The organism is Streptomyces sp. NPDC059866 (genome assembly GCF_042731325.1).
GTDB lineage: Bacteria > Actinomycetota > Actinomycetes > Streptomycetales > Streptomycetaceae > Streptomyces > Streptomyces flavusporus.
This window is the reverse complement of sequence record NZ_JBHWJT010000012.1, coordinates 50,205-106,436: the sequence shown is the minus strand read 5'-3', so window position 1 is coordinate 106,436 and position 56,232 is coordinate 50,205. Positions and strand designations below refer to the sequence as shown.

Here is a 56,232-nt window from a genome sequence, read left to right as displayed (position 1 = left end):
CCTTTTCGTACTGGGCGGCGGTGCGCAGGAAGCCCAGGAAGGCGAGCAGGCTCGCCTCGTTCTCGTTCGCGGCGAAGGAGGCAGCGACGTCCAGGAAGTTGGAGAGGGTTTCGCGGCGGCGGGCGGCCAGGGCGTGCGGGGACGCCGAGAGTTCGACCTCCAGGCCGGTGACGGCGAGGACGCGGTGGAGTACGTCCATGAGCGGGTCGGACAGGGAGCGGCGCAGGTCGCGCAGTTCGGCGGCGAGGCGCGCGAACCGTACGCGCGCGTCCGGCGAGAAGGGCAGCCCGTCGTCGTCCCCGCCACCCTCCAGTGGGGTCTCCAGGAACGTGTCGAGGGCGTCGGCGAGGGAAATCACCTCGGCCGGGTCGACGCCTTCGACTGCTTCTGCGAGCCGGCGGTCGGGGTCGTCGTCCGTGTCCACGCGCGCGTGGGACACGAGTAGGCGGGCGCGCCTGCCCAGGAGGGCGAGGTCGCGCGGGCCGATGCGCCAGCGGGGGCCGGTCAGCAGGCGGACCAGGGAGGCGTTGGCGCCCGGGTCCTGGAGCACCTCGCAGACGGCGACCAGGTCGGCCACCTCGGGCAGGTGCAGCAGCCCGGAGAGGCCGACGACCTCCACGGGGATGTCACGGGCGACGAGCGCGCCCTGGATTTCGGCGAAGTCGGTGGCCGTACGGCACAGGACGGCGATCTCGCCGGGTTCCTTGCCGGTGCGGACGAGGTGGGCGAGGGAGTCGGCGATCCAGTCGATCTCCTCGGCGTGGGTGGGCAGCAGGGCGCAGCGGACGATGCCGTCGTGTTCGGCGCCGGGAGCGGGGCGGAGGGCCTCCACGCCCGCGTGCATGGCGCGCAGCGGCTCGGCGAGGCCGTTGGCGAGGTTCAGGAGGCGGCCGCCGCTGCGGCGGTTCTCGCTGAGCGCCTGGCGGGTGGCGGGGCGGCCGTCGGTGTGGGCGAAGTGGTCGGGGAAGTCGTCCAGGTTGGCGACGGAGGCGCCGCGCCAGCCGTAGATGGCCTGGCAGGGGTCGCCGACGGCGGTCACGGGGTGGCCGGTGCCGCCGCCGAACAGTCCTGCCAGGAGGACGCGTTGGGCGACGGATGTGTCCTGGTACTCGTCGAGGAGGACGACGCGGAACTCGTCGCGCAGGATACGGCCGACGTCGGGGAGTTGGGCGAGGCGCGCGGCGAGGGCGATCTGGTCGCCGAAGTCGAGCAGGTCTCGCTCGCGTTTCGCGGCCCGGTAGCGCAGGACCAGTTCGGTGAGTTCGCGGCGGGCGGCGGCCGTCTCGGGGACCTTGCGCAGGTCGGCGTTGGTGAGCTTGACGCGCTGCAGGGTGTGCAGCAGTTCGGCGTCCCAGGTGCGCAGGTCCTCGGGGCGTACGAGGTGTTCGGCGAGTTCGGAGTCCAGGGTGAGCAGGTCGCTGACGAGGTCCGCGAAGGAGCGGGTCAGCGCCGGGTACGGGCCCGGGGCTTCGCGCAGCACGCGCGCGGCGAGCTGGTAGCGGGTGGCGTCGGCGAGGAGGCGGGAGGTCGGTTCGAGCCCGATGCGCAGGCCGTGGTCGGTCAGCAGACGGCCCGCGAACGCGTGATAGGTGGAGATGACCGGTTCGCCGGGCGGGTTGTCCGGGTCGATGACGTCCGGGTCGGTCACACCGGCCTTGACGAGGGCCTTGCGGACGCGCTCGGCGAGTTCGCCTGCGGCCTTGTTGGTGAAGGTGAGGCCGAGCACCTGTTCGGGGGCGACCTGGCCGGTACCGACCAGCCACACCACGCGGGCCGCCATCACCGTGGTCTTGCCGGATCCGGCTCCGGCCACGATCACCTGCGGGGCGGGCGGCGCGGTGATGCAGGCCGTCTGCTCCGGGGTGAACGGAATCCCGAGGAGCTCCTTGAGCTGCTCGGGATCGGTGATACGGGCGGGCACGTCCAAGAGGCTAACGGCGGGCACTGACAGCAGATGCCGTCATCGGCTCCCGGGAGCGGAGAAGCGTAGGTCAGCGCATGTGGTGTTGTACGTCACTCGATCACGTGGCGGCCCTCGGGACGCGCGCTGCACGACGCCCGGAACGTGCAGTGCGTGCAGTGCTGGCCGGTGGTCGGGGTGAACCGTTCGTCGAGCACCTTGCCTGCCGCGGTGGCCAGCAGCTCGCCGACCCACTCCCCCTCAAGGGCGTCCTGCGCCTGCACCTTGGGCAGTGTCTCGCCGCCGTCCCGCTTGGCGGCGCCCTGGCGCAGCTGGACGAGTTCGGCGCCGCCCGGTTCGGGGCGCACTCCGTCGAAGGCCTCGTCGACGGCGCCTTCGCGGACGGCCAGCTGGTAGACCGCGAGCTGGGGGTGGCGGGCCACGTCGGCCGCGCTGGGCGCCTGCTTGCCGGTCTTGAAGTCGACGACGTAGGCGCGGCCCTCGCCGTCCGCCTCGACGCGGTCCATGGAGCCGCGGATGCGTACCTCGTAGTCGCCCGCTTCGAGGGTGACGTCGAAGTCGTGCTCGCTCGCCACCGGCGTACGTCCGGTGCGGTCCATGACGTGCCACTTCAGGAATCTTTCGAGCGCCACGCGCGCGTGCTCCTTCTCCTGCGCCGACTTCCACGGCGCGTCGAAGGCGAGCGCGTCCCACACCGAGTCCAGGCGTTCCATGAGGACGGCGAGGTCGGCCGGGGTGCGCCCGGAGGCCACCTCGTCGGCGAGGACGTGCACCACGTTGCCGAAGCCCTGGGCGGCGGTGGCGGGCGCGTCGGCTTTTACCTCGCGGCCGAGGAACCACTGCAGGGCGCAGGTGTTGGCCAGCTGGTTCAGGGCGCTTCCGGAGAGTACGACGGGCTGGTCGCGGTTGCGTAGCGGCACCTTGGACTCGGTCGGCTCGAACATGCCCCACCAGCGGTGGGGATGTGCGGACGGGACGAGTGGGCGGCCGTCCTCGTCGGTGAGCGCGGCGAGCCGGGCCAGTCGGCGTGCGGCGGCCTCTCTCAGGGCGTCGGAGACTCGCGGGTCGACCGTCGTGGCGCGCAGTTCGGCGACGAGCGCGGCCACGGACAGCGGGCGACGCGGGCGGCCCGTGACGTCCTTGGGTTCGACGCCGAGTTCGGTCAGGAAGCGGGAGGGTTGGTCGCCGTCGTCGGCAGGGGCCTTCACCGCGGTGACGACGAGGCGTTCACGCGCGCGTGTGGCGGCGACGTAGAACAGGCGGCGCTCCTCGGCGAGCAGTGCACCCGGGGTGAGTGGTTCGGCAAGTCCGTCGCGGCCGATGCGGTCGGCCTCCAGGAGGGAGCCGCGGCGGCGCAGATCCGGCCACAAACCCTCCTGGACGCCTGCGACGACGACCAGACGCCACTGGAGCCCCTTGGAGCGGTGCGCGGTCATCAGCCGCACGGCGTCGGGGCGTACGGCACGCCGCGTGAGGGTGTCGGCGGCGATGTCCTCGGCCTCCAGCTCCTCCAGGAAGTTGAGGGCGCCGCGGCCGCCGGAGCGTTCCTCGGCGCGGGCGGCGGTCGCGAACAGCGCACACACGGCGTCCAGGTCGCGGTCCGCGTTGCGTCCGGCGGCACCGCCGCGCCGGGCGGCCCGCTCCAGGCGCGTGGGCCAGGGCGTGCCCTGCCACAGGTCCCACAGCGCCTCCTCGGCCGTACCGCCGCCCGCGAGGCGCTCGCGCGCCGTGCGCAGCAGCGCGCCGAGGCGCTGGGCACCGCGCGCGTACGCCGGGTCGTGTGCCACCAGCCGTTCGGGTTCGGCGAGCGCTCGCGCGAGCAGTTCGTTCGACGGCGGCGGCACCGCATTGCCCGCGGCCCGCTCCTCCTCACGCAGGGCACGGCCGAGGCGGCGCAGATCGGCGGCGTCCATGCCGGCGAGGGGGGAGGTGAGGAGAGTGAGGGCGGTTTCGGTATCGAGCCAGGGAGTGTGCTGTTCGGGTTCTTCGGGATCCGCCGGCTCCGCGGTTTCCGCCCGCTCCGGGGCGCGCAGGTCGTTGCCTGCCCGGCCCGACTCCGCCGTGGCGACCGCCCGGAGCGCCGTCAGCAGCGGGGCCACCGCCGGCTCGTGGCGCAGCGGCATGTCGTCGCCGTCGATGTCGAGGGGCACGCCGGCGGCTGTGAGGGCGCGGCGGACCGTGGGGATGGTGCGCGATCCGGCGCGCACCAGGACGGCCATGTCGCTCCAGGGGACGCCGTCCTCGAGATGGGCCCTGCGGAGGATGTCGGCGATGTTGTCCAGCTCGGTGCCGGGCGTCGGGTACGTGTAGACCTCGACGCGGCCGCCGTCGCGCACCGGAGCCGGCTCGCGGTGGGCGCGCACCTTGTCCGCGGGGAGGCGGGTCAGCGGCATGCGTTGGGTCAGCAGCCGGGTCGCGGCGAGCAGGGTGGCAGCGCAGCGGCGGGAGGTCCGCAGCACCTCGACGGGGGCCGGGCGGCCGTCCGCGCGCGGGAAGGCGCGCGGAAAGTCCAGGATGCCGTTCACGTCCGCGCCCCGGAAGGCGTAGATCGACTGGTCGGGGTCGCCGAAGGCGACCAGGGTGCGCCCCTCGCCGGCCAGGGCGTGCAGGAGACGGACCTGGGCGGGGTCGGTGTCCTGGTACTCGTCCACGAACACGGCGTCGTACTGCGCGGTGAGCCGCTGGGCGACCTCGGGGCGGCGGGCGAGGAGCACCGCGCGGTGGACCAGTTCGGCGTAGTCGAGCACGCCCTGCAGGTCGAGCACGTCGAGGTACTCGGCGAGGAAGGCTGCCGCGGCGCGCCAGTCGGGGCGGCCGGTGTGCCGCGCGAAGGCGTCCAGGGCGTCCGGTCCCAGGCCCAGCTCACGGCTGCGGGCGAGCACCGCACGGACCTCGTCGGCGAAGCCGCGGGTGGTCAGGCAGGCGCGCAGCTCGTCCGGCCAGCGCACGTGCGCGAGACCGAGCCGCTCAAGGTCCGGCTGGCCGGCGAGCAACTCGCGGACGGTCACGTCCTGCTCGGGCCCGGACAGCAGCCGCAGCGGCTCGACGAACAGGTCGCTGTCCTGGTGGGCGCGCACGAGGGCGTAGCAGAACGAGTGGAAGGTGGTCGCCTGGGGCGCGCGGGCCGCTCCTATCCGCAGCGCCATGCGGTCGCGTAGTTCCACGGCGGCCTTGCGGCTGAAGGTCAGCACCAGGATCCGCTCGGGGTCCCCTCCGCGCGCGATGCGGGCCGCGACGGACTCCACGAGCGTGGTGGTCTTGCCGGTTCCCGGGCCTGCGAGGACGAGCAGAGGTCCCGCCTCATGGTCAACCACCGCGCGCTGTGCCGCGTCCAGACGAGGGGGACCCGTTCGGACCGGCGGGGTACGCACCAGTCGGTAAGCGCCACGGCTCCCCTGTCGCACCTGCGGGTGCGACGGGCGCTGGACGGAGGAAGAGGAGCTCACGTGGTTCGCCGGTCCTGGTGGGTGTGCAGTCTCGGTGCCGGCGCGGAGCGCCGTCGTCGGGGGTGGCGGTCGGGTGACGGGTGGGCCGTCCGCCGCGCGAGGCAGGCGGTGACCGCGGGATGAGGGAGACACGCGCAGCCGACGCTACGCCGACGAAAGGGGCGGAAGCAGGACTTCCGCTTCTTCCCTCGGGACTCACGTGGCCCGCCTGCCTCATCTCTCACGAACGTACGTCATGCCACGGATGTGCCCTGTTTCGCTCATACGGATCACGGGTCACACGCGGACGCGTCCGATGGCGGAAGCTGTCAGGTGTGACCCTCCGCGCGTTCGCCGCCCTCCCATCGCGCGCGTCTCATGTCGAGGCGCGGCAGGTGACCCTCCGCGGCCCGGCTCGCCTCCTTCAGCGGTGTACCCTCCGCGCGGTAGTGTCCGAGCGCCTCCAGCTCGTGCCCGGGAAGCAGGACGCCGTCCGCGCGGACGACGCGCCACCACGGAACAGCTCCCCCGTAGAGAGCCATGACGCGGCCGACCTGACGAGGGCCGCCCTCCTCCAGCCACTCCGCGACGTCGCCGTACGTCATGACGTGCCCGGCCGGGATCAGTTCGGCGACCTCGAGGACCCGCTCGGCGTACTCCGGCAGGGCGTCGGTGTACTCCGGGCGGGCGTCCCCAGGAAGACTCTCCTCGCTCATTCGCCCCATCCTGCCCCACGGCACCGACAAGGTGACCTGCTCGCCACTGTGCGTGACCCTCGCCGTGGAGCGGCCCGTCGGGCAGACTGTGCGCTCCCGCATTTGCACCCTGATGCCCCCGTGTGTCGGTGGGGCATGCCACCATCGTGCGGGCGGTGACTGGTGATACGAGATCAAGAAGAGACGATGAAGCAGCAGGGTGTGCGGCCCGAGGACGCAGAGAGCACCTCTGATGCGTCATCGCGCCCGGACACCGCCGACGCGAACGAGAAGCCGGTGACGAAGGCCGATCCACCGAGCGGGAAGGGCGCAGCCCGCGCCGACGAGGCCCCGATCGACGAGGTCGAGGGCGACGAACCGCTGCTCCCCGCGCGCGTGCACCGCCCCTCCGACCTGATGCGACTCCTGGTCGGCGTGCTCGCCGTCGTTGTGCTGATCGCCATCGCCGCGTTCGCGCACGGCACCACCTCGGGCCTCGAACAGGACATCAACAAGGGCACCGGTCAGGCACCCGACCTGCTCATCAAGATCGCGGGACTGGCGTCCAGCATCGCGATCCTCCTGGTTCCGGTCGCGTTCGCCATCGAACGGCTGATCAAGCGGGACGGACTGCGCATCGCCGACGGCGTGCTCGCGGCGGTCCTCGCACACGGGGTGACGCTCGCCACCGACCTGTGGGTCGCCCGGGCCGCCCCCGACTCGATCCAGGATGCGCTCACCCAGCCCTCCCCCGGCGACATCAACGCCCTGACCGACCCGGTGCACGGCTATCTCGCCCCGGTCATCGCGTACATGACGGCCGTCGGCATGTCCCGCAGACCGCGCTGGCGGGCCGTGCTGTGGATCGTGCTGCTCCTCGACGCCTTCTCCATGCTCGTCACCGGCTACACCACACCGTTCTCGATCATCCTGACGGTGTTGATCGGCTGGACCATCGCGTACGGCACGCTGTACGCGGTCGGCTCGCCCAACGTCCGGCCCACCGGTCGGACCCTGATGGCGGGCCTGCGGACGGTCGGCTTCCACCCGGTGAGCGCATCGCGCGAGGAGACCCCGGATGCCGCGGACAACGGCGACCGCGGCCGACGCTATTTCGTCACCCTGGAGACCGGGCCACCACTGGACGTCACAGTGGTCGACCGGGAGCAACAGGCACAGGGCTTCTTCTACCGGGTGTGGCGCAACCTGACGCTGCGCGGTTTCGCCACCCGCCGCAGCCTCCAGTCGCTGCGGCAGGCGCTGGAGCAGGAGGCACTGCTGGCGTACGCGGCCATCGCGGCGGGCGCCAACGCGCCCAAGCTGATCGCCACCTCCGAACTGGGCCCCGACGCCGTGATGCTCGTCTACGAGCACACCGGCGGCCGTACCCTCGACTCGCTGGCCGAGGAGGAGATCTCCGACGAGCTGCTGCGCAGCACCTGGCACCAGGTGCGGGCGCTGCAGTCCCGGCGCATCGCACACCGCAGGCTCGCGGGTGACGCGATCCTGGTGGATCGTTCCGGCACGGTCATCCTCACCGATCTGCGAGGTGGCGAGATCGCGGCCGGGGACCTGCTGCTGCGCATGGACGTCGCACAGCTGATGACGACGCTCGCCCTGCGGGTCGGCGCCGAGCGGGCAGTGGCCTCCGCCGTCGCGGTGCTCGGCCCCGACGCCGTGGCCGACTGCCTGCCGATGCTCCAGCCCATCGCGCTCACCCGCTCCACACGCGCGACCCTGCGGCGACTGGCCCGGGAGCGCGCCGAGCGCGAGCGGGAGGCGGTGCTGGAGGCGTCGCGGCAGTCCAAGCAGGCCCGTGCGGGGGCGGCCGCGGAGGACAGCGCGGTCGTACCGGCAAAGCCCGGCAAGAAGGCCGTACGCGCGCAGACCAGGGCAGAGAAGCGGGCCATGGACGAGGCCGTGGAGGAGGCGCGCGAGGACGATCTGCTCACCCAGATCCGGCACGAGGTGCTGCGGATCAGGCCGCAGGCACCGGTCGAGCCGGCCCGGCTGGAGCGGGTGCGACCGCGCACGCTGATCAGTTTCATCGCCGGAGCCATCGGTGCGTACTTCCTGCTGACGCAGCTCACGCACATCGAGTTCGGGCCGCTCGTGGCCAACGCCGAGTGGGGCTGGGTCATCGCGGCCGTGCTGTTCTCGGCACTCAGTTATGTCGCCGCCGCGATGAGCCTGCTGGGATTCGTGCCCGAACGGGTGCCGTTCCCACGGACCGTGGCGGCCCAGGTCGCCGGGTCGTTCGTGAAGATCGTGGCGCCGGCCGCGGTGGGCGGTGTCGCGCTCAACACGCGCTTCCTCCAGCGCGCGGGGGTGCGGCCCGGTCTGGCGGTGGCCAGCGTCGGCGCGTCGCAGCTGTTCGGGCTGGGCTGTCACATCCTCATGCTGTTGGCCTTCGGTTATCTGACCGGTACCGAGAAGACACCGTCCCTGTCGCCGTCCCGGACGGTCATCGCGGGTCTGCTGACGGTCGCGGTGCTGGTGCTCGTGGCGACGTCGGTGCCGTTCATGCGGAAATTCGTCGTCACGCGCGTGCGGTCGCTTTTCGCCGGTGTCGTGCCGCGCATGCTGGACGTGCTCCAGCGGCCGCAGAAGCTGGTCACCGGCATCGGCGGCATGCTGCTGCTCACCGCGTGCTTCGTGATGTGCCTGGACGCGTCGATCCGCGCCTTCGGCGACGAGACCACGTCCCTCAGCATCGCCAGCGTCGCCGTGGTCTTCCTTGCCGGCAACGCGCTCGGCTCCGCGGCCCCGACACCCGGCGGTGTGGGCGCCGTCGAGGCGACCCTGACCGTCGGCCTGATCGCCGTCGGCCTGCCCAGCGAGGTCGCCGCCCCGGCCGTGCTGCTGTTCCGCCTGCTGACCCTGTGGCTGCCGGTGCTGCCGGGCTGGCTGGCCTTCAACCACCTGACACGCAAAGGCGCGCTGTAGGTCAGATCGCGGGTACGCGCGGCAGGCCCCTGCACGCGCACGTACGCCACAACGCCCACTCAGCACGGTTCCCTCATCGCACCGGACGTACCCGCACACGTCCCTCACCGCAACGACGCACCCGCACGCGCGCGTACCTCGTTCGGCCCACGTCCCGAGCGTCCGGTCCCGCGCGACCGCACGATGGATGCATGCCGAACCTTTCCCGTCTGCGCGCCGCCGCTCTGACTGCCACCGCCGTGCTGCTGTCCTCTGGGCTGGCGGGATGCAGCGACGACGGCTCCCCGGACGAGGACCTCACCGCCCAGGAGCTGAGCTGGAAGGCCTGCCCGGCACCCGCCCAGGCCCAGGGCGGAGGCGAGGCCCCCTCGCCTCTGCCGGACGGCGGCGACTGGCAGTGCGCGACCATGAAGGCGCCCCTCGACTGGGACGACCCAGAAGGCGACACCATCGACATCGCGCTGATCCGGGCGCAGACCAGCGGCGCGGAGAGCCGGCGCATCGGCTCACTGATCTTCAACTTCGGCGGCCCCGGCGGCTCGGGCGTCACCGCGCTGCCCGCGTTCGGCGCGGACTATGCGACGTTGCGCACCCGCTACGACCTGGTGAGTTTCGACCCCCGCGGGGTCGGCCGCAGCGCCCCGGTGTGGTGCCAGGACGACCAGCAGCTCGACGTCTACTTCCAGCAGGACGCCACCCCCGACGACGCCACGGAGCGCACCGAATACGTCGACAACGTCAAGGAGTTCAACGCCGCCTGCGAGAAGAACTCCGAGCGGATACTGCCGCACGTGCGCACCACGGACGCGGCCCGCGACATGGACCTCTTGCGCCAGGTCCTCGGCGACGACAAGCTGCACTACTTCGGCATCTCCTACGGCACCGAACTCGGCGGCGTCTACGCCCACCTGTTCCCGGAGAACGTGGGCCGGGCCGTCTTCGACGCGGTCGTCGATCCGACCGAGACCCCCGAACAGGGCTCCCTCGGGCAGGCCGAGGGCTTCCAGCTCGCGCTCGACAACTTCGCCGAGCACTGCGTGTCACAGGTCGAGGACTGCCCGGTCGGGAACAGCACCCAGGACGTCAAAGCCCGCATCGCGAAGCTGCTCAAGGACCTGGACAGCAAGCCGATCCCGGGCATCTTCCCCCGCGAGCTGACCCAGACCGCCGCGACCAGCGGCATCGCCCAGGCGCTGTACTCGCAGGACTTCTGGGAGTACCTCACCGAGGGCCTCGAGCAGGCGTACGACGGGGACGGCCAGATCCTGCTTCAGCTGTCGGACTCCTTGAACGGGCGCAGCCAGAACGGCGAGTACAGCAATCTCACCGCGGCCAACGCCGCCATCAACTGCGCCGACGACAAGCCGCGGTACACCACCGAGTACGTGGAACGGAAACTGCCCGAGTTCCGGGCCGTCTCCGCCCTGTTCGGCGACTTCCTAGCCTGGAGCATGCTCAGCTGCACCGACTGGGCGGTGCAGGGCGCCGCCGACCATCCCGACGTCAGTGCGCCCGGGGCGGCGCCGATCCTCGTCGTGGGCAACACCGGTGACCCGGCCACTCCCTACGAGGGGGCGCGGAAGATGGTCCAAGCGCTGGGCAACGGCGTCGGCGTGGAGCTGACGTACCGGGGGCAGGGACACGGTGCGTACAACAGCAAGAACAAATGCGTGCGGGGCGCCGTGGACGCCTATCTGCTGGACGGGAAGGTGCCGGCAGCCGGGACCGTCTGCTCCTGAACCTGACCCCGGATCCCGGGAAAGTCGCAGGTCAAAAGGTTATCCACAGGCCGCGGCGGGTGCGGCGCGGTCGGCCTACCATGGCGGGACTGCCGTTCGCGACCGAAGTGCGGGCGGCCCTGGAGGGGGGATGTGTTCATGGCACGCTTCGTACGGTGGACGGCTCTGACGGTCGCCGCCGCGCTGCTCACGGCGGGCTGCAGCAGCGGCTCGTCCGACGACGGAAAGGGGACGGCCGCCTCACCCACCGGTTCGTCGGGCGAATCCACGTCCGGGCTGCCCCCGTCCCTCACCGCACAGGAACTCGACTGGGGCGACTGCAAGGCCACCGCCGACGCCCCTCCGCCGGGCGACGACTGGCAGTGCGCGACGCTCGAAGTGCCCCTGGACTGGTCGAAGCCGGAGGGCACGACGATCGATCTGGCGCTGATCCGTGCCGAGGCGACCGGTGACGACCGCATCGGCTCCCTCCTGTTCAACTTCGGCGGCCCCGGCGGCTCGGGCGTATCGACGTTGCCGGCGTACTCCTCCACCGTCTCGGTGCTCCACGAGCGGTACGACCTGGTGAGCTGGGACCCGCGCGGGGTGGGCGGCAGCGAGGGCATCCGCTGTCGCGGCGACAAGGAGATCCAAACCGCCGAGGCGGTGGACCCCACCCCGGACACCCCGGCCGAGAAGACGGCGTACTTCCAGGACGCCGCTGACTTCGGCAAGGGCTGCGAAGAGTCCGCCGGGAAGCTGATGGCGCATGTGTCCACCACCGACACCGCCCGCGACATGGACCTGATGCGGCAGGTCCTCGGCGACCGGAAGATGCACTACTTCGGTATCTCGTACGGCACCGAACTCGGCGGCGTCTACGCCCACCTGTTCCCGAAGAACGTGGGACGACTGGTCCTGGACGCGGTCGTCGACCCCAGCGCCGACGCGGTGGGCCACGCCAGGAACCAGACCCTGGGATTCCAGCGCGCGCTCGACGACTACCTCGAGTCGACGGGTCAGGACCCACAGCAGGGCTCGCAGAAGATCGCCGACCTGCTGGAGCGGATCGACGCGGAGCCGCTGCCGACGTCGACCGATCGGAAGCTGACCCAGGCACTCGCGCTCACCGGCATCATCCTCCCGCTGTACAGCAAGTCCAGCTGGCCCGCTCTGACCAGCGCCCTGGAGGCGGCCGATCAGGGCAACGGATCCGAGCTGCTCGCACTCGCCGACGCCTACAACGAGCGGGACGCCTCGGGCCGCTACACCACGACGACCCACTCACAACGGGTCATATCGTGCTTGGACGACAAGCAGCGGCCGACGCCCGACGAGGCGGAGGGGCTGCTCGCGGAGTTCGAGAAGATCTCGCCGGTGTTCGGGACGTTCCTGGGCTGGGACACGGCGGGCTGGTGCCACGACTGGCCGGTGGCCGGGCAGTTCGACAGCCCGGAGGTGAGCGCGCCGGGTGCGGCGCCGATCCTCGTGGTGGGCAACACCGGCGACCCGGCGACTCCCTACGAGGGTGCCCGCAGGATGGCGGACGAGCTGGGCAAGGGGGTCGGCGTGGTGCTCACCTGGAAGGGCGAGGGGCACGGTGCCTACGGGAGCGGGAGCGACTGCGTCGACTCCACGGTGAACGCCTATGTGCTGAACGGAACGGCACCGAAGGACGGCAAGGTCTGCTCATGACGCCGGCGGGGGCTCCGGGCACCCGTGGTGCGCGAAGCCCCCGCCGGACGGGGAGCAGGGCCGGGTCAGTAGACCGGCTTGTGCGGCTCGATCTGGTTGACCCAGCCGATGACGCCGCCACCGACGTGGACGGCGTCGGAGAAGCCCGCGGACTTCAGGACCGCGAGGACTTCCGCACTGCGGACACCCGTCTTGCAATGCAAGACGATCTTCTTGTCCTGCGGGAGGCTCTCCAGGGCGGTGCCCATGAGGAACTCGTTCTTCGGGATGAGCCTGGCGCCCGGGATCGAGACGATCTCGTACTCGTTGATCTCACGGACGTCGATGATGTCGATGTTCTCGCCGTCGTCGATCCACTCCTTGAGCTGCTTGGGAGTGATCGTCGAGTCGGCGGCCGCCGCCTGGGCCTCTTCGGAGACGACGCCGCAGAAGGCCTCGTAGTCGATGAGCTCGGTGACGGTCGGGTTCTCGCCGCAGACCGCGCAGTTCGGGTCCTTGCGGACCTTGACCTGGCGGTACTGCATCTCCAGGGCGTCGTAGATCATCAGGCGGCCGACCAGCGGCTCACCCGTGCCGGTGAGGACCTTGATGGCCTCGGTGACCTGGATGGAACCGATCGACGCGCACAGCACGCCCAGGACGCCGCCCTCGGCGCAGGAGGGAACCATGCCGGGGGGCGGGGGCTCCGGGTAGAGGCAGCGGTAGCAGGGGCCGTGCTCGGACCAGAACACCGAGGCCTGGCCGTCGAAGCGGTAGATCGAGCCCCACACGTACGGCTTGTTCAGCAGCACGCACGCGTCATTGACGAGGTAGCGGGTCGCGAAGTTGTCGGTGCCGTCGACGATCAGGTCGTACTGGCTGAAGATGTCCATCACGTTGTCGGCCTCGAGCCGCTCCTCGTGAAGGATCACGTTCACGTACGGGTTGATGCCGAGCACGCTGTCGCGGGCCGACTCCGCCTTGGAGCGGCCGATGTCCGCCTGGCTGTGGATGATCTGGCGCTGCAGGTTCGACTCGTCGACCTCGTCGAACTCCACGATGCCGAGGGTGCCGACGCCCGCCGCGGCCAGGTACATGAGGGCCGGCGAGCCCAGGCCGCCCGCGCCCACACACAGCACCTTGGCGTTCTTCAGCCGCTTCTGCCCGTCCATCCCGACGTCGGGGATGATCAGGTGGCGGGAGTACCTGCGAACCTCGTCTACGGTGAGCTCGGAAGCCGGCTCGACCAGGGGTGGCAGCGACACGGGGACTCCGTTGGTCGGTCAATCACTACGGTTGTTCTCCCCGTAACACTGCCACGGCCTTTTTCATTCCGAGACACCCGTTCCGATCCGCGAGACGATTTCGTCCCAGTAGCCGGGCATGCTCTCCCAGGGGTCCATGCGGCCGCCGCGGTCCGTGCGGTCGGTGAAGTAGATCGTCGCGGCGCCCTGCCAGCGTGCGATGCGCAGCGCCTCGTCGAGGTGGCCGCGGGGTACTCCGTGCACGAAGTGGCAGAACCGCTCGGGCGGATAGTCGGCGGTCCACTCAGCCGCCTGCGACCAGCGGTAGCCGCTCCAGGGACCCGAGAACGTGACGAGTTGGTCGGCGTTCTCGGCGTAGCCGGGATACGGGTGGGTGCCGTGGCCGAGGACTATGTGTGCATCGTCACGCAGCGCGCGCAGGGTGGTGACCGTGCGGCGGATCTCGGGGAGGCCGGCGCGTTCGGCCGGGCAGCGGCCCAGGAGGAAGCCGTCGACCTGATACCAGTCCAGATACCGGCGGGCGTCCGAGATCGCCTCGGCGAAGCCGCGGGCGCCGTACATCGTGTCGAGGTGCCCCAGCACGCGGACCCCCGCATTGCGGAGGCGGCCGGCCGCCTCCAGGCAGTGGGGGTCGGGACGGGCGCCGGGACCGTCGGCGACATTGAGGACGACCCAGTGCAAGGGGGCGCCGGGGCGCGTGAGTTCACCCCACTCGGTGGGGGCGAGAAGGGGGTGCGCATAGCCGGGGATGCCTAAGCCGGTGCGGACATCAGTGCCCGCCGTGGCCGCTTTGGTGCTGGTCAGATACGGCATGCCGCCTCCATCCAGATGTCGGCGAGGGACTCCTCGAGGTTGATCCGGGGACGCCACCCGAGCCGGTCGCGGGCGGTGCGTACGTCGGCCTGCTGCCAGCTGCCGCAGCCGTCCGGATAGGGGTACGCGACGGGGGCCGAGTGAGCCGTGTGGTCAGAGTCGCTGCGGTGGCCCAGGGGTTCGTGGCGGGGGTGGCCGAGCGGTTCTCTGGGGTGGCCGATGGACGGCCTCAGCGGGCCGGGTGGGCCGTCGAGTTCGTGCAGGACGCCGCCGTAGCCGGCCACCCGGGCGAGGATCGCGGCGGCGTCGCGCAGCCGGACCGCGCGGCCGGAGCCGATGTTGATGACGCCCTGCGCGGCGGAGAGGGAGGCCGCGTGGACGGCGCGAGCCACATCGCGGACGTCGACGAAGTCGCGCTGGGCGCCGAGGCCGCCGAGCTTGAGTTCGCCGTCGCCGGTCTGCATGGCGCGCCGCATGGCCTCGGCGAGGCGGCCGAGCGGGGAACCGGCGGGAGTACCGGGGCCTGCCGGGGAGAACACGCGGAGGACGACCGCGTCCAGGCCGGAGCCGAGGACCAGTTCGGTGGCCGCGAGTTTGCTGACTCCGTAGGGTCCACCGGGCCGCGGTACCGCATCCTCCGCCGTGGAGGAACCGTGCTGGCTGGGCCCGTACTCGGCTGCGCAGCCGATCTGGACGAGGCGGGCGCCGCAGCCGCTGCGGCGCAGGGCCTCGCAGACGGTGGCGACGGCGACGGTGTTGTGGCGGGTGAGTTCGCGGGCACCGCCTCTGGTCGCGCCGGCGCAGTTGACGACGACGCCGGGGTGGACGGCGTCGAGGAAGCGGGTGAGTGCGCCGGGGCTGCCGGACGCGAGGTCGAATCGGACGTCGGCGTCGTCGCCGCGGCCGAGTGCGGTGAGTTGGACGGCCGGGTCGGCGAGCAGACGATCGGCGACGAAGCGGCCCAGGTAGCCATTGGCTCCGATCAGCAGAACTCTCATCGGACGGCTCCCGGGGCCAGGTTGGCGGATCGGGAGGTACTCATGCGGTGTTCTCCTTCGAAGGGGTGGTGCGGTTGCCTCCGACGTCCGGGCCGGGCGCCTGCGGCGAGGGGTGAAGCGGGTCTGTCGTGCGGCATCGGCGAGAGGCCGCCTGCGGTGGGCGCGGCGGCGGCGCCTGCCGGGGTCACCACGGGCCGTCCGTTCGTCCGTGCGCCGAGGCGCGGGTCAGTCTGCGGAAGGCATGCAGCAGAAGGGCGAGGGCCGCTGCTCCACAGGCGAGGGTCGGGATGCTGCCGGGGCCCCAGGTGTCCAGGAGGGTCTGCGTCGGGATGGCAAGGACGTCGCAGTGCGGGAGGCGGCCGGCGAAGAGCGTGGCCAGGGCGGTGGCCTCGGCCGTGGCCGCCGCGGTGAGGAGCACGGCCGGGGCGTGGGTGAAACCGTGGATGGTGAGGAGCCGGGCGAGGAAGAGGAGGGCGCCGAGGGTGAGGGTCTGGGAGGGGGCTGCGGGGTCGTCCACGGTGGCGGCACTGAGGGCGAGGAGGCCGGTCAGGGCGGCCAGGAACAGGGTGAACGTGCCGAGCAGCAGGGGGCGTACGGAGGCGGCGAACTCCTCGAGTCCGCGGCTGGCCGTCAGTTTGCGGCGCGCCCGTGCGGCGAAGAGATGGGCGCTCCAGGCCGCGGGGGCGCAGGCCAGGGTGAGGGCCAGGAGAGGGGTGATCGTGAGGGGCCAGGAGCTGTCCGCGGCGCCGGTCGGAAGGCCGTCGGGGCCTCCCGAGGCGGCGGCCTGCAGAAGTCCGTCGCCGAGGACGGCGTAGGCGACGAGCCAGCAGATCCATGTCCGGGCGCCGGGTGCCGGGTGTGGGCCCGGCCGAGCGCGGTTCGTGCCCAGGGGGCCGCGGGACAAAGCCGCGCGCAGGGCCAGGGCCACGGCCAGGGTGCCGACGGCGGCCAGCACGAGGCGTGCCCGGCCGTGGGTGAGGTGCAGGCCGGCCAGGGTCGCGGCGCAGAGCGTGCCGGGCAGCAGGGTGCGGACGATCCAGTCCGCGCGCGGCCGGGTACCTGCGGTCGGTGTGGGGCTCCGAGACGGGTCTCCGTCGCGCGGGACACGGGCGTACATCTCCTCTGCCAGGGAGAAGACGTCCCGGTGGCGGAAGCGTGCGGCGGTGCGGTCGGTGAGACCGTGCGCCTCCAGGCCGGCCGCGATCTCCAGGGGGTCCACGGCCCGTTCGCAGAGCTCACGGTGACGGTGCATCAGGACCTTCACGGGATCGGCGGCGCCACGGTGGGCGACGGAAGGGCCGACGACGTCCCGCCCGGGGGCGGCGGCAGCCTCACCCCCGGCTGCGCCACCGTGCGCCTCACCGAGGCGAGCCTTCTGCCGCGCCTCGATTCCGTCGCCGGCCGGGGGGCGGGGGCGGTCGAGGTTCTCCAGGTCGTTCATCGGGCTGCTCCCGTGGCGGGCACGGAGAGTGGGGGGCGTACCGGGGGGCCGGCCGCCCAGCTGGGACCACCGCGTGCCACGACGCGCGTTGCGGCGTCGGTCCAGCGGCCGGGGAGGCGGGCCTCTGCGGGGACGGCGAAGGGCTGGGGCTCGCCGAAGTCGTCGAGGACGACGCGGGGGACGGGGCAGCGCGAGACGATCTCCAGGTAGATGCCGTGGAACGCCGCGATGTTCTGCTCGACGGTGAACAGTTCGAGCGCTCGGGCGCGCGCGGCGGCGCCCAGGCGCTCACGGCGCTCGGGGTCGCGCAGCAGCGCCACGCACGCCTCGGCGAGCGCCCGTGGGTTGCGCGGGGGGACCACGAGCCCCGTCCCGCCGATGACCTCGACCACCGCACCGACATCCGTCGACACCGTCGCCCGGCCGCAGAGCATGGCCTCGACGAGGCCGATCGGGAAGCCCTCCACGACGCTGGACAGGACGATCACCGCGCCGGAGGCGTAGGCGTCGGCGAGGGTCGGGGCGTCCGGGCCGCCGATCTCCTCGAAGGAGACGGGGTTGTCGCCGACGGCGTGCGGGCCCTCCGCCTCGTCGGGGAAGAGCTGTGCGGCGAGGACCCTGCAGTGGGTCAGGTAGTCCGCGCCCTCGGCGCCGGCAGGCGCGCCGACGATCCGCAGCCGGGTCCGGGGCGCGCCCGGCTCCCCCTTGCGGAGCTCCCGGACCTCCGCGAAGGCGTGCAGCAGGGAGACCAGATCCTTGGTCGGTTCCACGCGGCCGACCCAGACCAGCGTGTCCGGCTCCGCGAGCTCCGGCGACTCCCCCACCTCCGCGAAGGGCCCGGCGTCCATGCCGGGGTACACGGTGCGCAGCTTCGTACGGTCGGCACCGCAGCGTTCCTGCCAGCGGCGGGCGTGTGCGTTGCCGGGCGTGATGCAGTCGGCCTGCCGGTAGATCTCGGCGGCGAGCCGCCCGTGGAAGGCGGCGAGCAGGGACCGTACGGCGGGCGAGGACTCCGTGGCGGCGGCCAGATAGTGCGAGCGCAACTGCACCCCGTACTCGGTCACCAGCAGAGGTACGCCGAAGAAGTGACGGGCCAGCAGCCCGGTCAGGGCCGCCGCGCCGCCGGACGCCGCGTGGCACAGGTCGACGGAGCCGAGCCCGTCGTCCTCGTACCAGTCGAGCGAGAGGGGGCGCAGGGCGCGTTCCAGGTGCGCGGCGACGGCGAGCAGATCGGGCACCCGCGCCTCGTGCGCCGTGCGCGGCGCTCCCGGCGCGCGACAGGCGCGTTCCAGGGCGCGTACGGCCGCTTCGGAGCGCAGCGCCCCCACCAGGCCGCCCTCCTCGCGGGCGAGTTCGGCGAGCCCGTACAGGGCGTTGGCGAAACGGTCCGCCTCAGCGGCGGGCGCATCCGCCGACGCCTCCCCCGAGGCCCCCGCGCACAGGACGCCCGCCAGCTCCCCGTAGCACTCGGCGAACCGCCGACGAGCGCGGCGTCCGTACGCCCGCCCGTCGCCCACCGCCGCCCGGTCCTCCTCGGCTGTCCACAGCGGTGCCGTTCGCACCCGGACGACCTGCGACGGCAGCGGGATCCAGCCCTCGTCCTCCTGCCGCTCGCTGCGGCTGAGCGCGTAGACGTCGAACTCGTGCTGTGCGAGCCCGCGCACGAGCCGGTCGCACCAGAGCCTGGCGTCACCGCTCACATACGGATAGCCACCCTCCGTAAGCAGTCCGATGCGCATGTGCACCCCCGATCTCCCGTATGGGGAGCCACCGTTGTCCGGCGACTCGCAGCGGGACGAACGTATGCGGACAAGCCGGTGGCGCGACGGACGGTTGTCCATCGCGCCACCAAAAGGGGTGAACGGTCGTAACTTTCCCGCGCAGGGCGCGTTTCGTCGCGCTAGGAGATCACGCGGGCACGGAGGGCCACGTTCCGCGGGGTGTGCTCAACTGCCCGGGTACGGCCATGGATTGGCCTTGCAACTGATCCCTTCGTGATCAAGGAATTTCGTCTGCTGCTGCATGACAGGGGCGAGTTCGCCGTCCTTGTCGCAGGTGACGTGGCGGTAGCCGAGACGGTGGCCGATCTCGTGGTTGATCAGCATCTGCCGGTAGGCGTGGATCTTGTCGCCGTACGTCTCCGAACCCTGCGCCCAGCGATAGGCGTTGATCATCACGCGCTCGGTGGCGGCCGAGTCGCAGGAGACGTTGTCGACGGTCGTGTCCAATCCGGACCGGGCGCACCAGTCGGCGGTGGTGCCGGGGCTGGCGAGCGTGATCACGAAATCGGGTTTGCCGGAATGGATCCGTTCGAAGGTACGGCCGCCGTTGTGGGCCCAGCTGCGGTCGTCGTTGAGCGTTTTCTGCACGGCCTGCGCGAAGAGTTCGCCGTCGAGGCCGAGGCCCTGCTCCACGTCCACGCGGTAGGTGTACTTCTGCCCCGCGCCCGGCGCCTTGTCGATTCCGGTGATCGCGTCGAACTTCCCCGGCCCGTCGAGCGTCGCGCTCAGCTCGTAGGTCCTGCCCATCTTCTGTTCGTACGTCAGCGGCACCGCGCTCGGCGAATCGGAGGGCGTCGGCCGCCCGTCCCCGCGCGACGCGGAGTCCCGGACGTCCCGGGCCTGGTCGGCGGCGGACTGCGACTGTACGCCGGTGTCGTCGCCCGCGTCCGTGACCTGACCGGCGACGATCACGGCCAGCGCGGTGGTCACGGCGGCGGCCGCGATCCCGGTGAACGTGCGGCCCTTGGCGCCCTTGGCCGGGACGGGCTCGCCGGTCGGCGGCGCGTCGTCCTCGATGCCGGTGCCGGTCCGGATGTCGGTGTCCCAGCTGGTGACGGACGCGTACGGGTCCTCGGCGGGTGCGGAGGAGGCGGGCGTACGGCGCGTGAAGACGTCGCCGTCCTCGAAGACGTCGACGTATTCCTGACGCGGGCCCGGGGGCAGGTCCCGCTGCCGCGGAACACCCGGTCCGGCGGCGACCCCCTGCCCGCCACCGGGCCCGCCCCTCAACTCACCCCAGCCACCGCCTCCTTCGCGCTGCTCGGGGTGGCCGCCACGGACCTGGGGGATGCCGTGAGCGGGCGTGCCGTCGGGGAAACGGGGCGTGCCGTGGGCAGGGGTGCCGTCCGGCAGACGGGGAAACCCGTGCGCGGGAGTACCGTCGGGCAACCGCGGCACACCATGCGCCAACGTGCCCTCGGCATAACGCGGCACCGCATACCCCGCCGAGCCGTCCGCCATCCGCGGAACCCCACCCGCCGGCGTACCGTCGGGCAGCCGCGGAACCGCACGCGCGGGCGTGCCGTCGGGCATCGGCGTCTGCCGTCCCCCCGAGGGCCCCGGTGCCGGCCGGCGAGCCCCTTTGTCCGCGGCCGCGCCCTTGGGTGCCGGGCCGCGGCGACTGTGGCGTCCCACCTCGCGCCTCAGCTCCCCGTGCTCGCGGACTCGGCCCCGTCGGCGGACGCCCGGGACGCCCCTGGGGGCGCGCCGTCGGATCCCACCTCCACAAGGAGCTCACGGAACGCCTTCGCCACCGTCTCCGGGTACTCCATCATCGCCACGTGTCCGGCGTCCGGGAGGGTCAGAAGCCGGGAGTCGCGGAAGGTGCGGGCGGCCTTCTGGGCCACCCGGAAGCGGACGAGCTGGTCCCGGCCGCCGTAGACGAGGAGTGTGGGGGCGAGGACGCGTTCGGCCTGGCGCCACAGCCCGTGCTGGCCGCCCAGGGTGTACGCGTTGACGATCCCGCGCGCGGAGCGCGCCATCGCGTCCCAGAAGTACGGCAGTTGCAGGCGCCGCTCCATCTCCTCCACGGCGTTGCGAAAGCCCTCGTTCGACACTCGCCCGGGGTCGCCGTAGCAGAGCGTCACCACGCCGCGGACCCGCTGTTCCGCCGTCCAGCCGGTGGTCAACCGGGTGAGGAGCGGGACCATGCCCGGCACCCCCAGCAGCGCGGTCGGTACGGCCTTGCGCTGGATCCGGATCTCCGGCAGCGCGGGCGACACCAGCGTGAGCGTCCGGACGAGATCGGGCCGCACGGCGGCGACGCGGGTGGCGACCGCGCCGCCGAGTGAGTTGCCGAAGAGGTGGACCGGACCACGGCCGGAGGCGTCCAGGTAACGGATGACCGCGCGCGCGTGCCCGGTGACCGAGTAGTCGCCGTTGTCCGGTGGTGGGGAGTCGCCGAAGCCCGGCAGGTCGACGGCCTCGCAGTCGACGTCCGCGTCGAGCAGCTCCATCATCGCCGACCAGTTCTGCGAGGAACCGCCGAGGCCGTGCACGTAGAGCGCGGGAGGCAGCCCCTCGCGCGCGGGGGGCCGCGAACGCACCGTGAGCGTGATGCCGGGCAGTTGGACCGACCTCAGCCGCTCGCCCTCCGCGACCCTGACGGGCGCCACCTTCGGGAGCACGGTGCTGGGCACATACGGCAGCTCGGTCGAAGACATGCGGCAATGTTACGAGGTGATCACGTCGTGGTTCATGTGTTCGCCGTCACAGACACGCAGGACGGCACCGTATCTGCACAGACCGGCGGATGCGCAGCGCGTGACGTTCCGGACGCGGATCGCATAGCGTCCGGATCGGGTGTCTCCTAGGCTCGTAGGGAGGGCACCCGCGTGTGGCCCCTGCTTCTTCCAGGGACGTTCGTAGAAAGGGAGCCCACCATGACCATTGACCCGACCGATCCCGAGACCTTCGAGAACGAGGACACCGAGGAAGCCCTGGAGTACGACGTCGAGGCCCCCGATGTCGACGCGGCCGAGCAGCATGCGGACGTCACCCCGGACCGTGACGACCCGCTGACCGGCGTCGATCCCGCCCGGGCCAACGAGGCCGACCTCGTGGAGCAGGCCCGGGTCGTCTCCCTCGACGAGGACGACTACCGGTGACCCGTGCGGACACCCAGTAGCTGAGGAGGAACGAGGCGCACTTTTGCCCGCTCTGCACCCGTTCGAAACCTTCTATGCGGCTTTCGTAGCCGTCCGGTCCGTGAAATTCTGCGCTCTCAGCGCGCACGTCACGGTTACCGAAAAGTACGATGGCCGCGCGGCGCACACCGCATGTGGACGATTTTGGGAGGCGGCGTGACAGCCATCGAGCAGACAGAGGCAGCACGCCCGCGAGGTACGCGCCTGCCGCGCCGTGCCCGTCGGAACCAACTTCTGGGCGCCGCCCAGGAAGTCTTCGTGGCCCAGGGCTACCACGCGGCCGCGATGGACGACATCGCCGAGCGCGCGGGCGTCAGCAAGCCGGTGCTCTACCAGCACTTCCCGGGCAAGCTCGACCTCTACCTGGCCCTGCTGGACCAGCACTGCGAGTCCCTGATCAAGTCCGTACGGGGCGCGCTCGCGTCGACGACCGACAACAAGCAGCGCGTACGAGCCACGATGGACGCGTACTTCGCGTACGTCGAGGACGACGGCGGCGCCTTCCGCCTCGTCTTCGAGTCGGACCTGACGAACGAGCCCGCCGTGCGCGAGCGCGTCGACAAGGTCACGAACGAGTGCGCCGAGGCGATCTGCGACGTGATCGCCGAGGACACCGGGCTGTCGCGCGCCGAGTCGATGCTGCTCGCCTCCGGCCTCGGCGGCCTCGCCCAGGTGGTGGCCCGTTCCTGGCTGCACAGCGACCGCAGCGTCCCGCGCGACCAGGCGGTCCAGCTGCTGGCCTCGCTGGCCTGGCGTGGTATCGCGGGCTTCCCGCTGCACGGCAACGAGCAGCAGCACTGAGGCCGGCCGGAGGGCGGGACGTTTTGTTCCCGTGCGCTGTTCGCTCCTGGCGTTCTTTGCGCGGAGGGTGCGCGTCCCCTCGCCGGGCTAATGTGTGCTGGTACGGCGCGGACGCCCGCGCACTTCACTGACCGTTCGGAGGGACATAGCCGTGGAGGTCAAGATCGGCGTTCAGCACGCGCCGCGCGAGATCGTTCTGGAGAGCGGTCAGAGTTCCGAGGAGGTCGAGCGCGTGGTGGCCGAGGCGCTGGCCGGGAAGTCACAGCTGCTCAGCCTCGTGGACGAGCACGGCCGCAAGGTCCTGGTCCCGGCCGACCGTCTCGCCTACGTCGAGCTCGGCGAGCCGGCCCCGCGCAAGGTGGGCTTCGGCGCGCTGTAGGCGGACGCTGCGGACAGACGCGAACGACCGGGCCCGGCGGCTTCTGCAAGCCGCCGGGCCCGGTCGTTTCCGCTCTCCGTTCGCCTCCACAAACGGAGCCCATCTCGCTCACAGGGGTGGATTGGATTCCGCAGGTCAGGGGTAAGACGGGCTACGACCGTTTCGGGCAGGCCGGCCGTGTGGGAGGACCCTGACATGCTCCTGGAAGCGCTCAGCTCCGCGATCCTCGGCCTGGCCCTCGCATGGGTCTACGCCGTGCGCCTGCCGCATCGCCTTCCCGCCCGCCCGCTCGTCCTGTCGACCGGCGTCGCCGGAGCCCTCTTCGGCGCCTTCGTCACCCACAGCGCACTGGAGACCGGCGGTTTCCTGCCGATCCTGGTCGGCGCGGCGGTCCTCTCCGTCGCCTCCCTGTCGCTGCTGCTGCGCCCGGCGGGAAGACTCCGCCGACGCTCGGCGACGGCCTGAGCCGCCGCCGAGGCCGCGGTCGACCTCACACCTGAAGCTGAGCGGCCTCGGCGCATTCCGATGCAGTTCGGCAACGCCCCAAAGGGCGCGGGGCTGTGCTGATATGCGGCTCCGCCGCGCGGGCGCGACCAGCCACGACGCACCCGCGATGGCGTACCGGACTCCCGGCGGAGCGCTCAGGCGGCGAGCCCCAGCGCCGCCATCCGCTTGGTGTGTGCCTCGGTGATGCGGGAGAACATCCTGCCGACCTCCGCGAGGTCGAAGCCGTCGGCGACACCGCCCACGAGCATCGTGGACAGCGCGTCCCGCTCCGCGACCACCCGCTGGGACTGCGACAGGGCCTCGCCCATGAGCCGGCGCGCCCACAGCGCGAGCCGCCCGCCCACCCGCGGGTCGGCGTCGATGGCCGCGCGCACCCGGTCGACGGCGAAGCCGGCGTGCCCGGTGTCGTCGAGCACGGCCAGCACCAGGGAGCGGGTGTCGGAGTCCAGCCGTACGGCGACCTCGCGGTAGAAGTCGCTGGCGATCGAGTCGCCGACGTAGGCCTTGACAAGCCCCTCCAGCCAGTCCGAGGGCGCGGTCTGCTTGTGGAAGCCGTCCAGCGCGGCGACGAACGGCTCCATGGCCGCTGTCGGCTCCTCGCCGATCTCCGTGAGCCGGTCGCGCAGCCGCTCGAAGTGGTGGAACTCGGCCGACGCCATCTTCGCCAGCTCCGCCTTGTCCTCCAGCGTCGGCGCCAGCTTGGCGTCCTCCGCGAGCCGCTCGAACGCCGCGAGTTCCCCGTAGGCGAGCGCACCGAGCAGGTCCACGACCGCGGCCCGGTACTGCGGATCGGCGGAGGCGGTCGCCCAGTCCTGGGCGGCGACCCCGGTGTGTTCGGCGGCTTCGGGAGTCTCGGCGGCGTTGTCAGGCTTGTCAGAGGTCGTCATGAAGCGCACAATAGCTCGCTTGCCGCGCGGCGGAAGTCCCTGGTCAATCAGTGTGACCACGACGACGCGAAGGACTGCGTCCACAGGTGTGACGACGGCTACGTGACCGAATCGGCCATCGCATGTGCGCGAATCCGGGGTATGGTGGTAATGCGCCTGCTGGTACGACGCCCAATTTGTCGTACCTCGACAGGCCGCACGTATGAGGATGCCCGGTCGGTGGCCCGATCGGCTCCGACCCGACAGCCCTCCCTGACCGTACGCAAGTGTGCGTACGACGATCGGAGGGGCCCTCAGCGGTACGCAGGCTCTTGAGCGTTGGCAGAGGTCCCGTGTCCTACGGCTCGCCCCCGCGGCAGCCGACGTCCCCGGCACGGTCAGACACGACCCCCGCGCTCGCCTCGCACCGCACACACAGAAGAGGCAGCACCCTGACTACGACGTTCCGAGAGCTCGGGATCCTCCCCGAGACCGCCGAGGCCCTGGAAGCCGTCGGCATCGTCACCCCGTTCCCCATCCAGGAGATGACCCTCCCCGTCGCCCTCTCCGGCACGGATGTCATCGGCCAGGCCAAGACCGGCACCGGAAAGACGCTGGGCTTCGGCCTTCCGCTCCTCGAGCGTGTCACCGTTCCCGTCGACGTCGAGGCCGGCCGGGCCAAGCCCGAGGCGCTCACCGACGCCCCCCAGGCCCTGGTCGTCGTCCCCACGCGCGAGCTGTGCACGCAGGTCACCAACGACCTGCTGACCGCGGGCAAGGTGCGCAATGTGCGCGTCACCGCGATCTACGGCGGCCGGGCGTACGAGCCGCAGGTCGAGGCCCTGAAGAAGGGCGTCGACGTGGTCGTCGGCACCCCGGGCCGACTGCTGGACCTGGCCGGCCAGAAGAAGCTCAACCTGAACCACGTCAAGTGCCTGGTCCTCGACGAGGCCGACGAGATGCTCGACCTGGGCTTCCTGCCCGACGTCGAGAAGATCATCAACATGCTTCCGGCGCGCCGCCAGACGATGCTGTTCTCGGCGACGATGCCCGGCGCGGTGATCGGCCTGGCCCGTCGCTACATGTCGCAGCCCACGCACATCCGCGCCACCGCGCCGGACGACGAGGGTGTGACGGTCGCGAACATCTCGCAGCACGTCTACCGCGCGCACAACATGGACAAGCCCGAGATGGTCGCCCGCATACTCCAGGCCGACGGCCGCGGACTGGCCATGGTCTTCTGCCGCACCAAGCGCACCGCGGCCGACCTCGCCGACCAGCTCAAGCAGCGCGGCTTCGCCTCCGGCGCAGTCCACGGCGACCTCGGCCAGGGCGCCCGCGAGCAGGCGCTGCGCGCCTTCCGCAACGGCAAGGTCGACGTCCTCGTCTGCACCGACGTCGCCGCCCGCGGCATCGACGTCGAGGGCGTGACGCACGTCATCAACTACCAGTCCCCCGAGGACGAGAAGACGTACCTGCACCGCATCGGCCGTACGGGCCGCGCGGGCGCGTCCGGTACGGCGATCACGCTGGTCGACTGGGACGACATCCCGCGCTGGCAGCTGATCAACAAGGCGCTGGAGCTGGACTTCAACGACCCGCCGGAGACGTACTCGACGTCCCCGCACCTGTTCGCCGAGCTCAGCATTCCCGAGGGCACCAAGGGTGTCCTGCCGCGCTCGGAGCGTACGCGCGCCGGGCTCGACGCGGAGGAGCTGGAGGATCTGGGCGAGCCGGGCGGCCGCGGTCCGCGCGGTCGCGGTGGCCGGGGTGGCCGGGACGAGTCCCGTTCCGCCGACCGCGAGCGTCCCTCCCGTACGCCGCGACGCCGCCGCCGTACGCGCGGCGGGACCCCGATGGACGCGACCGAGACCACCGGGGTCACGCCGGAGACGGACACCCCCGCCGAGGAGGCCGCCGCGCCGCGCACCCTGCGCCGTCGGCGCCGCACCCGTAGCGGCGCCCCGGCAGAGGCGACGGCCATAGCAGCGGCCGAGCCCACGGCACCCGAAGCCGCGGAGACCGCCGTGGCGACGGCCGAGGGCCCGGCCGCCATGGACGCCCCCGAGACGCCGGAGAAGCCGCGCCGCCGCCGCACCCGCAAGTCGGTCGAGGCCGCTCCCGCCGAGGCAGCGGCCGACACGGCCGAGGCGACCCCCGCGACCGCCCCGGAGACGCAGGAGCCCCAGCCGCGCCGCCGCACCCGCAAGGCCACGGCGACCGCCGAGGCAGCAGTCGACACCGCCGAAGGCACGGAGGCCAAGCCCCGCCGCCGTACGCGCAAGACGGCCGAGCCCGCTCAGACCGCCGAGGCCGCACCGGCACCGGAGGCGGAGCCCAAGCCGCGCCGCACCCGCAAGGCCACGGCGACCGCCGAGGCAGCGGTCGACACCGCCGAAGGCACGGAGGCCAAGCCGAAGCGCACCCGCAAGGCGACCACCACCACGGACGACGCCGACGCCAAGCCCAAGCGCACCCGCAAGGCCACGACGACCGCCGAGGCTGCCGTCGACACCGCCGAGGGCGCCGAAGCGAAGCCGAAGGTGCGCCGGACCCGCAAGGCGGCCGCCTCCGTCCCGGAGGTGACCGCCGAGATTCCGGCGCAGGCGACGCAGGAGCCGGAGACCAAGCCGCGCCGTCGCACCCGTAAGGCAGCGGCCGCCATGGAGTCCACGGACAGCTGATCACCGCAGTACGACGGCCCGGTCCCCCTCAGGGTGGGACCGGGCCGTCGGCATTCCGACACCCCCGATACACCCCCGCCCGCTACCCTCACCCCGTGACCGATCCCGCCCACCTCTCCCCGCCCCCCGGCGCCCGCGCCTACCCCCTGCGCACCGGGCGCGGGGAGTTCGCCGTCGTCGACACGCCCGTGGCACCCGGCGTCGAGCACAAGGGAACGGCGTTGCTGCTGCCCGGTTTCACCGGCAGCAAGGAGGACTTCCGTCTGATGCAGGGGCCGCTCGCCGAGCGCGGGTACCGGACGGTGGCCGTGGACGGACGGGGGCAGTTCGAGTCGGACGGGCCGGCGGACGACGAATCCGCGTACACGCAGCCCGATTTGGCACGGGACGTGCTCGCCCAGGCCGAGGCCTTCGGCACGCCGGTGCATCTCCTCGGGCATTCTCTGGGCGGGCAGATCGCCCGGGCCGCGGCCCTGTTCGACCACTCCCCCTTCGTCTCGCTCACCCTCATGGCCTCGGGCCCGGCGCAGATCTCCGTCTCCCAGCAGCAGCGCGTGAAGCTGCTGCGGGACGCGCTCTCCGTGATGAACATGACCGAGGTGTGGGAGGCGATCCAGGCCATGGGTCCACCGGAGGACGTGGGCGGGCCGGCCCGTGGCCTCGGCGGTCCGGAACTGCTGCGCCTCCGCTGGCTCGGCAACAAACCGGCCCAACTCATGGCGACGGGCCGCCAGTTGTGCACGGAGCCGGACCGGGTCGCCGAACTCGCCGGGGTTCCGCTGCCGTTCCACGTTCTGTCGGGTGCACGCGACGACACCTGGCCGGTGCCGCTGCTGGACGACATGGCCGCACGACTGGGTGCGCACCGCACGGTCGTGGAGGGTGCCGAGCACTCACCGAACGCGGACCAGCCCCTGCCGACGGCCCACGCGATCGCCGACTTCTGGGATCGCGTGCCCCGTTAGCACGGCGTCCGCAGGTGGTCCCAGAACCCGTCAGTACTGCGCCTGCAGATGGTTCCAGAACCCGTCCCGCAGTGACCGGCGCAGGTCCGCCTGGCCGCGCAGCGAGTACTGAAGGATGCCCTCCGCCTCCACCAGCAGGTCCTGGTCCACGGAGCCGGGGAGATACGGATGGCCGGGCAGCAGTTCCACCAGGGCCTCCCGCCCTCGCGCGGCCAGCCACTTCGCCGCGATCTGCGCGCCGACGAAGCGGACGTCCTCCCGGCTGGGCCGGGTGGCGGCGGTGGCCTCGTAGGCGGCGGTGCGCCGGGAGACGTACGGCTTGAAGAATTCGAGGTCGAGGGTGCGCTGGCTGTCGACCTCCCAGAGGAGGGGCTCCGCCTGGTTGCGGCCCTCGGGCGCCTCGATGCCCCACAGGTGCACCCGCGCGCCGTATCCCTGCGCCGCCTCGACCGCCGACACCAGGTCCTCGTCGCCGCCGAGGAGGGCCGCGTCGCTGATGGCGCGATGCCGGGCGAGGGACTCCAGGTCGGTCCGGATCAGTGAATCGACGCCCTTTTGCTGGTTGTTGGCGTTGAGATTGCCCAGGCGGACCTTCACGTCGGGCAGTTCGGCGATGGACTGCTGCTCGGCGGTGTGGATACGGCGCCGGGCGCCGTCGTACCAGTAGACCCGCAGCAGCCGGCTGTCCGCGAAGACCGTGCGGGCCCGGTCGATGAGCGCGTCGATCAGCCCTTCGGCGTCGAGGTCGAAGGCCCGCCGGTCCTCGGTGCCGGCGACGAGCCGTCCCGCGGCCGCGTACAGATACCCGGCGTCGACGAAGATGGCGTGGGTCGAGGGTGTCTTCGCCACCTCGGCGAGCATGCGCTGCAGCAGCTCGTTCGTGCGGTCGATACGGGCGGACAGGGCCGCGAGGTCGTCGTTCATTGACTCCATTGTCCCGCTGGTCACGCTGCGAACACAACCAGTCCCGGTTAGTCTCGGATCAGCGGCTTACTCATCAGTAGTTAGCCGTTCGAAAATTTTCTTTAGCGTAGGGAATGTTTGTAACAGGCGTGCTGTTCCATATCCATGGAACCCGGGGCACATCCGCCCCATGGGCCCTCCATCAGTAGTTCTCCTCAGGAGGATGACCAGACGAAGGGAGAAGCCATGCGCTTCGAAATCATGCGACTCGACGACGTGGACGGCACGCCCGTGGACACGACCGTCGTGGACGCCGCCTCCGTCAACCGGATCGTTCAGCAAGCCGCCGCCATCGGACAGCGACTGTGGATCCGTCCGGCCGACACCTCGGCTTCATAACACGGATCACCCATCCAAGCTTCAGGGCCCCGTACGGTCACACCGTACGGGGCCCTGCTGTTGCCGCCGGGGCAGGACAGCGCTAGCTGCCCTGGATCACCTGGGTGACCCCGTTGATGATCTGCTGCACGGCGATCGCGGAGAGCATCATCCCCGCGAGCCGCGTCACGAGGACGACACCGCCGTCCTTGATGATCCGGATGATCACCAGGGAGTAGCGCATCACCAGCCACAGGACGACATGGATGGCGAGGATGGCGGACCACACCGACACCTGCGTGCCGACGCTGTCCGCCTTCTGCACAGCCAGGATGACCGACACGATCGCACCGGGTCCCGCCAGCAGCGGCATGCCCAGCGGTACGAGGGCGACGTTGACGTCCTTGGTCTGCTTGGGCTCGTCCGTCTTGCCGGTGAGCAGGTCGAGCGCGATCAGCAGGAGCAGCAGCCCTCCGGCGATCATCAGCGCAGGCACGGACACATGCAGGTAGTTGAGGATCTGATGCCCGAGCACCCCGAAGACGGTGATGACACCGCCGGCCACACAGACGGCCTGGAACGCCATCCGCTTCTGCACCTTGGCGGGCCGCCCCGCGGTCAGGGCGAGGAAGATCGGGGTGATCCCAGGGGGATCCATGATGACAAAAAGGGTCAGAAAGAGAGAGCCGAAGACGGCAACGTCGAACATGGGGAAGTACAGGCCTTGCGAGAAGTGAACGGACGTGAGCGTGGGGGTGGTGCGCCTCAGGCCCCGCCGGTCCCCGGCACCGGGAACGCCCCGGTCGCCCTCCGGGTGATCTCCCCGTACACCTCGGGGTCGGTCGCGTACTCGCCCAGCGAGACGGTCTTGCGGCTGCCGTGGTAGTCGCTGGAACCGGTGACCAGCAGCCCCAGCTCCTTGGCCAGCCCGCGCAGCCGCGCCCGGGTGTCCGGGTCGTGGTCCATGTGGTCGACCTCGATGCCGTCGAGCCCGGCGGCGGCCAGCTCGACGATCGCCGATTCCGGCACCGTACGCCCCCGCTTGGCGGCGCCGGGATGCGCGAACACCGCAACGCCACCCGCGCCCTTGATCAGCCGGATCGCCTCGAAGGGATCGGTCTCGTGCTTCTCCACGAAGGCCCGCCCGCCGTCGGCCAGCCAGTCCTGCGTGAACGCGTCGCCCACGGTCGGCACGACACCCAGCTCGACCAACGCGGAAGCAACGTGCGGCCGGCCGACCGAGCCGTCACCGGCGATCCGGGCGACCTGCTCCCAGGTGACCGGCACGCCCAGCTCGTTCAGCTTGGCGATCATGCCCTTGGCCCGCGGCACCCGGTCGTCGCGCACCAGCTCGCGCTCGGCGAGCAGCGTGGGCTCCTCGGCATCGAAGAGGTAGGCGAGCATGTGCATGCTGATGCCGTCGATACGGCAGGACAGCTCGGCGCCGGTGACCAGAGTGAGCCCCTCCGGCAGCGCGGCGATCGCCTCGGCATGCCCGCGGGTGGTGTCGTGGTCGGTCAGCGCGACGACGTCCAGTCCGGCCGCGGCGGCATTGCGCACAAGCTCGGCCGGGGTGTCCGTACCGTCGGAAGCGGTGGAGTGGGTGTGCAGATCTATGCGCACGACGCGGACTCCAGGCGATGACGGGACGGACGGGACACCTAAGAATAGCGGGTGCCCGGGCCGACCGTGTCACAACCGCAACAAGGGTGCACCCCCTACAGGCGGCTGATAAGCGCCGCTGAGGGGCGCGGGGAACTGCGCGATCAACCCGGAACAGCCCGCAGCCAACCACTGGCCTCAGCACCCCAGAACCTCAGCCGCACCTACCCCACCCGCCCCTACGGATGAAGCAAGCGCGGCGACAACGCCCCGCACGGCACCAGATCCACCTCGGCCCCCGCGTCCCGCACATCCGTCAGCACCAGCTCGTCGTACATCAACAGCCCCGACTGCTCGGGCCAGACGACCGCCCACAGCCACAGCCCGCGCGCCTCGCCCGCGAAGACCGCACGGTCGGCCGGACCGCCGGAGACGTGCCAGAGCGGAGTGGGGCGGCCGGCGGCCAGCACCTTGGCCTGGGGCGGCTTGCCGACGTCCATGTACGGCCCCGGGTCCGGCCCGTCGATGCCCGCGTACCGCGCGCCGAGGCCGACGCCGAGTTCCTCGGCGACCAGGATCAGTTCGCCTATGCCGCCGAGCGGGCCGGGTCCGGAGCAGGCCACGGCCGTGGCGCGGCCGCCGCTTCGGTCGTCACCGGCGCAGGCCACGCCCGTGAACAGCCAGCCGACCGGCAGCGGCCACGGCATCCACACCGGCACCTGCGTGCGATGCACCACGACACTGAGGGCCTCGACGCTGGGCGGGATCACGGGCTGCAGCGGATGCACGGTGCCGTGGACATCGCACTGCCAGGAATCGGCGAAGAGTCCGGGAGCCCTGACCCGGCCACCACACTTCGGGCAACTGGGTTCGCCCCTCATAGGGCTCCACGGTCCTACCCCGGCTGCGCCACGTCAAGGACGATCACCCGTCCGGACGGAACGCCCGGGCCGGGAAAAGGTGTTGGGTGAGCTTCCTCACTCAAGGATTCAGTCCAGTGGAACGGACTTGCGGACCGGGTCCCTGAGGTCCGTCCCCTGGGTCAGCCACCGCTCCTGGAGGGCCTGCGCGCCGTGCACCCGCTTCCACGCGGCCTCGTTGGGAGTCATGGGCAGCAGGGGCAGGAACCGTACGGGATCGAGGGGCTCGTCCAGCTCCAGGTCCTCGACCAGCCCGCCGGGCTCGGCCACCAGGACGGAGGTGAACGGGGCGCCGGGCCACAGCGGCTCGCCGACGTCGAGCGAGGCGCCGGGTGCCACGACCACGCCCTCGACCTGCGGAGACGCGGCGAGCACGGCGAGCGGACGGAGCACCTTGTCGGTGTCGGCGACACCGGACCGCACGGAGAGAACCAGCTCGGCGCGGGGCCCCTTGACCGGGTCGGCGAGCATCGCGGTGGGGTCGGCCATGGGCTGGGCGGACATGCCGAGCGTGGCGTAACGGACGACGTCCCCCTCCTGGAAACGCAGCACCTCGATGCGGTCCGTACCGAGGAAGGTGACCGCGGCGCGCGCGTCCGGTTCACCCAGTGCGGTGCGCAACCGGGCCTCGACCAAAGGGAGAACATCAGCCATGCAGCGAGCATAGAACTCGTCAGGACCGGGCAAACGAGCGCCTTGACACTGCAGTCGGCTGATACTCTTGGCCAGGTTCGGGGCAGCACGCAGAAGCGTCGCGATCAAGTCCCGACGCCGACGACACTCCCTTACGAGGGACCGGCCGGAGGAGGTGGGGCTGCAATGGACCGAAGTCGACCGTGCAGTACCACCCGCTCTTCCGACCGCTGACGTAGCTCTGGCTCTGCCGGCTGCCACCTCTCATTGCGTATCTCCACGCGGAAGAGCACTTCGTTTCGCTTTGCCTGATCTGTTTGACCTGCATCAGCAGCTGAATCAGCAACGAAGGTCACCACCGCGACGGTGCGGTGCTCCCCGCTTTGTGGACGTGCCAAACATCCCGCAAGTCAGGACGTCCCCATTCCGGGCAGTTCCACCCGTCGCAGCGGACTTTCGCTGCTCGTTGCGAAGGAGCCTGCCATGTCGATGATCCGCGACCTCCGAGCTGCGGTCCGCCCGTCGCGTCCCCTGCTGCGCAAGGACACCGGGGCGTACGACACCACGCGTGACCCCGGGACGACCTCCGCCGTCGTCGACTGCGCCATCTACCGCGACGGCGCCCGCATCGAGTCGTCGCAGCCGCTGACCCCGCACGAGGCGATGCGCCGGGTGCGGCGCGACGGGGGCTTCGTGTGGATCGGTCTGCACGAGCCGACCGAGGCCGAATTCGCCGGTATCGCCAGTGAGTTCGGGCTGCACCCGCTGGCGGTCGAGGACGCCGTCCAGGCGCACCAGCGGCCGAAGCTGGAGCGCTACGACGACTCCCTGTTCACCGTCTTCAAGACCATCCACTACGTCGAGCACGACGAACTCACCGCCAACAGCCAGGTCGTCGAGACCGGCGAGGTGATGTGCTTCACCGGCCGGGACTTCTTCATCACCGTCCGGCACGGCGGCCAGGGCTCGCTGCGGGCGCTCAGGCACCGGCTGCAGGACGACCCCGAGCTGCTCGCCAAGGGCCCCTCGGCGGTGCTGCACGCGATCGCCGACCACGTCGTGGACGGCTACATCGCGGTCGCCGACGCGGTGCAGGACGACATCGACGAGGTGGAGACGGAGGTGTTCTCGCCGGGCCGGAAGGGCGCGCCGCGGGGTACCGACGCCGGCCGGATCTACCAGCTCAAGCGTGAGGTCATGGAGTTCAGGCGGGCGGTGCAGCCGCTGATGCGGCCGCTGCAGCTGCTCAGTGAGCGGCCGATGCGGCTGATCGACCCCGACATCCAGAAGTACTTCCGGGACGTCGCCGACCACCTGGCCCGGGTGCAGGAGCAGGTGACCGGCTTCGACGAGCTGCTCAACTCCATTCTCCAGGCCAACCTCGCGCAGGCGTCCGTCGCGCAGAACGAGGACATGCGCAAGATCACGTCCTGGGCCGCGATCATCGCCGTACCGACGATGGTCTGTGGTGTGTACGGCATGAACTTCGATTACATGCCGGAACTGCGCTGGAAGTTCGGGTACCCGATGGTGCTCGGGATCACGGCGATGATCTGCTTCGGCATCCACCGGACGCTGAAGCGCAACGGATGGCTGTGAGCGGCTTCGTTACGCTTCTCCCATGACTGGTGAGCTGCTCGAGAGGGCCCTCGTCGAGGAGGCCACGAAGAAGTCCGGCCTCATCTGGGTGAAGGGGCCCGGTGCTGCGGCCCGGGCCCTGTGGCATGTGTGGCACGAGGGTGCGGCCTGTGTCGTCGGCGACGGACCGGGCGAGCAGCCGCTGCCGGGGCTGGCCGACGGGGCCGCGGCCGAGGTGACCGTCCGCAGCAAGGACAAGGGGGGCCGGCTGATCTCCTGGACGGCGAAGGTCGTGGAACTGACGCCCGGTTCCGAGGCGTGGGAGGCCGCCGTCGCCGAGCTCAAGGGCAAGCGGCTCAACGCACCCGACGGTGAGGCGATGACCGAGCGGTGGGGGCGCGAGTGCCGGGTGCTCCGCCTGGAGCCGACGGGGACGACGCAGCCCCTGCCCGACGGCTCCCTGGCCGAGCAGCCGCTGCCGACTCCGGCGACGACGCGGGAGCCGATCCCTGCGGGGCTGCCGCGGTTGCTGATGAAGAAGCGGCGGCGCAAGTAGCGGCGCTGGGGCCGGGACAACACACCTAGGACGTCGGCAGCTGTTGGCCGTAGTCCACCGTCTCGTCCTTCGCCGGCTGCTCCAGGGCGAAGTCCTTGCCCCAGTCGGAGAAGCTGAGGGTGCCCGCGCCGCCGGCGCGGACCAGGCGCAGGGGATACGGCTTGCCCTCCAGGGAGACGTCCAGCGTGCCGCCGGAGCCCCGGTCGCCGGTGATGCGGATGGTGCGGACGCCGGACTGTTCGTGGTGGCCGTCGGTCTGCAGGGAGCCGTGCAGGGTCAGCAGGCTCTTGAGGAGGACGTCCTTGTCGGTGAAGCCACTGAAGCGCTTGTAAGAGGGGTCGCCCTGCGGCACCTTCACATACTTGCCGTCGAGCTTGTCGGCCGCGGCCGCGTCCCCTTCGTCGCCCTCGCCCTTCCCGTTGTTCCAGAACTCCGCCTCGGCCATGAGGAACAGCTCCTCACCGACCCGCAGCAGTTTGAACGTCGCCCCCTCCGCGGTGACCGACCCGCTGCCACCGTCCGACTTCAGGCGCATGTCGAGCTTGTACGTGCTCCCGCCGGCGACGACCGTCCCCGACAGCCGGACCGCGGCGGCGGCCTCCGCCGCCGTGCGGGTCTGGGCCTGGATCTTGTCGGCGGGGAGCTTGCCCACCCCGTTCGTGCCCGCGTTCGGATCTTCCTCGCTGCACCCCGTCAGCACCGTCCCCGTCACGACCAGTGCGCACATCGCGCTCGCCAGCACGGTCCGGCGGGTACGGCCCTGGGGCATCGCAGTCACAGGTGGTGCTGCCTTTCTGACGTGTGTCCTGAGCGGCGTACCGCAGCGTACCGGGGCTGTGCGCACCAGGCGGAGCCAGTCCGTCCGGACCGCTCACCAGGGCGTATCCGATCGGGACGGGCTAGCCTGAAGCCCAACTGAGCGAGCAATTCGACAAGAACAGAGCAAAAGCAACAGACGGTATGAAAAGGAGGCGCAGCCATGGTCGCGGGCGCCCCCCGGATCTTCGTCTCGCACCTGTCCGGCGTCACCGTCTTCGATCCGAACGGCGACCAGGTGGGCCGCGTGCGCGATCTGGTCGTCATGCTGCGCGTCGGCCGCCGGCCCCCGCGGCTGCTCGGGCTGGTCGTCGAACTCGTCACCCGCCGCCGGATCTTCCTGCCCATGACCAGGGTGACCAGCATCGAGTCCGGCCAGGTCATCGCCACCGGGGTGGTCAACGTCCGCCGTTTCGAGCAGCGTCCCACGGAGCGGCTCGTGTTCGGTGAACTCCTCGACCGGCGCGTCAGGCTCGTCGAGACCGACGAGGAGGTCACCGTCCTCGATCTGTCCGTGCAGCAGTTGCCGGCCCGCCGCGACTGGGAGATCGACCGTGTCTTCGTGCGCAAGGGCAGGAAAGGCGGCGCCTTCCGGCGGGTCAAGGGAGAGACGCTGACCGTCGAGTGGTCCGCCGTCACCGGTTTCTCCCTGGAGGAGCACGGGCAGGGCGCCGAGAGCCTGCTCGCCACCTTCGAGCAGCTGCGCCCCGCCGACCTGGCGAACGTCCTGCACCACCTCTCCCCCAAGCGGCGCGCCGAGGTCGCCGCCGCCCTCGACGACGACCGCCTGGCCGACGTCCTCGAAGAGCTCCCGGAGGACGACCAGATCGAGGTCCTCGGCAAGCTCCAGGAGGAGCGTGCCGCCGACGTCCTGGAGGCGATGGACCCGGACGACGCGGCCGACCTGCTCTCCGAACTGCCTGAGGAGGAGAAGGAGCGGCTGCTGAGCCTGATGCAGCCCGCCGACGCGGCCGACATGCGGCGCCTGATGGCGTACGAGGAACACACCGCCGGCGGTCTGATGACCACCGAACCGATCGTGCTGCGCCCCGACGCCACCGTCGCCGACGCCCTCGCCCGGGTCCGCAACCCCGACCTCTCCCCCGCCCTCGCCGCCCAGGTGTACGTCTGCCGCCCGCCCGACGAGACGCCGACCGGCAAGTACCTGGGCACCGTCCACTTCCAGCGGCTGCTGCGCGACCCCCCGTACACCCTGGTCAGCTCGCTCGTCGACGACGACCTGCAGCCCCTCGCCCCGGGCGCGGCGCTGCCCCTGGTCGCCGGGTTCTTCGCGACGTACGACATGGTCGCGGCGCCCGTCGTCGACGAGTCCGGGTCGCTGCTGGGCGCGGTGACCGTGGACGACGTACTGGACCACATGCTGCCCGAGGACTGGCGGGAGACGGAGTTCGAACTCGACGAGGGCGAAGGGGTGGTCGCCCATGGCTCCTGAGCGAGAGACGGCGCGTGAGATCGTCCGGGAGCGCATTCCGGTGGGCGCCACGGCGGCCACGCGCCCCCGCCCCCGCCTGGACCAGCCGCGCGCGCCCCGGCGCCGGATCCTGCCCGAGTGGGACCCGGAGGCCTTCGGGCGGCTCTCGGAGCGCATCGCGCGCTTCATCGGCACCGGACGGTTCCTCGTCTGGATGACCGTCGTGATCATCGTGTGGGTGCTGTGGAACGTGTCCGTGCCCAGCGGTCTGCGCTTCGACGAGTACCCGTTCATCTTCCTGACGCTCGCCCTGTCCCTGCAGGCGTCGTATGCGGCCCCGCTCATCCTGCTCGCACAGAACCGGCAGGACGACCGCGCCCGGGTCGACCTGGAACAGGACCGCAAGCAGAACGAGCGGTCGATCGCGGACACCGAGTACCTGACCCGGGAGATCGCCGCCCTGCGCATCGGCCTCGGGGAGGTGGCGACGCGGGACTGGATACGCTCCGAACTCCAGGACCTGGTCAAGGAGCTGCAGGACGGACACCACGACGGTCATCGCGTATTCCCGGCAGAACGGTCAGGGGTACGTGACGTAGACGACCGCTGACGGGCTTTCCGAGGCACCCGCCGGGCGCCGTACCATCGTCCTTATGGCTACGGAAGACGCGGTGCGCGAAGCACTGGCGACGGTGAACGACCCCGAGATCAACCGGCCCATCACCGAGCTCGGAATGGTCAAGTCGGTGGAGATCGGCGCGGACGGAACGGTCGCGGTCGCCGTGTACCTGACGGTCTCCGGCTGCCCCATGCGCGACACGATCACCCAGCGGGTGACCGAGGCGGTCTCCCGGGTCGAGGGCGTCACCCATGTCGACGTGACGCTCGACGTGATGAGTGACGAGCAGCGGCGCGAGCTGGCGACCGCCCTGCGCGGCGGCCAGGCCGAGCGCGAGGTCCCCTTCGCCAAACCGGGCTCGCTGACCCGCGTGTACGCGGTCGCCTCCGGCAAGGGCGGCGTCGGCAAGTCGTCCGTCACGGTCAACCTGGCGGCGGCGATGGCGGCGGACGGTCTGAAGGTCGGTGTCGTCGACGCCGACATCTACGGCCACTCCGTGCCGCGCATGCTGGGCGCCGACGGGCGTCCCACCCAGGTCGAGAACATGATCATGCCGCCGTCCGCGAACGGCGTGAAGGTCATCTCCATCGGCATGTTCACGCCGGGCAACGCGCCCGTGGTGTGGCGCGGCCCGATGCTGCACCGGGCGTTGCAGCAGTTCCTGGCGGACGTCTATTGGGGCGACCTGGACGTCCTGCTGATGGACCTTCCGCCCGGCACCGGCGACATCGCCATCTCCGTGGCCCAGCTGGTCCCGAACGCCGAGATCCTGGTCGTGACGACCCCGCAGCAGGCCGCGGCCGAGGTCGCGGAGCGGGCCGGCTCCATCGCCGTACAGACCCACCAGAAGATCGTCGGCGTGGTCGAGAACATGTCCGGCCTGCCCTGTCCGCACTGCGGCGAGATGGTCGACGTCTTCGGCACGGGCGGCGGCCAGTCGGTGGCCGACGGCCTCACCCGCACCACGGGCACGAGCGTCCCCGTCCTCGGCAACATCCCCATCGACGTCCGCCTCCGCGAGGGCGGCGACGAGGGCAAGCCGGTGGTCCTCACCGACCCGGACTCCCCGGCGGGCGCGGCCCTGCGCTCGATCGCGGGCAAGCTGGGTGGCCGGCAGCGGGGCCTGTCGGGCATGTCGCTGGGCATCACGCCGCGCAACAAGTTCTAGAACTTCCCGGAAGTGGTACGAGGTCGGGGCGCCGTCTGCGCAGACGGCGCCCCGACCTCGTCATCCTTGTTACGCGTACTCCGCGATGTCCTTGATCACGGCGAAACCCAGACCGTACGCGCTCATACCCCGGCCGTACGCCCCCAGGTGGAGCCCCTGCTCCGTCGTTCCCGCGAGCACCCAGCCGAACTCGGACTCCCGATAGTGGAAGGACGTGGGAACGCCGTCCACCGGCAGGGACAGCGTCGACCAGTCCTCGCCGGCGAGATCGTCCGCGAGGACCCACGCCGTCTCCGTCTGCTGCTCCAGCCAGTCGTCCCGCAGGGTGTGGTCCATCTGCGCGGGCCAGGTGAAGGACAGCAGCCCCACGCCGGCGAGCCAGGCCGCCGAGGAGACCGACGTGGCTTCCAGGAGCCCCGTACCGTCCGCGCTGCGCCGCACCGGGTTGGCCGCGACGGTCACCACGACCGCGAACCGTTCCCGGTCCTCCGCCGTCTCACCCCGCACCGAGGGCTCGTCACCGTGGCCGATGGAACCGTGCTCCACGGCCCCGTCGGCCGTCGTACCGACCTGCATCAGCCAGCGCGGGCCCGTGAACGCCTCGTCGAGGCCGTACCAAGGGAAGGGCGCGCGCAGGTAGCCGTCGACCGTACGCCGACCCGAGGGGAGCTGCTGTCCGCCCTCCGCGGCCGGCGCCTGTGCGACTGCCCGACTCGTCGTCTCCATGTGCCCGGACGCCTCCTCGCTCTCGTCGGACCGGGCGGCCCGCCCCCCTTCGGGCGTACTCGTCCAGTCCGCACAACAACTCGGCAGCATATCCACACCGCTGCGGGCCGCAGGGAATGCACCCGGCGCGTGGGTCGCCCGGAGGGCGCGTTCAGGCCGCGCGGGCGCGGGGATACGGGGCTCGGGTGATCAGGTGGCGTCCGCGTCGAAGGGCGGGCGCTCGTCGGGCTTCTTCGTCATGTCGACGCGGGCGCCCGAGGAAGCCGGGGAAGCCGACGGGGTGGTGGACGTCTCGGTGTCACGGCCCTGCACCGCGTCCGTGACCTCGGCCATCTCCTTCTTCAGGTCGAAGCCGTTGCGGATCTCCTTCAGCCCCAGGTCGTCGTTGTCCATCTGCTTGCGGATGAACGTCTTGGGGTTGAGGTCCTCGAACTCGAAGTCCTTGAACTCCGGGCCCAGTTCCTGCCGGATGTCCTGCTTCGCGCTCTCCGAGAACTCGCGGATCTTCCGGACCGTGCGCATCACGTCCTGGATGACCTTCGGGAGCTTGTCCGGACCGAAGACGAGCACGGCGAGGACGATGAGCGTCACCAGCTCTAGCGGTCCTATGTCATTGAACACCTGAAGCTCCTTGCGATGTCCCGGGCCGGCTCCACGGTACCCGCCGATCCTGTCCGACCGGTACCGTCCCGTGACCCCCGAGTGCGTGTAAGTGAGCGGTTTTCCGATTGTTTGCCTTGTGGGGGCGGGTTCGGGGTCCGATCCATGAGGTTTGTGTGAGTTGGCTCAGTCGCCGTCGGAGGAGCCGAGCTCCAGGGAGATCGTCCGCTCCTTGCCGTCGCGTACGACGGTCAGCTGCAGGCGGTCGCCGGGCCGGTGGGCGCGGGTCTTGACGATCAGTTCCTCGCCGGAGTGGATGCGCTGGCCGTCGACCTCGGTGATGACGTCACCCGGCTCGATGCCGGCCTTGTCACCGGGGCCGTTGCGGGTGACCGGGGGTCCGCCGTCGTTGCCCTTGGTGCCGACGCGGGCGCCGTCGCCGGTGTAGTTCATGTCGAGGGTGACGCCGATGACCGGGTGGGTCGCCCTGCCGGTGCTGATCAGCTCCTCGGCGACGCGTTTGCCCTGGTTGACGGGGATGGCGAAGCCGAGGCCGATGGAGCCGGCCTGGCCGCCGTCGAGGTCGGAGCTGCTGTCGGCGGAGCGGATCGCGGAGTTGATGCCGATGACGCGGGCCTGCGCGTCGAGCAGGGGGCCGCCGGAGTTGCCGGGGTTTATGGGGGCGTCGGTCTGCAGGGCGTCGACGTAGGAGACGTCGCTGCCGTCGCCGCTCTCGCCGCCGGCCGTGATGGGCCGCTCCTTGGCGCTGATGATTCCGGAGGTGACGGTGCCGGCCAGGTCGAAGGGCGCGCCGATGGCGACGACCGGGTCGCCGACCTGGACGTTGTCGGAGTTGCCGAGCGGCAGGGGCTCGAGCCCGCTCACCCCGCGCACCCGCACGACGGCGAGGTCGTAACCGCCGTCCGTGCCGACGACCTCGGCCTTCGCGGTGTCGCCGCTGTGGAAGGTGACGGTGATCTCGCCGTCGTCTCCGGCGGGCTCGACGACGTGGTTGTTGGTGAGGATGTGGCCACGGTCGTCGAGTACGAAGCCGGTGCCGGTGCCACCTGCCTCGGCGCCGCTGACGTGCAGGGTGACCACGCTGGGCAGGGCCCGGGCGGCGATCCCGGCCACGCTGTCCGCGGCCCGCCCGGCGGGCTCCTTTCCGGCCTGCGGCAACTCCACCTCCCCGACGCCGCCGTTCCGCTCCAGATACGCCCCTACGGCCCCACCGACGCCCCCGGACACCAGCGCGACCAGCACCACGCCGACCAGGAGCACCTTCATACCCCGCCGGTGCCGCTGCTCCTGCGTGAGCACGGCGGCACCGGTCTGCTGCAGGGGGGCGGGAGCCGGTGCGGCGCCGGGACGGGCGGCCGCCGCGGCCCAGGGGTCGTAGCGGTGCCAGGGGTTGGCGGGGGGTGGGGTGTCGGGGGTTCCTGCCGGGGCGGGCGGGAGAGCGCCGGGGGTGGGGGCGGACGCGCCCGGGGCGGGAGCCGACGCGAGGGCGCCCGGGGTGGGCGCGGGCGGGCCGGGCACGGGGGCCGGCGCAGGCGGGCCTGGCGGGCCCGCTACGGGAGCCGGTCCCGAGATGTCTGTGCCGGGTGCGGGGGCGCCGTGCGAGGGTGCGGGGGCGCCGTGCGAGGGTGCCGGGGCGCCGGGCAGGGGGGCTGCCGGTGTCGGCGTGGGCATGCCGTGCTGCGGAGCGGGCGCCGGTATCGCCGTGCCGTTCGCGGGTGTGGCCGCCGGCATCCCCGTGCCGTTCGCCGGTGTGGCCGCCGGGTGCTGCACCGGCGGAGCCGGCGCCCAGGGTCCGGGCTCGCCGTACGGCGGGGTGCTGTAGGGGTCGGGGTCGTGCAGGGGCTTCTCGGCAGCGGGCGGGGCGTCCGGGGCCACGCCCGCTGCCGGGACGGAATCCGGCTCTTCGGCGGACGCCGGAGCCGCAGACACCGTCCCCTCGGCCACATCCTCCGGGCGCCTCAGTTCGAAGTCGCCCTCGGAGGACGCCGCGTCGCTTCGGGCCGCTGCGGAGCGGTCCGGCTCATAACCCCCTCCGGCGTCGCCAAAGGGCGACGCCGGGCCCTGCGTGGGCTTCCCCTCGTTCATGCTCTCCCCACAGCCGGCCGCGGCACGGCTCGTCATCGGTGGCCGCAGTTCGTCGGTTCCGCGCCGGTCGCCATGACGTGGGCGCGGTTCACCCTGGATTCAACCAGGTTCACGCGCCGGGGTGCAGCGGCCGGTCAGCGGGGTGTGGCGGAGGAGGACGAGGACGGGGCGGGGCTCGCGTCGGGACCGGGCGCCGCGAGCAGGCCGGGGGCCGTGATCTCCGGTGCCGTCGACCATGTGGTCAGGGAGATCGGCGGGGCCGTCGAGAGCGGACGTATCAGCGGGGACATCGCGGCAGCACCGGCCACCACGGGCGCCGCAAGCGTGTGCAGGCGCGCCTCGGCCTGCGCGACAAGCGGTGCCGGCGCTCCGGGCAGGAGCGGCGCGGACACCTCCGTCGGGGCCACCGGGGTGTCCCCGAGGGCCCGTCCGCCCTGGCTCTGCGCGAGAAGGGGGCCGGCCCCGCGGCGCCGCTGGTTGTCGGGCACCGTCGCGGCTCCCGCTCCCGGCGTACGCATCGGCGTCACCTTGCTGCCGTTCCCGGAGCCGCCGCGGGTGTCCGTGTCGCCCGGCGCGCCCGTGGTCACACCGCCCAGCGCGATCGCGGCCAGCGACACCGCACCGGCGGCGACGAACGCGAACCGCCGCCCGCGCGAGGCCGCCGCACGCTCGGCCTCGCTGCGGCCGACGTCATGGATACGGAAGCCCCGCTGTGCGCCGGAGGCCGGGAGTACGGGCGTGTGGGAGGCGGCAGGGACGTAGTCGAACTCGAAGCGCTCTCCCCGCCTCAGGCCGAAGACGCCGGGCGTCCCGGTGCGTCCGGGGAGTCCGCCGCCGAATCCTCCCCCGACCGGCGGTACACCGCCGTCGGCGTCACCTCCCCCGGGCAACCCCTGAAGGCGCGCCAGGAAGCTCTCGGAGGGCGGCGGCGGGGCGGCCTCCGCGAAGACGTTCTTCAGCCGGCGCTGGGCGTCGACCTCCGCCTTGCACTTCGGGCAGGTCGCCACGTGCGCCAGCACGCGCTCACGCGTGTCATGACCGAGCTCGCCGTCGACCAGGGCGGCGAGTCGGTCTCCCAGATGCTGCTCTGCGAGGTGTCCCTCGGCAGGGTTCGGCCGTGATCCACTCACGCGGACGCGCCCCCTCCCCCCAGAGCGGGAACGCGGGCCACGAAGGAGCGGCGCTCGGCACGCGCCTCCGGCGAGCGGTGCGCGAGGGCCTTGCGCAGCTGCGAACGGCCACGGTGGATCCGGGAGCGGACCGTGCCGAGCTTCACGCCGAGCGTCGCGGCGATCTCCTCGTACGACAGTCCTTCGATGTCGCACAGGACGACCGCGGCACGGAACTCGGGTGCGAGGGTGTCGAGGGCCTGCTGGACGTCCGCGTCGAAGTGCGCGTCGTTGAGGACCTGCTGCGGGGTCGGCTCACGGCTGGGCAGCCGCTCGGCCGCGTCCTCACCGAGGGCGTCGAAGCGGATGCGCTGCTTGCGGCGGACCATGTCCAGGAAGAGGTTCGTGGTGATGCGGTGCAGCCAGCCCTCGAACGTGCCCGGCGTGTACGTGGAAAGGGAGCGGAAGACGCGGACGAAGACCTCCTGGGTGAGGTCCTCGGCGTCGTGCTGGTTGCCTGTGAGGCGGTACGCCAGCCGGTAGACGCGGCCACTGTGCGTGCTGACGATCTCCTCCCACGTGGGCGGAGTCCACGCCTGCCCGTCCGCGTCGGTGGAGAACGTCGCGGTCCGGTCGTGGTCAGCGGCGTGGCTGTGGTCAGCAGCGGTGTCGTTCACGGATTTCGGCCTGCCCGCCGACCCGAGGAAGCGCCGCAGCACTCCTGCCCGGTTCAAAGGCGCAGCCGCACCTCCCCTGTCAGCTCTGGTGGTGTCCAGTGGAGCCCCTACCATAGCCACCTCGTCCGTTAGCTCCGGATAAGCGGTTTTACGAGAAATTGATCTGTGCTGGTACGGCTGATGCGGTTGATGCGGCTGCGTCAGCACTTGCTCGGCGTCCCGCGAGTCGTCGTGATCCAACCGTGTCCCCCGCTCCTGTCTCCCACCCTTCTAAACGCCTGGTCCCATCTGCGGGTTCCCGGCGGCAACGGATACAGTCACGCCCAGGCAACCACGGGGACAGGAGAGGGTCATTACCGGCAACCGGCAGACGAGCTGGGCGTTCGCCGACGCCTATGTCGCCGAGGACGAAGCGCTGCGCTGGGCCCGTGACCGGGCCCGCGAAGCAGGGCTGCGCTCGGTGTCGCCCGGCACGGGCGCCGCGCTGAGGTTGCTGGCCGCTTCCGTGGACGCCAAGGCCATCGCGGAGATCGGCACCGGGACCGGTGTGTCAGGGATCCATCTGCTGTTCGGGATGCGGCCGGACGGCGTCCTGACCACCGTGGATCCCGAGCCCGAGCACCAGCAGTTCGCCCGGCAGGCCTTCCGTGCTTCGGGGTTCGCCAGCAATCGCGCCCGTTTCATCCCGGGCCGCGCCCTGGACGTCCTTCCGCGGCTCGCGGACGCCGGCTATGACCTCGTCTTCTGCGACGGCGACCGGCTGGAGGTGCTGGAGTACCTCGCTGAATCGTTGCGCCTGCTGCGTCCCGGCGGGCTGGTCGTGTTCGAGGGTGTCTTCGCGAACGGCCGCACGGTGGACTCGGGACCCCAGCCGACGGAGGTACTGCGGCTTCGGGAGCTGCTGCGCGCGGTGCGCGAGAGCCAGGAACTGGTGCCGTCGCTGCTGCCGGTGGGCGACGGCTTGCTGTGCGCGGTGAAGCGATAACCCCGGGCGACAGCCCCGAGCGATAACTCCTGGCGACAGCCCCGAGCGATAACTCCTGGCGACAGCCCTGAGCGACAATCCCTGGCCGGTCGACCTGGGCAAACAGTCGCCCCGGCACCGAAATACGGTGCCGGGGCGACTGAAAGGGTATGGTCGCCTGCGGGTCAGCCCACGACCTTCTTGAGGGCGTCGCCGAGCGCGTCGGCCTCGTCCGGGGTCAGCTCGACGACGAGCCGACCGCCGCCTTCGAGCGGAACGCGCATGACGATGCCCCGCCCCTCCTTGGTCACCTCGAGCGGGCCGTCACCCGTCCGCGGCTTCATGGCCGCCATGCTCGTTCCCCTTCCTGAAAACCAGCTCATCGTCAAAGCCGACGGCCCGCTGAAGGGCACGCGCGGTCCGTGAGGGGACACGCGACACCGGCATCGAACACATTGCTTCCAAGCCATTATCCCGCATCTCACGACCCGATGACCAACATCAGTCGGCATCGCTTGGGCAACGCGCGCGAGCAAAACCACTCAATTCGGCGATGTAACTGCGATACTGCGCAGCCGCACGGACTTCCGCGGAGCGGAAGCCGGGACACATTCTTTGACGCAGGTCACATGGACGCTCGGGGCCGTTGTCGGTGATCTCCGCCATGCTGTCCTCAGACAGGACGTACTGCCCGGTACGCCCGCAGCCGCAACTCCGGAGGGGATACGCCATGGCCGACACCGTGCTCTACGAGGTGAGCGACGGGCTTGCGACGATCACGCTGAACCGCCCCGAGGCGATGAACGCGCTGAACATCGAGACCAAGGTCGCCCTCAGGGAGGCGGTCCAGTCCGCGGCGGCGGACGACGCCGTACGGGCGGTGCTGCTGACCGCGTCCGGGGACCGGGCGTTCTGCGTGGGGCAGGACCTCAAGGAGCACATCGGGCTGCTGGCCGCCGACCGGGAGGCGGGCGGGGGCGAAGGGCAGACGATGAGCACGGTGCGGGAGCACTACAACCCGATCGTGCGGGCGCTCACGGGCATGGCGAAGCCGGTGGTCGCGGGCGTGAACGGGGTCGCGGCCGGGGCGGGCTTCGGCTTCGCGCTCGCCGCGGACTACCGGGTGGTGGCCGACACCGCCGCCTTCAACACGTCCTTCGCCGGTGTGGCACTGACCGCCGACTCCGGGATCTCCTGGACCCTGCCGCGCGTCGTCGGGCCGGGGCGGGCCGCCGACCTGCTGCTGTTCCCGCGGAGCATCAAGGCGCAGGAGGCGTACGAGCTGGGGATCGCGAACCGACTGGTGCCGGCCGCGGAGCTGCGGGCGGAGGCCGAGAAGGTGGCGCGGGCGCTGGCCGAGGGACCGACGGTGGCCTATGGGGCGATCAAGGAGGCGGTCGCTTATGGGCTGTCCCACTCCTTGGCGGAGACGCTGGAGAAGGAGGATGAGCTGCAGACTCGGGCGGGGTCCTCGGAGGACCATGCGATTGCGGTGCAGGCCTTTGTGAACAAGGAGAAGCCGAAGTACTTGGGCCGGTGAGTTCGGGGGGCGAAAGCTCCGTCGGGGGCTGCGGGTCCGTTGTGGTTGGTCGCGCCCACGGTGGGGGTCCCCCGCTCGAGCGAAGCCGAGAGCGGGGGAGGAGCCGCATATCGAGCACAGCCCCGCGCCCCTAAAGGGCGCTTCGTGCCACGCACGCTTCCAAGTGATCGTCTACCAGACCGCACGCCTGCATCAACGCATACGCCGTCGTCGGGCCCACGAAGCGCAGGCCTCTCTTCTTCAGAGCCTTGGACAAGGCCGTCGACTCGGGCGTGACCGCCGGGACGTCGGACAGCGTCTTCGGGATCGGGCGGGTCGCCGCGTCGGGGGCGTGGGACCAGATCAGGGCGTCCAGCTCGCCCGGGGACCAGTCGGCCAGCACGCGCGCGTTGGCGAGGGTCGCGTCGATCTTGGCGCGGTTGCGGATGATGCCGGGGTCGGCGAGCAGGCGCTCGCGGTCGGCGTCCGTGAAGGCGGCCACCTTGGCGATCTCGAAACCGGCGAAGGCGGCGCGGAAGCCGGGGCGGCGGCGCAGGATGGTGATCCAGGACAGGCCGGACTGGAAGGCCTCCAGGGCCAGCCGCTCGAACAGGGCGTCGTCGCCGTGGACCGGGCGGCCCCACTCCGCGTCGTGATACGTCACGTAGTCCTCGGTGGACAGGGCCCAGGGGCAGCGCAGGGCGCCGTCCGGGCCTGCCAGGGCCGTGCCGTCGCTCACCGGTCCTCCTCCGGCCCGTGTTTCTCCAGGGAGGCGCGGGCTGCGGCCCGGGCGCCGGCCAGGGCGGACTCCAGGTCGGCGATCCGGGCGTCGCGCTCGGCGAGCTCGGCGGCGAGGCGGCCCAGGGCGTCGTCCACGTCCGCCATGCGGTAGCCGCGGGCGGCGAGCGGGAAGCGCAGGGAGTCGACGTCCGCCCGGGCGACCGGGCGGTCCGGGGGCAGCGGGTCGTGGAGCCGCTCGGGGGCCGCCTCGGGCAGCGGACCGTGCTCGCCGCCGCCCACCACGGCGAGTGTCACCGCCGCGACGACGACGGCGAGGGCCACGACCAGGAACAAGAACATCACCATCGCTGAAGGTCCCCACGCGGAGTGTGCCGGCGTTCGCCGACATCGAATGTGTCAGGGTCCGATCGTGCCATGCGAGTCTGACAGTTAGGGTCGCAGGCGGTCGGAAAGGCCGCGGGCCAGGACGTACGAGGAGAGGTCACAGGGGATGCTCAGGCTGGGCAGGCGGGAGTTCCACCCGCACGAGCCGGTGATCATGGCGATCGTGAACCGGACCCCGGACTCCTTCTACGACCGCGGGGCCACCTTCCACGACGAGCCCGCCCTCGCGCGCGTGGAGCAGGCGGTGGCGGAGGGGGCCGCGATCATCGACATCGGCGGGGTCAAGGCCGGCCCGGGCGAGGAGGTGACCGCCGAGGAGGAGGCGCGGCGGACGGTCGGGTTCGTGGCGGAGGTCCGGCGGCGGTTCCCGGACGTCGTGATCAGCGTGGACACCTGGCGGCACGAGGTCGGCGAGGCCGTGTGCGAGGCCGGGGCGGATCTGCTGAACGACGCGTGGGGCGGGGTGGATCCGCGGCTCGCGGAGGTCGCCGCGCGGTACGGGGTGGGGCTGGTGTGCACGCATGCCGGCGGTGCGGAGCCGCGTACCCGGCCGCATCGGGTGACGTACGACGACGTCATGGCCGACATCCTGCGGGTGACCGTCGGGCTGGCCGAGCGGGCGGTGTCGCTGGGGGTACCGCGGGAGTCGGTGCTGATCGATCCCGGGCACGACTTCGGGAAGAACACCCGGCACAGTCTGGAGGCGACGCGCAGGCTCGGGGAGATGGTGGAGACCGGGTGGCCGGTGCTGGTGTCGCTGTCCAACAAGGACTTCGTGGGAGAGACGCTGGACAAGCCCGTCAAGGAGCGGGTGATCGGCACGCTGGCGACGACTGCGGTGTCCGCGTGGCTCGGGGCGCAGGTGTACCGGGTGCACGAGGTGGCGGAGACGCGGCAGGTGCTCGACATGGTGGCGTCGATCGCGGGCCACCGGGAGCCTGCGGTGGCCCGGCGGGGGCTGGCGTAGGGCGTTGCCCGTGCCGTACCAGGGGGCTCCGCCCTCTGGGCCCCCGCCTGTGTGCCGGCTAGCGCCCCGCCTCCTTCGACACCAACGCCACCGCCTCCTCCACGTCGTCCGTGACGTGGAAGAGGTGCAGGTCCTTCTCCGAGGCCTTGCCCTGGGCGACCAGGGTGCTGCGGAGCCAGTCGACGAGGCCGCCCCAGTACTGGCTGCCGAAGAGGACGATCGGGAAGCGGGTGACCTTCTGGGTCTGGACGAGGGTGAGCGCCTCGAAGAGTTCGTCCAGGGTGCCGAGGCCGCCCGGCAGGACCACGAAGCCCTGCGCGTACTTGACGAACATCATCTTCCGGACGAAGAAGTAGCGGAAGTTGAGGCCGATGTCGACGTAGGGGTTCAGGCCCTGCTCGAAGGGCAGCTCGATGCCGAGGCCGACCGAGATGCCACCCGCCTCGCACGCGCCCTTGTTGGCGGCCTCCATCGCCCCGGGGCCGCCGCCCGTGATGACCGCGAAGCCCGCCTCGACCAGGCCTCGGCCCAGGCGGACACCGATGTCGTATTCCGAGGAGTCCACCGGCGTACGGGCGGAGCCGAACACGCTGATGGCGGGCGGGAGTTCGGCCAGCGTGCCGAATCCCTCGATGAACTCCGACTGGATGCGCAGGACTCGCCAGGGGTCCGTGTGGACCCAGTCCGACGGGCCGCCCGCGTCCAGCAGTCGCTGGTCCGTCGTGCTCGCCGTCACCTGGCTCCGCCGTCGGAGGACCGGGCCGAGGCGCTGCTCCTCCGGCGGCTGCTTCTTGCCCTCAGGGTTGCCGGTGGCCATGTGCGCTCCCTCCGTTGCGGGGTCGTTCCACCTCAGCGTAGATCTACGCGGGTTAAGGACGGGGTACGTGTGCATGTCCGCCATGAAGCGCCACAGCACCGGCCGGTCTCACGCCGTGAGCCAGGACCTCAGGCGCTCCTCGCCCGCCAGGATCTTCGCCGTTTCGACCCGTTCGTCCCGCTTGTGCGCCAAGTGCGGGTTGCCCGGACCGTAGTTGACCGCGGGGATGCCCAGCGCGCTGAACCGGGAGACGTCCGTCCAGCCGTACTTCGGCTGCGGGGTGCCCCCGACCGCCTCGATGAAGGCCGCCGCGGCCGGGTGGGACAGGCCGGGCAGGGCGGCTCCGCTGTGGTCGTCGACGACGAAGTCGGTCACCCCGCAGTCCGCGAAGACCTCGCGGACGTGGGCGATCGCCTCCTCCTCGGTGCGGTCCGGGGCGTAACGGAAGTTGACCGTCACGACGCACTCGTCCGGGATGACATTTCCGGCCACACCCCCCGAAATCCCCACAGCGTTCAGGCCCTCGCGATACTCCAGACCGTCGATCACGGGGTAGCGGGGCTCGTACGCGGCCAGGCGGGCCAGGATCGGCGCCGCCGCGTGGATCGCGTTGGAGCCCATCCAGCTGCGCGCCGAGTGGGCCCGTTCGCCCCTGGTCTTCAGCAGCACGCGCAGGGTGCCCTGGCAGCCGCCCTCGACCTGGCCGTCCGACGGTTCCAGCAGCACCGCGAAGTCGCCCCGCAGCCACTCCGGATGGGCCTCGGCGACATGCTTGAGGCCGTTGAGCTCGGCGGCGACCTCCTCGTTGTCGTAGAAGACGAACGTCAGGTCGCGGTTCGGGGCCGGGACGGTGGCCGCGATGCGCAGCTGGACCGCGACGCCCGCCTTCATGTCGCAGGTGCCGCAGCCCCACAGCACACCCTCGTCGTCCAGCCTGGACGGCACGTTGTCGGCGATCGGCACGGTGTCGATGTGACCGGCGAGGATCACGCGCTCCGCCCGGCCCAGGTCCGTACGGGCGACGACGTTGTTGCCGTAGCGGTCGACCGTCAGGTGCGGCAGGGCGCGCAGGGCACCCTCGATCGCGTCCGCGAGCGGCTTCTCGCTGCCGCTCTCGGAGGGGAAGTCGACGAGCCGGGCGGTGAGCTGTGCGGCGTCCAGGGTGAGGTCAAGCGGGGTGTCGGCCATGCCGTCGACCCTAACGCGCGCCCAACCTCGCACGAGTTCCCACACTCACACCGGGCACACCGTACTCTCCAGTACCTTGTACGGATGCCAGAGCCGTCCCCTACTCCTCAGCGTCGTGGCCGCCTCTTCCGTAGCGGGGCGGCCTTCGTGGTCCTGCTCGCGGTCGCGGGCTATCTCGTGGTGCAGTACGTCACCGGAGGCCCCGGCGGTCCGCAGTGCAAGGTCGTGTCGGCCGACGCCGACGGGGCGACGTACGAGTTCACGCCCGAGCAGGCGGTGAACGCGGCGACGATCACCGCCGTCGGCACCGCGCGCGGTCTGCCCGAGCGGGCCGTGACGATCGCGCTGGCGACCGCCCTCCAGGAGTCGGCGCTGCGCAACATCGACCACGGCGACCGGGACTCGCTCGGCCTGTTCCAGCAGCGGCCGTCGCAGGGCTGGGGCACGGAGCAGGACATCATGGACCCGATCTACTCGGCGGGCATGTTCTACGACCACCTGGTCAAGGTGCCCGACTACACCCGGCTGCCGCTCACCGTGGCCGCGCAGCGCGTGCAGCGCAGCGGGTTTCCGGAGGCCTACGCCAAGCACGAGCCGGACGCCACCCTGCTCGCCGCCGCGCTCACCGGGCGGGCCGCGGCCACGCTGACCTGTCAGGGCCGGCCGGGCGCAGCCCCCACCGCCGGTCCGGACACGGTGCGCTCCGCGCTCGTACGGGACTTCGGGCGGGACGCGGTGGCGCAGGCCGGCGCGGAGGTGGGTGCGACGCCGACGCCCGCGCCGAGCGACCTGATCACCGAGACCAGCGGGCGCACGGTGACCGTACCGGTGACCGCGGACACCGGCGCCGACGGACGCAGCGTCCGCGAGCGCGGCTGGCAGCTCGCGCACTGGGCGGTCGCCAACGCCTCCGCACTGCACATCGAGCGCGTCTCGTACGCCGGCCGGGAGTGGACGGCCGGGAACACCGACAGCCGGTGGCGTCCGGCGTCCGGAGACGGGAAGGGCGCCGACGGGGCGGAGAGCGCCGCGAGCGCCGTCCGGATCGTCGCTGCACAGTAGTGCGGGGCTTCCCCCTCAGGGGTTACGTGTATGGACGGCCGGTGACGGTGTGATCAGGTTTTCGTGACCTCACCCTCACATCCATCAAAACCCTTGAAAACAAAGGGCGGTAAGGATTCGGCAGACTTTGCAGCCGGGCGTCCTTTGCCCGTTTTTATCCGGAGCTGATAATGCGACACATTGCCAATTCTTTACACTGGGCCGCCGCAACCTTCGGGGGCTTCGAGCGGTAGTCACTGCGTCCGAGCCCGGAGATCAACAGCCGGGCGCGGCCGGACACTTCCTCGTTTCCTCCCGTCAAAGGAGCACCATGTCCCTCCCTCTGACCCGTCGGATCGCCCGTGCCGCGCTGCTCGTCGCAGCGGGAGCGGCTGCCGGGGTCGGTGCGGCCGGCTCCGCCAGCGCGGCCCCCGAGAAGCCCGCCACCCCCAACGTCGGCGGGCTGACTGCCCTGGACGGGGCGAGCGTCGGCAACACCGTCGACGGCGCGGCCAAGGACGTCACCGGTGCCGCGGGCGACACCGGCAGCAAGGCGGTCAAGCAGTCGGTGCCGACCGCCGGCAAGACCGGTGGCCAGATTGCCAAGAAGGCGACGCCGGCGGTGCAGAAGGCTGCGGGTGACGCTGCCGGGGCGGCCGGGGAAGTCGTGGGTGACACCGCTTCGACGGCGACGAAGGGTGGGCTGCCGACGGATGGGCTGGCCAAGGGTGGGCTGCCGACGCAGACTCTGCCGAAGAAGTCGCTGCCGGCCACGGGGCTGCCGATCGGCTGACGCCGGGTTGTACGGCGGTGGGGTCCAGGGGGTTCCCTGGACCCCGTTCGTTTTTGCGTGCGCTTGTGTTGGCAGGGGCCAAGGCCGGTTGCAGCGGTGCCCGGCGCTGCAGGCTGTGCCCACCCTCCCCCACTCTCGACTTCGCTCGAGCGGGGGGACCCCCATCGCCCTGCGGAACGACTGCCCACAGCGGTCAGCGGTCAGCGGTATCGGTGTCAGGCGAGGCGCTTTACCGCTGCTCGTACCCGCTCGTCTGTCGCCGTGAAGGCTACGCGTACGAAGTTTTCGCCTGCTGGGCCGTAGAAGTCGCCGGGGGCCACCAGGATGCCGAGGTCGGCCAGGTGGGCGACCGTGGTCCAGCAGGGTTCGTCGCGGGTGGCCCAGAGGTACAGGCTCGCCTCGCTGTGCTCGATGCGGAAGCCGTGGTTCAGCAGCGCCTCGCGCAGCGCCGTGCGGCGGGCTGCGTAGCGCTCGCGCTGGACACGGACGTGGTCGTCGTCGCCGAGTGCGGCCACCACGGCCGCCTGGGTGGGCGCCGACGTCATCATGCCGCCGTGCTTGCGGATCTCCAGGAGGGGGCCGAGAACGGCGGGGTCGCCGGCCAGGAAGGCCGCGCGGTAGCCCGCGAGGTTGGAGCGCTTGGAGAGCGAGTGGACGGCGACGATGCCCTCGTACGAGCCGCCGTTGACGTCCGGGTGGAGGACGGAGACCGGGTCGGCCTCCCAGCCCAGTTCGAGGTAGCACTCGTCGGAGACGAGCAGCACGCCGTGCTCGCGGGCCCAGGCGACGATCCGGGTCAGTTCCTCCTTCGACAGGACCCTGCCCGTCGGGTTGGAGGGTGAGTTGAGCCAGAGGAGCTTCAGGTTCGCCGGGTCGAGCTCGGTCGGGTCGTCGTAGACCTCGTGGTCCGCACGGGCCAGGCGCGCGCCCACCTCGTAGGTCGGGTAGGCCAGGCGGGGGTAGGCGACCTTGTCGCCGGGGCCGAGGCCCAGCTGGGTGGGGAGCCAGGCGACCAGTTCCTTGGAGCCGACGATCGGCAGGACGTGATGGTGGGTGACGTCCCGGGCGCCGAGGCGGCGGCGCAGCCAGCCGGTGATCGCGTCACGCAGCTCCGGCGTGCCCCAGACCGTCGGGTAGCCCGGGGAGTCGGCCGCCGCGACCAGCGCCTTCTGGATCAGCTCGGGGACCGGGTCGACCGGAGTGCCGACGGACAGGTCGACGATGCCGTCCGGGTGAGCGGCGGCCGTCTGCTTGTACGGCGCCAATTTGTCCCAGGGGAAGGTGGGCAGGCGGTCGGAGACTGCGGACACGGTTCTGGCTCACTTTCTCGTGCGTACGAGCCGTTCGGGACGGCAAACGCCTCGGTCCCGTACGGCGGTGACCGCCGCGAGGGCGATCAGGCCGTACGGAACCGAGGCGACGCTCCTCAAGCGACGGCTGGGGTCCGCCCAGCGGGCCGCTTACTGGTTCTGCGGCGGAAGCGCGGCGATGAAGGGGTGGTCGCGCTCGATCAGGCCGAGCTTGCTGGCGCCGCCGGGCGAGCCGAGCTCGTCGAAGAACTCGACGTTCGCCTTGTAGTAGTCCTTCCACTCTTCCGGAGTGTCGTCCTCGTAGAAGATCGCCTCGACCGGGCAGACCGGCTCACAGGCACCACAGTCGACGCATTCGTCCGGGTGGATGTACAAGGACCGGGAGCCCTCGTAGATGCAGTCGACCGGGCACTCCTCGATGCACGCCTTGTCCTTGACGTCGACACAAGGCTGCGCGATGACGTAGGTCACGCTGTCGTTCCTCCTCGATACGGGCGCTGGCGGGCCTCCTCAGGCTCCGCCGCCTGGCGCGCGGGAGCGCGGCGTCGTCGATGCCCGCCCCTAGTATCTCCGTTCTTGGGCATGATCCGAACAGGAGGGGTGGACTGACCTGTGGAATTCTCGCCGATAGGACGCCTTGAGGTCCGTATCACCGCTGCTGACGTGGGCAAACGGGTCTCCGTACGGCGGTTGGGCCACCCTGGTGTCACGCAGGAGAAATTCACCGACACGGTGGGTGTTCTCACATCCTGGAACAACGGGGTGCTGGTGATCACACGCCGGGACGGTGAAAGCGTCCGGATCGAGGAATCCTCGCTGGTCGCGGGCAAGGTGGTGCCCGCGGCACCGGCCCGGCGGCGGGGGCCGTCCGCGTCGTACCAGGAGCTTGTGCGGGTCGCGGCCCGGGCGTGGCGGCCGGTGGAGAGCGAACGGCTCGGCGAGTGGGAGCTGCGGGCCGCCGCCGGGTTCACCCGGCGAGCCAACTCCGTGCTGCCGCTCGGCGACCCCGGCATGCCGCTCGACGAGGCGTTGACCGTCGTACGGCGGTGGTACCGCGACCGCGGCCTGCCCGCGTACGTCCAGACCGCCACCGGCGCCGAGGGCACGCAGGAGCTGCTGTGCGCGGAGCTGGAGGAGCGCGGGTGGGTGCGTGAGGTGACCGCCGAGCTGTGGATCGGGGCACTCGCGCCGGTCGCCGACCGGGCCGAGGGGGCCGGGGTCGTGCTGTCCCGGGAGGCGGACGCGGCCTGGCTGGCGCGGTATCAGCGCAAGGGCGTGAGCGAGGTGGCGTTGAGAGTGCTGGGGAGCGGGCCTTCGGTGTGGTTCGCGACCGTCCCCGGTGCAGGCACGGGGGCGCCCGCCGCGATCGGGCGGTGTGTGGTCGACGGGCGGTGGGCCGGGTTCGCCGCCGTCGAGGTCGATCCGGCGCTACGGCGGCAGGGACTGGCCGGCGCCGTGATGGCCGCGCTGGCCCGGCAGGCCCTCGACGAGGGCGCATCGGCGGCGTGGCTCCAGGTCGAGACGGACAATGTGGGGGCACGGGCGCTGTACGCCGGGATGGGCTTCACTGCGCATCACGCGTACCACCACTACCGGGAGCCACAGGCGTCCGGCGCACCTGGGCACTGACAGCGGGAGGTCGGCAGGTGGTCATGCAACCCCCCTTCCCCCCACCGCCGGAGCGGTCCGCCGAGCTGCGGCGGCGGTTCGCCGAGGAGGCGCGGTCCGAGCGGCCCGATGTGGCCACGCTGTGTCTGCTCGTCGGCGCGGAGGCCGACGGGGCGCTGGACGACGTCGGGATCGACGCCGCGCAGGTGGAGCTGGACGAGCTGGCCGGGCGGCTGCCCTTCCGGCCGGGCGGGCCGCGCGCCTGGGCCGAGGCGCTGCGTGAACTGCTCGGGGAGCGGTGCGGGTTCCACGGCACACCGGGCGATTACCAGCGTCTGGAGTCCTCGCTGCTGCATGCCGTGCTGCGGCGGCGGCGCGGGCTGCCGATTCTGCTGTCGGTGGTGTGGGTGGAGGTGGCGCGGCGGGCGGGGGCTCCGGTGTACGGGGTGGCGCTGCCGGGGCACTTCGTGGTCGGGTTCGGGGAGCCGGCGGAGCAGGTGCTCGCCGACCCGTTCGAGGGTGGGCGGGTGCTGACCGGGCACGACGCGGAGCTGCTGGTCGTGGGGGCCACGGGGGCGCCGTTGGATTCCTCGATGCTGGTGCCCGCGGCGCCGTTGGACGTCGTGCTGCGGATCCTGAACAACATCCGGGCGTGGGCGGCTGCGCGGGCCGAGCGGACGGATGTGGCGTTGTGGGCCGTCGAGCTGTCGCTGTTGCTGCCGGCGCATCCTGCGCGGTTGCGTTACGAGCGGGCGCAGTTGCTGGTGCGGCGGGGGGATTTCCTGGGCGGGGCGCGGGAGTTGGACGCGTATGCAGAGGTGGTGGGTGCGGTGGACGAGGGGACGGCCGAGCGGGTGCGGGGGGAGGCTTCGGCGGCTCGGGCGATGCTCAATTAGCGGTTCGCCGCGGGGGGCGTACGACGGAGGGGGGGGCCCGCGGGGGGCGGGCGCCCCCCCCACAGCGGCCGCGGGCCCCGCGGGGGGGGGGGGGGGGGTGAGGTGGTAGTGCGCGGCCGGGGGGTTGCCGCGCCGCGCCGGGGGCCGCGCGGACGC

At 71.5% G+C, this 56,232-nt stretch carries 51 protein-coding genes (1 of these 51 cut by a window edge); 22 read left to right on the top strand and 29 right to left on the bottom strand.

Features of this window, described 5'->3' with window-relative positions; genetic code table 11:
* From ACFV7R_RS19900 to ACFV7R_RS19890, 3 genes are all read right to left on the bottom strand, one after another.
* Positions 1-1,921: the 5' portion of an ATP-dependent helicase gene (locus tag ACFV7R_RS19900; protein ID WP_385264975.1), read on the bottom strand. 1,637 nt of this gene lie to the left of the window's left edge; the window shows 1,921 of its 3,558 coding nt (coding positions 1-1,921); it begins with the start codon at positions 1,919-1,921; its stop codon lies beyond the left edge, outside the window.
* Between the two features lie 92 nt (positions 1,922-2,013).
* On the bottom strand, positions 2,014-5,367 hold the full coding sequence (locus ACFV7R_RS19895) for an ATP-dependent helicase (protein WP_385264973.1): 3,354 nt from the start codon (positions 5,365-5,367) through the stop codon (positions 2,014-2,016).
* 308 nt (positions 5,368-5,675) lie between these two features.
* Positions 5,676-6,062 carry an MGMT family protein gene (locus ACFV7R_RS19890; protein ID WP_385264970.1) on the bottom strand — a complete coding sequence of 129 codons (387 nt, stop codon included), beginning with the start codon at positions 6,060-6,062 and terminating at the stop codon, positions 5,676-5,678.
* Between the two features lie 186 nt (positions 6,063-6,248).
* Here ACFV7R_RS19890 and ACFV7R_RS19885 point away from each other — a divergent pair, with 186 nt between their 5' ends.
* The 3 genes from ACFV7R_RS19885 to ACFV7R_RS19875 all read left to right on the top strand — a co-directional run bounded on the left by ACFV7R_RS19885 (position 6,249) and on the right by ACFV7R_RS19875 (position 12,400).
* Entirely contained in the window at positions 6,249-8,987 is a 2,739-nt protein-coding gene (locus ACFV7R_RS19885) for a YbhN family protein (RefSeq protein ID WP_385264967.1), read from the top strand.
* A gap of 191 nt (positions 8,988-9,178) precedes the next feature.
* Positions 9,179-10,726: an alpha/beta hydrolase gene (locus tag ACFV7R_RS19880; protein WP_385264965.1), complete on the top strand. Its 1,548-nt coding sequence runs from the start codon at positions 9,179-9,181 to the stop codon at positions 10,724-10,726.
* A 138-nt stretch (positions 10,727-10,864) separates the two neighbouring features.
* The gene (locus ACFV7R_RS19875; protein WP_385264963.1) at positions 10,865-12,400 is read left to right on the top strand and encodes an alpha/beta hydrolase; all 1,536 of its coding nucleotides are present in this window, start codon (positions 10,865-10,867) and stop codon (positions 12,398-12,400) included.
* A gap of 65 nt (positions 12,401-12,465) precedes the next feature.
* Here the strand turns inward: ACFV7R_RS19875 and moeZ are convergent, their stop codons facing one another.
* The 7 genes from moeZ to ACFV7R_RS19840 form a co-directional block, all read right to left on the bottom strand.
* On the bottom strand, positions 12,466-13,644 hold the full coding sequence (moeZ, locus tag ACFV7R_RS19870; RefSeq protein ID WP_129802271.1) for an adenylyltransferase/sulfurtransferase MoeZ: 1,179 nt from the start codon (positions 13,642-13,644) through the stop codon (positions 12,466-12,468).
* A 63-nt stretch (positions 13,645-13,707) separates the two neighbouring features.
* Positions 13,708-14,457 carry a spherulation-specific family 4 protein gene (locus tag ACFV7R_RS19865; protein WP_385264960.1) on the bottom strand — a complete coding sequence of 250 codons (750 nt, stop codon included), beginning with the start codon at positions 14,455-14,457 and terminating at the stop codon, positions 13,708-13,710.
* Positions 14,445-15,455 carry an NAD-dependent epimerase/dehydratase family protein gene (locus ACFV7R_RS19860; RefSeq protein WP_385264957.1) on the bottom strand — a complete coding sequence of 337 codons (1,011 nt, stop codon included), beginning with the start codon at positions 15,453-15,455 and terminating at the stop codon, positions 14,445-14,447. Before ACFV7R_RS19860 ends, ACFV7R_RS19865 begins: the two co-directional genes overlap by 13 nt.
* A 184-nt stretch (positions 15,456-15,639) precedes the next feature.
* Complete coding sequence (locus tag ACFV7R_RS19855; protein ID WP_385264955.1) at positions 15,640-16,896, bottom strand: hypothetical protein; 1,257 nt, start codon at positions 16,894-16,896, stop codon at positions 15,640-15,642.
* On the bottom strand, positions 16,893-18,635 hold the full coding sequence (locus ACFV7R_RS19850) for a DUF3492 domain-containing protein (RefSeq protein WP_385265315.1): 1,743 nt from the start codon (positions 18,633-18,635) through the stop codon (positions 16,893-16,895). The genes ACFV7R_RS19855 and ACFV7R_RS19850 overlap by 4 nt, the downstream gene beginning before the upstream one ends.
* Positions 18,636-18,842: 207 nt before the next feature.
* Positions 18,843-20,312: a DUF3152 domain-containing protein gene (locus tag ACFV7R_RS19845; protein WP_385264952.1), complete on the bottom strand. Its 1,470-nt coding sequence runs from the start codon at positions 20,310-20,312 to the stop codon at positions 18,843-18,845.
* 8 nt (positions 20,313-20,320) lie between these two features.
* Positions 20,321-21,340 (bottom strand): alpha/beta fold hydrolase, encoded by a 1,020-nt coding sequence (locus ACFV7R_RS19840; RefSeq protein ID WP_385264950.1) that lies wholly within the window; start codon positions 21,338-21,340, stop codon positions 20,321-20,323.
* A 219-nt stretch (positions 21,341-21,559) separates the two neighbouring features.
* Between ACFV7R_RS19840 and ACFV7R_RS19835 the strand changes: the two genes are divergently transcribed.
* From ACFV7R_RS19835 to ACFV7R_RS19820, 4 genes are all read left to right on the top strand, one after another.
* The gene (locus ACFV7R_RS19835; protein ID WP_385264947.1) at positions 21,560-21,784 is read left to right on the top strand and encodes a hypothetical protein; all 225 of its coding nucleotides are present in this window, start codon (positions 21,560-21,562) and stop codon (positions 21,782-21,784) included.
* Between the two features lie 195 nt (positions 21,785-21,979).
* A complete protein-coding gene (locus tag ACFV7R_RS19830) occupies positions 21,980-22,624 on the top strand; it encodes a TetR/AcrR family transcriptional regulator (RefSeq protein WP_385264944.1) in 645 nt (214 codons plus the stop codon).
* Positions 22,625-22,775: 151 nt separating this feature from the next.
* Positions 22,776-23,003: a DUF3107 domain-containing protein gene (locus tag ACFV7R_RS19825; RefSeq protein ID WP_129802277.1), complete on the top strand. Its 228-nt coding sequence runs from the start codon at positions 22,776-22,778 to the stop codon at positions 23,001-23,003.
* Between the two features lie 195 nt (positions 23,004-23,198).
* On the top strand, positions 23,199-23,468 hold the full coding sequence (locus ACFV7R_RS19820; protein ID WP_129802278.1) for a hypothetical protein: 270 nt from the start codon (positions 23,199-23,201) through the stop codon (positions 23,466-23,468).
* A 176-nt stretch (positions 23,469-23,644) separates the two neighbouring features.
* Here the strand turns inward: ACFV7R_RS19820 and ACFV7R_RS19815 are convergent, their stop codons facing one another.
* Entirely contained in the window at positions 23,645-24,397 is a 753-nt protein-coding gene (locus ACFV7R_RS19815) for a ferritin-like fold-containing protein (protein ID WP_385264941.1), read from the bottom strand.
* Positions 24,398-24,708: 311 nt separating this feature from the next.
* Between ACFV7R_RS19815 and ACFV7R_RS19810 the strand changes: the two genes are divergently transcribed.
* Both ACFV7R_RS19810 and ACFV7R_RS19805 read left to right on the top strand, forming a co-directional pair.
* Positions 24,709-27,060, top strand: coding sequence for a DEAD/DEAH box helicase (locus ACFV7R_RS19810; RefSeq protein WP_385264939.1), 2,352 nt, complete (start codon positions 24,709-24,711; stop codon positions 27,058-27,060).
* Positions 27,061-27,155: 95 nt separating this feature from the next.
* Positions 27,156-28,025: an alpha/beta fold hydrolase gene (locus ACFV7R_RS19805; RefSeq protein WP_385264936.1), complete on the top strand. Its 870-nt coding sequence runs from the start codon at positions 27,156-27,158 to the stop codon at positions 28,023-28,025.
* Between the two features lie 30 nt (positions 28,026-28,055).
* On the opposite strand, the gene ACFV7R_RS19800 is transcribed toward ACFV7R_RS19805, so the two are convergent.
* Positions 28,056-28,958, bottom strand: a complete 903-nt coding sequence (locus tag ACFV7R_RS19800; protein WP_129801358.1) for an NYN domain-containing protein — start codon at positions 28,956-28,958, stop codon at positions 28,056-28,058.
* Between the two features lie 216 nt (positions 28,959-29,174).
* Here ACFV7R_RS19800 and ACFV7R_RS19795 point away from each other — a divergent pair, with 216 nt between their 5' ends.
* Entirely contained in the window at positions 29,175-29,327 is a 153-nt protein-coding gene (locus ACFV7R_RS19795; protein ID WP_129801357.1) for a hypothetical protein, read from the top strand.
* A gap of 82 nt (positions 29,328-29,409) precedes the next feature.
* Here ACFV7R_RS19795 and ACFV7R_RS19790 read toward each other — a convergent pair whose 3' ends face one another.
* The 4 genes from ACFV7R_RS19790 to ACFV7R_RS19775 all read right to left on the bottom strand — a co-directional run bounded on the left by ACFV7R_RS19790 (position 29,410) and on the right by ACFV7R_RS19775 (position 32,482).
* The gene (locus tag ACFV7R_RS19790) at positions 29,410-30,015 is read right to left on the bottom strand and encodes a MarC family protein (protein WP_129801356.1); all 606 of its coding nucleotides are present in this window, start codon (positions 30,013-30,015) and stop codon (positions 29,410-29,412) included.
* 56 nt (positions 30,016-30,071) lie between these two features.
* Entirely contained in the window at positions 30,072-30,929 is an 858-nt protein-coding gene (locus ACFV7R_RS19785; RefSeq protein WP_385264933.1) for a PHP domain-containing protein, read from the bottom strand.
* 218 nt (positions 30,930-31,147) lie between these two features.
* Entirely contained in the window at positions 31,148-31,789 is a 642-nt protein-coding gene (locus ACFV7R_RS19780) for a DUF6758 family protein (protein WP_129801354.1), read from the bottom strand.
* Between the two features lie 108 nt (positions 31,790-31,897).
* A complete protein-coding gene (locus ACFV7R_RS19775) occupies positions 31,898-32,482 on the bottom strand; it encodes a suppressor of fused domain protein (RefSeq protein ID WP_129801353.1) in 585 nt (194 codons plus the stop codon).
* Between the two features lie 462 nt (positions 32,483-32,944).
* Here ACFV7R_RS19775 and ACFV7R_RS19770 point away from each other — a divergent pair, with 462 nt between their 5' ends.
* A complete protein-coding gene (locus ACFV7R_RS19770) occupies positions 32,945-34,060 on the top strand; it encodes a magnesium and cobalt transport protein CorA (RefSeq protein ID WP_385264930.1) in 1,116 nt (371 codons plus the stop codon).
* A 22-nt stretch (positions 34,061-34,082) separates the two neighbouring features.
* Complete coding sequence (locus tag ACFV7R_RS19765; protein WP_385264928.1) at positions 34,083-34,595, top strand: hypothetical protein; 513 nt, start codon at positions 34,083-34,085, stop codon at positions 34,593-34,595.
* 25 nt (positions 34,596-34,620) lie between these two features.
* Here the strand turns inward: ACFV7R_RS19765 and ACFV7R_RS19760 are convergent, their stop codons facing one another.
* A complete protein-coding gene (locus ACFV7R_RS19760; protein WP_385264926.1) occupies positions 34,621-35,373 on the bottom strand; it encodes a hypothetical protein in 753 nt (250 codons plus the stop codon).
* Between the two features lie 201 nt (positions 35,374-35,574).
* Between ACFV7R_RS19760 and ACFV7R_RS19755 the strand changes: the two genes are divergently transcribed.
* The 3 genes from ACFV7R_RS19755 to ACFV7R_RS19745 are packed head-to-tail and all read left to right on the top strand — an operon-like array spanning position 35,575 to position 38,630.
* Positions 35,575-36,864 carry a magnesium transporter MgtE N-terminal domain-containing protein gene (locus ACFV7R_RS19755; RefSeq protein ID WP_385264923.1) on the top strand — a complete coding sequence of 430 codons (1,290 nt, stop codon included), beginning with the start codon at positions 35,575-35,577 and terminating at the stop codon, positions 36,862-36,864.
* The gene (locus tag ACFV7R_RS19750; RefSeq protein WP_385264921.1) at positions 36,854-37,453 is read left to right on the top strand and encodes a DUF1003 domain-containing protein; all 600 of its coding nucleotides are present in this window, start codon (positions 36,854-36,856) and stop codon (positions 37,451-37,453) included. Before ACFV7R_RS19755 ends, ACFV7R_RS19750 begins: the two co-directional genes overlap by 11 nt.
* A gap of 43 nt (positions 37,454-37,496) precedes the next feature.
* The gene (locus ACFV7R_RS19745; RefSeq protein WP_385264919.1) at positions 37,497-38,630 is read left to right on the top strand and encodes an Mrp/NBP35 family ATP-binding protein; all 1,134 of its coding nucleotides are present in this window, start codon (positions 37,497-37,499) and stop codon (positions 38,628-38,630) included.
* Between the two features lie 69 nt (positions 38,631-38,699).
* On the opposite strand, the gene ACFV7R_RS19740 is transcribed toward ACFV7R_RS19745, so the two are convergent.
* From ACFV7R_RS19740 to sigE, 5 genes are all read right to left on the bottom strand, one after another.
* Positions 38,700-39,356 carry a hypothetical protein gene (locus tag ACFV7R_RS19740; RefSeq protein WP_385264917.1) on the bottom strand — a complete coding sequence of 219 codons (657 nt, stop codon included), beginning with the start codon at positions 39,354-39,356 and terminating at the stop codon, positions 38,700-38,702.
* 189 nt (positions 39,357-39,545) lie between these two features.
* Positions 39,546-39,977, bottom strand: a complete 432-nt coding sequence (locus tag ACFV7R_RS19735; RefSeq protein ID WP_385264915.1) for a sec-independent translocase — start codon at positions 39,975-39,977, stop codon at positions 39,546-39,548.
* A gap of 165 nt (positions 39,978-40,142) precedes the next feature.
* A complete protein-coding gene (locus tag ACFV7R_RS19730) occupies positions 40,143-42,062 on the bottom strand; it encodes a trypsin-like peptidase domain-containing protein (RefSeq protein WP_385264912.1) in 1,920 nt (639 codons plus the stop codon).
* A 134-nt stretch (positions 42,063-42,196) separates the two neighbouring features.
* The gene (locus tag ACFV7R_RS19725; protein WP_385264910.1) at positions 42,197-43,192 is read right to left on the bottom strand and encodes an anti-sigma factor family protein; all 996 of its coding nucleotides are present in this window, start codon (positions 43,190-43,192) and stop codon (positions 42,197-42,199) included.
* Positions 43,189-43,962, bottom strand: coding sequence for an RNA polymerase sigma factor SigE (gene sigE, locus ACFV7R_RS19720; protein WP_224739053.1), 774 nt, complete (start codon positions 43,960-43,962; stop codon positions 43,189-43,191). Before sigE ends, ACFV7R_RS19725 begins: the two co-directional genes overlap by 4 nt.
* A gap of 172 nt (positions 43,963-44,134) precedes the next feature.
* Between sigE and ACFV7R_RS19715 the strand changes: the two genes are divergently transcribed.
* Entirely contained in the window at positions 44,135-44,833 is a 699-nt protein-coding gene (locus tag ACFV7R_RS19715) for an O-methyltransferase (RefSeq protein ID WP_129801344.1), read from the top strand.
* 164 nt (positions 44,834-44,997) lie between these two features.
* Here ACFV7R_RS19715 and ACFV7R_RS19710 read toward each other — a convergent pair whose 3' ends face one another.
* Positions 44,998-45,165 (bottom strand): DUF3117 domain-containing protein, encoded by a 168-nt coding sequence (locus ACFV7R_RS19710; protein WP_003966491.1) that lies wholly within the window; start codon positions 45,163-45,165, stop codon positions 44,998-45,000.
* A gap of 377 nt (positions 45,166-45,542) precedes the next feature.
* On the opposite strand from ACFV7R_RS19710, the gene ACFV7R_RS19705 reads away from it, so the two are divergent.
* Complete coding sequence (locus tag ACFV7R_RS19705; RefSeq protein WP_385264907.1) at positions 45,543-46,352, top strand: enoyl-CoA hydratase/isomerase family protein; 810 nt, start codon at positions 45,543-45,545, stop codon at positions 46,350-46,352.
* 130 nt (positions 46,353-46,482) lie between these two features.
* Here ACFV7R_RS19705 and ACFV7R_RS19700 read toward each other — a convergent pair whose 3' ends face one another.
* Both ACFV7R_RS19700 and ACFV7R_RS19695 read right to left on the bottom strand, forming a co-directional pair.
* Positions 46,483-47,070: a DNA-3-methyladenine glycosylase I gene (locus tag ACFV7R_RS19700; RefSeq protein WP_385264904.1), complete on the bottom strand. Its 588-nt coding sequence runs from the start codon at positions 47,068-47,070 to the stop codon at positions 46,483-46,485.
* Complete coding sequence (locus tag ACFV7R_RS19695) at positions 47,067-47,411, bottom strand: DivIVA domain-containing protein (protein ID WP_385265312.1); 345 nt, start codon at positions 47,409-47,411, stop codon at positions 47,067-47,069. Before ACFV7R_RS19695 ends, ACFV7R_RS19700 begins: the two co-directional genes overlap by 4 nt.
* Positions 47,412-47,562: 151 nt before the next feature.
* Between ACFV7R_RS19695 and folP the strand changes: the two genes are divergently transcribed.
* Complete coding sequence (gene folP, locus ACFV7R_RS19690; RefSeq protein WP_385264902.1) at positions 47,563-48,423, top strand: dihydropteroate synthase; 861 nt, start codon at positions 47,563-47,565, stop codon at positions 48,421-48,423.
* A 58-nt stretch (positions 48,424-48,481) separates the two neighbouring features.
* On the opposite strand, the gene ACFV7R_RS19685 is transcribed toward folP, so the two are convergent.
* Both ACFV7R_RS19685 and dapE read right to left on the bottom strand, forming a co-directional pair.
* Positions 48,482-49,240, bottom strand: coding sequence for a TIGR00730 family Rossman fold protein (locus ACFV7R_RS19685; RefSeq protein ID WP_224735858.1), 759 nt, complete (start codon positions 49,238-49,240; stop codon positions 48,482-48,484).
* Between the two features lie 108 nt (positions 49,241-49,348).
* Positions 49,349-50,428 (bottom strand): succinyl-diaminopimelate desuccinylase, encoded by a 1,080-nt coding sequence (dapE, locus tag ACFV7R_RS19680; RefSeq protein WP_385264899.1) that lies wholly within the window; start codon positions 50,426-50,428, stop codon positions 49,349-49,351.
* Positions 50,429-50,512: 84 nt separating this feature from the next.
* Here dapE and ACFV7R_RS19675 point away from each other — a divergent pair, with 84 nt between their 5' ends.
* Positions 50,513-51,490, top strand: coding sequence for a heavy metal transporter (locus tag ACFV7R_RS19675; protein WP_385264897.1), 978 nt, complete (start codon positions 50,513-50,515; stop codon positions 51,488-51,490).
* A gap of 310 nt (positions 51,491-51,800) precedes the next feature.
* Positions 51,801-52,262: an ATP-binding protein gene (locus ACFV7R_RS19670; RefSeq protein WP_385264895.1), complete on the top strand. Its 462-nt coding sequence runs from the start codon at positions 51,801-51,803 to the stop codon at positions 52,260-52,262.
* Positions 52,263-52,477: 215 nt separating this feature from the next.
* Here ACFV7R_RS19670 and ACFV7R_RS19665 read toward each other — a convergent pair whose 3' ends face one another.
* Entirely contained in the window at positions 52,478-53,572 is a 1,095-nt protein-coding gene (locus ACFV7R_RS19665) for a bifunctional succinyldiaminopimelate transaminase/glutamate-prephenate aminotransferase (protein WP_385264892.1), read from the bottom strand.
* A gap of 150 nt (positions 53,573-53,722) precedes the next feature.
* Positions 53,723-54,043, bottom strand: coding sequence for a ferredoxin (fdxA, locus tag ACFV7R_RS19660; RefSeq protein WP_018089397.1), 321 nt, complete (start codon positions 54,041-54,043; stop codon positions 53,723-53,725).
* Between the two features lie 141 nt (positions 54,044-54,184).
* Between fdxA and ACFV7R_RS19655 the strand changes: the two genes are divergently transcribed.
* Complete coding sequence (locus ACFV7R_RS19655; RefSeq protein WP_385264888.1) at positions 54,185-55,201, top strand: GNAT family N-acetyltransferase; 1,017 nt, start codon at positions 54,185-54,187, stop codon at positions 55,199-55,201.
* A gap of 23 nt (positions 55,202-55,224) precedes the next feature.
* Positions 55,225-56,076, top strand: a complete 852-nt coding sequence (locus ACFV7R_RS19650) for a transglutaminase-like domain-containing protein (RefSeq protein WP_385264885.1) — start codon at positions 55,225-55,227, stop codon at positions 56,074-56,076.
* Positions 56,077-56,232 lie beyond the last annotated feature (156 nt).

Excerpts from the sequence above, each read along its gene's own strand:
- ACFV7R_RS19890 (WP_385264970.1), bottom strand. The coding sequence starts at position 6,062 with ATGAGCGAGGAGAGTCTTCCTGGGGACGCCCGCCCGGAGTACACCGAC.
- ACFV7R_RS19885 (WP_385264967.1), top strand. The coding sequence starts at position 6,249 with ATGAAGCAGCAGGGTGTGCGGCCCGAGGACGCAGAGAGCACCTCTGAT.
- ACFV7R_RS19880 (WP_385264965.1), top strand. The coding sequence starts at position 9,179 with ATGCCGAACCTTTCCCGTCTGCGCGCCGCCGCTCTGACTGCCACCGCC.
- ACFV7R_RS19875 (WP_385264963.1), top strand. The coding sequence starts at position 10,865 with ATGGCACGCTTCGTACGGTGGACGGCTCTGACGGTCGCCGCCGCGCTG.
- ACFV7R_RS19865 (WP_385264960.1), bottom strand. The coding sequence starts at position 14,457 with ATGCCGTATCTGACCAGCACCAAAGCGGCCACGGCGGGCACTGATGTC.
- ACFV7R_RS19860 (WP_385264957.1), bottom strand. The coding sequence starts at position 15,455 with ATGAGAGTTCTGCTGATCGGAGCCAATGGCTACCTGGGCCGCTTCGTC.
- ACFV7R_RS19855 (WP_385264955.1), bottom strand. The coding sequence starts at position 16,896 with ATGAACGACCTGGAGAACCTCGACCGCCCCCGCCCCCCGGCCGGCGAC.
- ACFV7R_RS19850 (WP_385265315.1), bottom strand. The coding sequence starts at position 18,635 with ATGCGCATCGGACTGCTTACGGAGGGTGGCTATCCGTATGTGAGCGGT.
- ACFV7R_RS19840 (WP_385264950.1), bottom strand. The coding sequence starts at position 21,340 with ATGTCTTCGACCGAGCTGCCGTATGTGCCCAGCACCGTGCTCCCGAAG.
- ACFV7R_RS19835 (WP_385264947.1), top strand. The coding sequence starts at position 21,560 with ATGACCATTGACCCGACCGATCCCGAGACCTTCGAGAACGAGGACACC.
- ACFV7R_RS19820 (WP_129802278.1), top strand. The coding sequence starts at position 23,199 with ATGCTCCTGGAAGCGCTCAGCTCCGCGATCCTCGGCCTGGCCCTCGCA.
- ACFV7R_RS19815 (WP_385264941.1), bottom strand. The coding sequence starts at position 24,397 with ATGACGACCTCTGACAAGCCTGACAACGCCGCCGAGACTCCCGAAGCC.
- ACFV7R_RS19800 (WP_129801358.1), bottom strand. The coding sequence starts at position 28,958 with ATGGAGTCAATGAACGACGACCTCGCGGCCCTGTCCGCCCGTATCGAC.
- ACFV7R_RS19795 (WP_129801357.1), top strand. The coding sequence starts at position 29,175 with ATGCGCTTCGAAATCATGCGACTCGACGACGTGGACGGCACGCCCGTG.
- ACFV7R_RS19790 (WP_129801356.1), bottom strand. The coding sequence starts at position 30,015 with ATGTTCGACGTTGCCGTCTTCGGCTCTCTCTTTCTGACCCTTTTTGTC.
- ACFV7R_RS19780 (WP_129801354.1), bottom strand. The coding sequence starts at position 31,789 with ATGAGGGGCGAACCCAGTTGCCCGAAGTGTGGTGGCCGGGTCAGGGCT.
- ACFV7R_RS19775 (WP_129801353.1), bottom strand. The coding sequence starts at position 32,482 with ATGGCTGATGTTCTCCCTTTGGTCGAGGCCCGGTTGCGCACCGCACTG.
- ACFV7R_RS19770 (WP_385264930.1), top strand. The coding sequence starts at position 32,945 with ATGTCGATGATCCGCGACCTCCGAGCTGCGGTCCGCCCGTCGCGTCCC.
- ACFV7R_RS19765 (WP_385264928.1), top strand. The coding sequence starts at position 34,083 with ATGACTGGTGAGCTGCTCGAGAGGGCCCTCGTCGAGGAGGCCACGAAG.
- ACFV7R_RS19755 (WP_385264923.1), top strand. The coding sequence starts at position 35,575 with ATGGTCGCGGGCGCCCCCCGGATCTTCGTCTCGCACCTGTCCGGCGTC.
- ACFV7R_RS19750 (WP_385264921.1), top strand. The coding sequence starts at position 36,854 with ATGGCTCCTGAGCGAGAGACGGCGCGTGAGATCGTCCGGGAGCGCATT.
- ACFV7R_RS19745 (WP_385264919.1), top strand. The coding sequence starts at position 37,497 with ATGGCTACGGAAGACGCGGTGCGCGAAGCACTGGCGACGGTGAACGAC.
- ACFV7R_RS19740 (WP_385264917.1), bottom strand. The coding sequence starts at position 39,356 with ATGGAGACGACGAGTCGGGCAGTCGCACAGGCGCCGGCCGCGGAGGGC.
- ACFV7R_RS19730 (WP_385264912.1), bottom strand. The coding sequence starts at position 42,062 with ATGAACGAGGGGAAGCCCACGCAGGGCCCGGCGTCGCCCTTTGGCGAC.
- sigE (WP_224739053.1), bottom strand. The coding sequence starts at position 43,962 with ATGGTAGGGGCTCCACTGGACACCACCAGAGCTGACAGGGGAGGTGCG.
- ACFV7R_RS19710 (WP_003966491.1), bottom strand. The coding sequence starts at position 45,165 with ATGGCGGCCATGAAGCCGCGGACGGGTGACGGCCCGCTCGAGGTGACC.
- ACFV7R_RS19705 (WP_385264907.1), top strand. The coding sequence starts at position 45,543 with ATGGCCGACACCGTGCTCTACGAGGTGAGCGACGGGCTTGCGACGATC.
- ACFV7R_RS19695 (WP_385265312.1), bottom strand. The coding sequence starts at position 47,411 with ATGTTCTTGTTCCTGGTCGTGGCCCTCGCCGTCGTCGTCGCGGCGGTG.
- folP (WP_385264902.1), top strand. The coding sequence starts at position 47,563 with ATGCTCAGGCTGGGCAGGCGGGAGTTCCACCCGCACGAGCCGGTGATC.
- ACFV7R_RS19685 (WP_224735858.1), bottom strand. The coding sequence starts at position 49,240 with ATGGCCACCGGCAACCCTGAGGGCAAGAAGCAGCCGCCGGAGGAGCAG.
- dapE (WP_385264899.1), bottom strand. The coding sequence starts at position 50,428 with ATGGCCGACACCCCGCTTGACCTCACCCTGGACGCCGCACAGCTCACC.
- ACFV7R_RS19675 (WP_385264897.1), top strand. The coding sequence starts at position 50,513 with ATGCCAGAGCCGTCCCCTACTCCTCAGCGTCGTGGCCGCCTCTTCCGT.
- ACFV7R_RS19670 (WP_385264895.1), top strand. The coding sequence starts at position 51,801 with ATGTCCCTCCCTCTGACCCGTCGGATCGCCCGTGCCGCGCTGCTCGTC.
- ACFV7R_RS19650 (WP_385264885.1), top strand. The coding sequence starts at position 55,225 with ATGCAACCCCCCTTCCCCCCACCGCCGGAGCGGTCCGCCGAGCTGCGG.